Origin of the sequence: Klebsiella sp. 7-CIP_Kleb. (assembly GCF_050378655.1) — a bacterium.
GTDB classification, from domain to species: Bacteria; Pseudomonadota; Gammaproteobacteria; order Enterobacterales; family Enterobacteriaceae; genus Klebsiella; species Klebsiella quasipneumoniae.
On sequence record NZ_JBNRLJ010000001.1, the window covers coordinates 1,413,487 to 1,470,240 of the forward strand.

Annotated in this window: 54 protein-coding genes (2 of these 54 cut by a window edge); 24 read left to right on the plus strand and 30 right to left on the minus strand. The window is 58.2% G+C overall.

The window, feature by feature from the left end; all coding sequences use genetic code 11:
- The 4 genes from cysK to crr form a co-directional block, all read left to right on the plus strand.
- On the plus strand, positions 1-564 hold the 3' portion of the coding sequence (gene cysK, locus ACQUTI_RS06875) for a cysteine synthase A (protein ID WP_004202001.1). The gene continues 408 nt to the left of window position 1, outside the view; 564 of the gene's 972 nt are visible here — the last part of the coding sequence; its start codon lies off the left edge, out of view; the stop codon is at positions 562-564.
- A gap of 380 nt (positions 565-944) precedes the next feature.
- Complete coding sequence (ptsH, locus tag ACQUTI_RS06880) at positions 945-1,202, plus strand: phosphocarrier protein Hpr (protein WP_002913505.1); 258 nt, start codon at positions 945-947, stop codon at positions 1,200-1,202.
- A gap of 44 nt (positions 1,203-1,246) precedes the next feature.
- Complete coding sequence (gene ptsI / locus ACQUTI_RS06885; RefSeq protein ID WP_004201998.1) at positions 1,247-2,974, plus strand: phosphoenolpyruvate-protein phosphotransferase PtsI; 1,728 nt, start codon at positions 1,247-1,249, stop codon at positions 2,972-2,974.
- A 42-nt stretch (positions 2,975-3,016) separates the two neighbouring features.
- On the plus strand, positions 3,017-3,526 hold the full coding sequence (crr, locus tag ACQUTI_RS06890; protein WP_000522253.1) for a PTS glucose transporter subunit IIA: 510 nt from the start codon (positions 3,017-3,019) through the stop codon (positions 3,524-3,526).
- Between the two features lie 40 nt (positions 3,527-3,566).
- On the opposite strand, the gene ACQUTI_RS06895 is transcribed toward crr, so the two are convergent.
- Both ACQUTI_RS06895 and pdxK read right to left on the minus strand, forming a co-directional pair.
- Entirely contained in the window at positions 3,567-3,806 is a 240-nt protein-coding gene (locus tag ACQUTI_RS06895) for a cytoplasmic protein (RefSeq protein WP_122542503.1), read from the minus strand.
- On the minus strand, positions 3,803-4,669 hold the full coding sequence (gene pdxK / locus ACQUTI_RS06900; RefSeq protein ID WP_017900459.1) for a pyridoxine/pyridoxal/pyridoxamine kinase: 867 nt from the start codon (positions 4,667-4,669) through the stop codon (positions 3,803-3,805). The genes ACQUTI_RS06895 and pdxK overlap by 4 nt, the downstream gene beginning before the upstream one ends.
- Positions 4,670-4,751: 82 nt before the next feature.
- Between pdxK and ptsJ the strand changes: the two genes are divergently transcribed.
- Together ptsJ and ACQUTI_RS06910 are read left to right on the plus strand one after the other, a co-directional pair.
- A complete protein-coding gene (gene ptsJ / locus ACQUTI_RS06905) occupies positions 4,752-6,050 on the plus strand; it encodes a transcriptional regulator PtsJ (RefSeq protein WP_122542505.1) in 1,299 nt (432 codons plus the stop codon).
- 163 nt (positions 6,051-6,213) lie between these two features.
- Positions 6,214-6,609 (plus strand): YybH family protein, encoded by a 396-nt coding sequence (locus ACQUTI_RS06910; RefSeq protein ID WP_004201993.1) that lies wholly within the window; start codon positions 6,214-6,216, stop codon positions 6,607-6,609.
- Here ACQUTI_RS06910 and cysM read toward each other — a convergent pair.
- The 5 genes from cysM to cysP form a co-directional block, all read right to left on the minus strand.
- On the minus strand, positions 6,606-7,517 hold the full coding sequence (gene cysM / locus ACQUTI_RS06915; protein WP_004201992.1) for a cysteine synthase CysM: 912 nt from the start codon (positions 7,515-7,517) through the stop codon (positions 6,606-6,608). The two genes, ACQUTI_RS06910 and cysM, sit on opposite strands and share 4 nt — an antisense overlap.
- Before the next feature lie 118 nt (positions 7,518-7,635).
- Positions 7,636-8,730, minus strand: a complete 1,095-nt coding sequence (cysA, locus tag ACQUTI_RS06920) for a sulfate/thiosulfate ABC transporter ATP-binding protein CysA (protein WP_004201991.1) — start codon at positions 8,728-8,730, stop codon at positions 7,636-7,638.
- A complete protein-coding gene (cysW, locus tag ACQUTI_RS06925) occupies positions 8,720-9,595 on the minus strand; it encodes a sulfate/thiosulfate ABC transporter permease CysW (protein ID WP_004201990.1) in 876 nt (291 codons plus the stop codon). Before cysW ends, cysA begins: the two co-directional genes overlap by 11 nt.
- Positions 9,595-10,428: a sulfate/thiosulfate ABC transporter permease CysT gene (cysT, locus tag ACQUTI_RS06930; protein WP_002913626.1), complete on the minus strand. Its 834-nt coding sequence runs from the start codon at positions 10,426-10,428 to the stop codon at positions 9,595-9,597. The genes cysW and cysT overlap by 1 nt, the downstream gene beginning before the upstream one ends.
- Positions 10,428-11,444, minus strand: a complete 1,017-nt coding sequence (gene cysP, locus ACQUTI_RS06935; RefSeq protein ID WP_017900457.1) for a thiosulfate/sulfate ABC transporter substrate-binding protein CysP — start codon at positions 11,442-11,444, stop codon at positions 10,428-10,430. Before cysP ends, cysT begins: the two co-directional genes overlap by 1 nt.
- Before the next feature lie 200 nt (positions 11,445-11,644).
- On the opposite strand from cysP, the gene ACQUTI_RS06940 reads away from it, so the two are divergent.
- Positions 11,645-12,007, plus strand: a complete 363-nt coding sequence (locus ACQUTI_RS06940) for an endonuclease domain-containing protein (RefSeq protein ID WP_072061038.1) — start codon at positions 11,645-11,647, stop codon at positions 12,005-12,007.
- 227 nt (positions 12,008-12,234) lie between these two features.
- Here ACQUTI_RS06940 and ACQUTI_RS06945 read toward each other — a convergent pair whose 3' ends face one another.
- The 4 genes from ACQUTI_RS06945 to ACQUTI_RS06960 form a co-directional block, all read right to left on the minus strand.
- Positions 12,235-13,134 (minus strand): Dyp-type peroxidase, encoded by a 900-nt coding sequence (locus ACQUTI_RS06945; protein ID WP_048295269.1) that lies wholly within the window; start codon positions 13,132-13,134, stop codon positions 12,235-12,237.
- Between the two features lie 94 nt (positions 13,135-13,228).
- Complete coding sequence (locus tag ACQUTI_RS06950) at positions 13,229-13,804, minus strand: RpoE-regulated lipoprotein (RefSeq protein WP_048295270.1); 576 nt, start codon at positions 13,802-13,804, stop codon at positions 13,229-13,231.
- Positions 13,805-13,865: 61 nt separating this feature from the next.
- A complete protein-coding gene (locus ACQUTI_RS06955) occupies positions 13,866-14,315 on the minus strand; it encodes a DUF2919 domain-containing protein (RefSeq protein ID WP_017900453.1) in 450 nt (149 codons plus the stop codon).
- The gene (locus ACQUTI_RS06960; RefSeq protein ID WP_002913637.1) at positions 14,302-14,727 is read right to left on the minus strand and encodes a GNAT family acetyltransferase; all 426 of its coding nucleotides are present in this window, start codon (positions 14,725-14,727) and stop codon (positions 14,302-14,304) included. Before ACQUTI_RS06960 ends, ACQUTI_RS06955 begins: the two co-directional genes overlap by 14 nt.
- Before the next feature lie 211 nt (positions 14,728-14,938).
- Between ACQUTI_RS06960 and amiA the strand changes: the two genes are divergently transcribed.
- Both amiA and hemF read left to right on the plus strand, forming a co-directional pair.
- Positions 14,939-15,811 (plus strand): N-acetylmuramoyl-L-alanine amidase AmiA, encoded by an 873-nt coding sequence (gene amiA / locus ACQUTI_RS06965; protein ID WP_004201984.1) that lies wholly within the window; start codon positions 14,939-14,941, stop codon positions 15,809-15,811.
- Positions 15,811-16,710 (plus strand): oxygen-dependent coproporphyrinogen oxidase, encoded by a 900-nt coding sequence (hemF, locus tag ACQUTI_RS06970; protein WP_023318852.1) that lies wholly within the window; start codon positions 15,811-15,813, stop codon positions 16,708-16,710. The genes amiA and hemF overlap by 1 nt, the downstream gene beginning before the upstream one ends.
- 53 nt (positions 16,711-16,763) lie before the next feature.
- On the opposite strand, the gene maeB is transcribed toward hemF, so the two are convergent.
- Positions 16,764-19,043: an NADP-dependent oxaloacetate-decarboxylating malate dehydrogenase gene (gene maeB, locus ACQUTI_RS06975; protein ID WP_428923226.1), complete on the minus strand. Its 2,280-nt coding sequence runs from the start codon at positions 19,041-19,043 to the stop codon at positions 16,764-16,766.
- A gap of 294 nt (positions 19,044-19,337) precedes the next feature.
- On the opposite strand from maeB, the gene tal reads away from it, so the two are divergent.
- Positions 19,338-20,294, plus strand: coding sequence for a transaldolase (tal, locus tag ACQUTI_RS06980; protein ID WP_004201965.1), 957 nt, complete (start codon positions 19,338-19,340; stop codon positions 20,292-20,294).
- A 16-nt stretch (positions 20,295-20,310) separates the two neighbouring features.
- Positions 20,311-22,305, plus strand: coding sequence for a transketolase (tkt, locus tag ACQUTI_RS06985; RefSeq protein WP_004201964.1), 1,995 nt, complete (start codon positions 20,311-20,313; stop codon positions 22,303-22,305).
- Here the strand turns inward: tkt and ACQUTI_RS06990 are convergent.
- The 3 genes from ACQUTI_RS06990 to aegA form a co-directional block, all read right to left on the minus strand.
- Positions 22,295-23,341 carry a DUF1176 domain-containing protein gene (locus tag ACQUTI_RS06990; RefSeq protein ID WP_004201962.1) on the minus strand — a complete coding sequence of 349 codons (1,047 nt, stop codon included), beginning with the start codon at positions 23,339-23,341 and terminating at the stop codon, positions 22,295-22,297. The genes tkt and ACQUTI_RS06990 overlap by 11 nt on opposite strands.
- A 63-nt stretch (positions 23,342-23,404) precedes the next feature.
- On the minus strand, positions 23,405-24,001 hold the full coding sequence (gene nudK / locus ACQUTI_RS06995) for a GDP-mannose pyrophosphatase NudK (protein ID WP_153245093.1): 597 nt from the start codon (positions 23,999-24,001) through the stop codon (positions 23,405-23,407).
- A 58-nt stretch (positions 24,002-24,059) separates the two neighbouring features.
- Positions 24,060-26,042, minus strand: a complete 1,983-nt coding sequence (gene aegA / locus ACQUTI_RS07000) for a formate-dependent uric acid utilization protein AegA (protein ID WP_004201961.1) — start codon at positions 26,040-26,042, stop codon at positions 24,060-24,062.
- 376 nt (positions 26,043-26,418) lie between these two features.
- On the opposite strand from aegA, the gene acrD reads away from it, so the two are divergent.
- A complete protein-coding gene (gene acrD, locus ACQUTI_RS07005) occupies positions 26,419-29,532 on the plus strand; it encodes a multidrug efflux RND transporter permease AcrD (RefSeq protein WP_004201959.1) in 3,114 nt (1,037 codons plus the stop codon).
- Positions 29,533-29,659: 127 nt separating this feature from the next.
- On the opposite strand, the gene ypfM is transcribed toward acrD, so the two are convergent.
- Complete coding sequence (ypfM, locus tag ACQUTI_RS07010) at positions 29,660-29,719, minus strand: protein YpfM (protein ID WP_100181659.1); 60 nt, start codon at positions 29,717-29,719, stop codon at positions 29,660-29,662.
- A gap of 366 nt (positions 29,720-30,085) precedes the next feature.
- Here ypfM and ACQUTI_RS07015 point away from each other — a divergent pair, with 366 nt between their 5' ends.
- The 3 genes from ACQUTI_RS07015 to ACQUTI_RS07025 are packed head-to-tail and all read left to right on the plus strand — an operon-like array spanning position 30,086 to position 31,800.
- Positions 30,086-30,439: an ArsC family reductase gene (locus ACQUTI_RS07015; RefSeq protein ID WP_004201956.1), complete on the plus strand. Its 354-nt coding sequence runs from the start codon at positions 30,086-30,088 to the stop codon at positions 30,437-30,439.
- A gap of 3 nt (positions 30,440-30,442) precedes the next feature.
- On the plus strand, positions 30,443-31,570 hold the full coding sequence (gene dapE, locus ACQUTI_RS07020) for a succinyl-diaminopimelate desuccinylase (protein WP_004201953.1): 1,128 nt from the start codon (positions 30,443-30,445) through the stop codon (positions 31,568-31,570).
- A gap of 26 nt (positions 31,571-31,596) precedes the next feature.
- Entirely contained in the window at positions 31,597-31,800 is a 204-nt protein-coding gene (locus ACQUTI_RS07025) for a YpfN family protein (RefSeq protein WP_002913768.1), read from the plus strand.
- A 48-nt stretch (positions 31,801-31,848) separates the two neighbouring features.
- Here ACQUTI_RS07025 and ypfH read toward each other — a convergent pair whose 3' ends face one another.
- The 6 genes from ypfH to dapA all read right to left on the minus strand — a co-directional run bounded on the left by ypfH (position 31,849) and on the right by dapA (position 38,500).
- On the minus strand, positions 31,849-32,544 hold the full coding sequence (ypfH, locus tag ACQUTI_RS07030) for an esterase (RefSeq protein WP_004201952.1): 696 nt from the start codon (positions 32,542-32,544) through the stop codon (positions 31,849-31,851).
- 76 nt (positions 32,545-32,620) lie between these two features.
- Complete coding sequence (locus ACQUTI_RS07035) at positions 32,621-34,624, minus strand: tRNA(Met) cytidine acetyltransferase TmcA (protein ID WP_428923227.1); 2,004 nt, start codon at positions 34,622-34,624, stop codon at positions 32,621-32,623.
- Positions 34,625-34,633: 9 nt separating this feature from the next.
- Positions 34,634-35,509: a KPN_02809 family neutral zinc metallopeptidase gene (ypfJ, locus tag ACQUTI_RS07040; RefSeq protein ID WP_004201945.1), complete on the minus strand. Its 876-nt coding sequence runs from the start codon at positions 35,507-35,509 to the stop codon at positions 34,634-34,636.
- Positions 35,510-35,628: 119 nt separating this feature from the next.
- On the minus strand, positions 35,629-36,342 hold the full coding sequence (purC, locus tag ACQUTI_RS07045; protein ID WP_002913801.1) for a phosphoribosylaminoimidazolesuccinocarboxamide synthase: 714 nt from the start codon (positions 36,340-36,342) through the stop codon (positions 35,629-35,631).
- Positions 36,343-36,570: 228 nt separating this feature from the next.
- On the minus strand, positions 36,571-37,605 hold the full coding sequence (bamC, locus tag ACQUTI_RS07050; protein ID WP_004201942.1) for an outer membrane protein assembly factor BamC: 1,035 nt from the start codon (positions 37,603-37,605) through the stop codon (positions 36,571-36,573).
- A gap of 16 nt (positions 37,606-37,621) precedes the next feature.
- The gene (gene dapA, locus ACQUTI_RS07055; protein WP_017900447.1) at positions 37,622-38,500 is read right to left on the minus strand and encodes a 4-hydroxy-tetrahydrodipicolinate synthase; all 879 of its coding nucleotides are present in this window, start codon (positions 38,498-38,500) and stop codon (positions 37,622-37,624) included.
- 153 nt (positions 38,501-38,653) lie between these two features.
- On the opposite strand from dapA, the gene ACQUTI_RS07060 reads away from it, so the two are divergent.
- Positions 38,654-39,220 carry a glycine cleavage system transcriptional repressor gene (locus ACQUTI_RS07060; RefSeq protein ID WP_002913804.1) on the plus strand — a complete coding sequence of 189 codons (567 nt, stop codon included), beginning with the start codon at positions 38,654-38,656 and terminating at the stop codon, positions 39,218-39,220.
- A gap of 3 nt (positions 39,221-39,223) precedes the next feature.
- Positions 39,224-39,694 carry a thioredoxin-dependent thiol peroxidase gene (gene bcp / locus ACQUTI_RS07065; protein WP_004201935.1) on the plus strand — a complete coding sequence of 157 codons (471 nt, stop codon included), beginning with the start codon at positions 39,224-39,226 and terminating at the stop codon, positions 39,692-39,694.
- 60 nt (positions 39,695-39,754) lie between these two features.
- On the opposite strand, the gene ACQUTI_RS07070 is transcribed toward bcp, so the two are convergent.
- Together ACQUTI_RS07070 and ACQUTI_RS07075 are read right to left on the minus strand one after the other, a co-directional pair.
- Positions 39,755-40,819, minus strand: coding sequence for an AI-2E family transporter (locus ACQUTI_RS07070; RefSeq protein ID WP_004201933.1), 1,065 nt, complete (start codon positions 40,817-40,819; stop codon positions 39,755-39,757).
- Between the two features lie 54 nt (positions 40,820-40,873).
- Positions 40,874-40,990: a hypothetical protein gene (locus ACQUTI_RS07075; RefSeq protein WP_032425793.1), complete on the minus strand. Its 117-nt coding sequence runs from the start codon at positions 40,988-40,990 to the stop codon at positions 40,874-40,876.
- Positions 40,991-41,041: 51 nt separating this feature from the next.
- On the opposite strand from ACQUTI_RS07075, the gene bepA reads away from it, so the two are divergent.
- From bepA to ACQUTI_RS07090, 3 genes are all read left to right on the plus strand, one after another.
- Positions 41,042-42,505 (plus strand): beta-barrel assembly-enhancing protease, encoded by a 1,464-nt coding sequence (gene bepA / locus ACQUTI_RS07080; protein ID WP_004201932.1) that lies wholly within the window; start codon positions 41,042-41,044, stop codon positions 42,503-42,505.
- 9 nt (positions 42,506-42,514) lie between these two features.
- Entirely contained in the window at positions 42,515-42,874 is a 360-nt protein-coding gene (arsC, locus tag ACQUTI_RS07085; RefSeq protein ID WP_048295276.1) for an arsenate reductase (glutaredoxin), read from the plus strand.
- A 126-nt stretch (positions 42,875-43,000) separates the two neighbouring features.
- The gene (locus ACQUTI_RS07090) at positions 43,001-43,924 is read left to right on the plus strand and encodes an Rpn family recombination-promoting nuclease/putative transposase (protein WP_017900446.1); all 924 of its coding nucleotides are present in this window, start codon (positions 43,001-43,003) and stop codon (positions 43,922-43,924) included.
- Here ACQUTI_RS07090 and ACQUTI_RS07095 read toward each other — a convergent pair.
- From ACQUTI_RS07095 to bglK, 5 genes are all read right to left on the minus strand, one after another.
- The gene (locus ACQUTI_RS07095) at positions 43,921-44,622 is read right to left on the minus strand and encodes a DnaA inactivator Hda (protein ID WP_020947395.1); all 702 of its coding nucleotides are present in this window, start codon (positions 44,620-44,622) and stop codon (positions 43,921-43,923) included. The genes ACQUTI_RS07090 and ACQUTI_RS07095 overlap by 4 nt on opposite strands.
- Before the next feature lie 98 nt (positions 44,623-44,720).
- Positions 44,721-46,007 (minus strand): uracil permease, encoded by a 1,287-nt coding sequence (uraA, locus tag ACQUTI_RS07100; RefSeq protein WP_048295277.1) that lies wholly within the window; start codon positions 46,005-46,007, stop codon positions 44,721-44,723.
- An 86-nt stretch (positions 46,008-46,093) separates the two neighbouring features.
- Entirely contained in the window at positions 46,094-46,720 is a 627-nt protein-coding gene (gene upp / locus ACQUTI_RS07105) for a uracil phosphoribosyltransferase (RefSeq protein ID WP_004201927.1), read from the minus strand.
- A 226-nt stretch (positions 46,721-46,946) separates the two neighbouring features.
- Positions 46,947-48,377, minus strand: a complete 1,431-nt coding sequence (locus tag ACQUTI_RS07110) for a 6-phospho-beta-glucosidase (protein WP_017900444.1) — start codon at positions 48,375-48,377, stop codon at positions 46,947-46,949.
- 9 nt (positions 48,378-48,386) lie between these two features.
- The gene (bglK, locus tag ACQUTI_RS07115) at positions 48,387-49,280 is read right to left on the minus strand and encodes a beta-glucoside kinase BglK (protein WP_048295279.1); all 894 of its coding nucleotides are present in this window, start codon (positions 49,278-49,280) and stop codon (positions 48,387-48,389) included.
- Positions 49,281-49,543: 263 nt separating this feature from the next.
- Here bglK and purM point away from each other — a divergent pair, with 263 nt between their 5' ends.
- The 4 genes from purM (at position 49,544) to ppx (ending at position 54,995) form a co-directional block, all read left to right on the plus strand.
- Positions 49,544-50,581, plus strand: coding sequence for a phosphoribosylformylglycinamidine cyclo-ligase (gene purM / locus ACQUTI_RS07120; protein WP_023318861.1), 1,038 nt, complete (start codon positions 49,544-49,546; stop codon positions 50,579-50,581).
- A complete protein-coding gene (purN, locus tag ACQUTI_RS07125) occupies positions 50,578-51,219 on the plus strand; it encodes a phosphoribosylglycinamide formyltransferase (RefSeq protein ID WP_004201920.1) in 642 nt (213 codons plus the stop codon). Before purM ends, purN begins: the two co-directional genes overlap by 4 nt.
- Before the next feature lie 179 nt (positions 51,220-51,398).
- Positions 51,399-53,459 (plus strand): polyphosphate kinase 1, encoded by a 2,061-nt coding sequence (ppk1, locus tag ACQUTI_RS07130; protein WP_002913838.1) that lies wholly within the window; start codon positions 51,399-51,401, stop codon positions 53,457-53,459.
- Between the two features lie 3 nt (positions 53,460-53,462).
- Entirely contained in the window at positions 53,463-54,995 is a 1,533-nt protein-coding gene (ppx, locus tag ACQUTI_RS07135; protein WP_004201914.1) for an exopolyphosphatase, read from the plus strand.
- Between the two features lie 55 nt (positions 54,996-55,050).
- On the opposite strand, the gene ACQUTI_RS07140 is transcribed toward ppx, so the two are convergent.
- Positions 55,051-56,754, minus strand: partial view of a sensor domain-containing phosphodiesterase gene (locus ACQUTI_RS07140; RefSeq protein WP_043520153.1) — the 3' portion only. It continues 525 nt past the right edge of the window; the window shows 1,704 of its 2,229 coding nt (coding positions 526-2,229); its start codon lies beyond the right edge, outside the window; its stop codon occupies positions 55,051-55,053.

Below are 56,754 nucleotides of genomic sequence, written 5' to 3' on the forward strand. Positions count from 1 at the left end.
AAATTCCTGCTGCTGCAGCAGTTCAGTAACCCGGCTAACCCGGAAATCCACGAAAAGACCACCGGTCCGGAAATCTGGGAAGACACCGACGGTCAGGTGGATGTCTTCATCTCCGGCGTCGGTACCGGCGGTACGCTGACCGGCGTCAGCCGCTACATTAAAAACACCAAGGGCAAAAAAGATCTGATCACCGTCGCGGTTGAACCGACCGATTCGCCGGTCATCTCCCAGGCACTGGCGGGTGAAGAGCTCAAGCCGGGCCCGCACAAAATTCAGGGCATCGGCGCCGGCTTCATTCCTGGCAACCTGGATCTGAAGCTGGTGGACAAAGTAATCGGCATCACCAATGATGAAGCGATCTCCACCGCACGCCGCCTGATGGAAGAAGAAGGCATCCTGGCGGGTATCTCTTCCGGGGCCGCCGTTGCCGCGGCGCTGAAGCTGCAGGAAGATGAGGCCTTTACCAATAAGAATATTGTGGTTATCCTGCCTTCCTCGGGTGAGCGTTATTTAAGCACCGCGCTGTTTGCCGATCTCTTCACCGAGAAAGAACTGCAACAGTAGTGCCAGCTTGTAAATAATGTGTAAAAAAGCACCTTTTCAGGTGCTTTTTTGTGGCATACGTCAAAGTTTTACCCCTCCTGGCATTGATTCACCTCGTAGGGTCTGGTATTTAACCAGCACATTTATTTTGATGCGCGAAATTATTCAGAAGAGGATTTCCGCCAGCTGAATCGATTTTATGATTTGGTTCAAGTCTTCCTTTCGCGGCATAATGTTTAATGACGTGCTAGACGTCAATGGCCCGCAGGTCTTCGCAGCGCCAGGCGCTGCCGACGCCAAGGCCGGAAACGTAACGCCGGCGCTAACAATACAGGCTAAAGTCGAGTCGTTAGACTAGACTTTAGGTCCACAACACTAAACCTATAAGTTGGGGAAATATAATGTTCCAGCAAGAAGTTACCATTACCGCTCCGAACGGTCTGCACACCCGCCCTGCTGCTCAGTTTGTTAAAGAAGCTAAAGGCTTCACTTCTGAGATCACTGTAACCTCCAACGGCAAAAGCGCCAGCGCCAAAAGCCTGTTCAAACTGCAGACTCTGGGCCTGACCCAGGGCACCGTAGTGACCCTCTCCGCGGAAGGCGAAGATGAGCAGAAAGCTGTTGAGCATCTGGTTAAACTGATGGCTGAACTCGAGTAAGTTCACGGGTTCTTTTTCATATCAGTCACAAGTAAGGTAGGGTTATGATTTCAGGCATTTTAGCATCCCCGGGTATCGCCTTCGGCAAAGCACTGCTGCTGAAGGAAGATGAAATTGTCATCGACCGGAAGAAAATTTCTGCCGATAAGGTTGATCAGGAAGTCGAACGTTTCCTGAGCGGCCGCGCCAAGGCCTCCGCCCAGCTGGAGGTCATCAAAACCAAAGCTGGTGAAACTTTCGGTGAAGAAAAAGAAGCCATCTTCGAAGGGCATATTATGCTGCTGGAAGATGAGGAGCTTGAGCAGGAAATCATAGCCCTGATTAAAGATAAGCACATGACTGCCGACGCGGCAGCCAATGAAGTTATCGACGGTCAGGCCACTGCCCTGGAAGAGCTGGACGATGAATACCTGAAAGAACGTGCGGCTGACGTACGTGATATCGGTAAGCGCCTGCTGCGCAACATCCTTGGTCTGGCTATCATCGATCTGAGCGCGATTCAGGATGAAGTCATCCTCGTCGCCGCCGATCTGACCCCGTCTGAAACCGCACAGCTGAACCTGAAAAAAGTGCTGGGTTTCATCACCGACGCGGGCGGCCGTACCTCCCACACCTCCATCATGGCGCGTTCCCTGGAACTGCCGGCCATCGTGGGCACCGGCAGCATCACGGCGCAGGTGAAAAACGGCGACTATCTGATTCTCGACGCGGTGAACAACCAGGTTCTGATCAACCCGTCTAACGAGCAAATTGAAGCGCTGCGTAATCTGCAGGCTCAGGTTGCGGAAGAAAAAGCCGAACTGGCGAAACTGAAAGATCTGCCGGCGATTACTCTCGACGGCCATCAGGTTGAAGTGTGCGCCAACATCGGTACCGTTCGCGACGTCGAAGGTGCTGAGCGCAACGGCGCCGAAGGCGTAGGCCTGTATCGTACTGAATTCCTGTTCATGGATCGCGACGCGCTGCCAACCGAAGAAGAGCAGTTTGCGGCTTATAAAGCGGTGGCTGAAGCCTGTGGCTCTCAGGCCGTTATCGTGCGTACCATGGACATCGGCGGCGACAAAGAGCTGCCGTATATGAACTTCCCGAAAGAAGAGAACCCGTTCCTCGGCTGGCGTGCCGTGCGTATCGCCATGGATCGTAAAGAGATCCTCCGCGATCAGGTTCGCGCCATCCTGCGTGCCTCCGCTTTCGGTAAGCTGCGCATTATGTTCCCGATGATCATCTCTGTTGAAGAAGTGCGTGCGCTGAAGAAAGAGATCGAAATCTACAAACAGGAACTGCGTGACGAAGGTAAAGCATTTGACGAATCCATTGAGATCGGCGTGATGGTGGAAACACCGGCTGCGGCGACCATTGCTCGTCATCTGGCCAAAGAAGTTGATTTCTTTAGTATCGGCACCAATGATTTAACGCAATATACTCTGGCAGTTGACCGTGGTAATGATATGATTTCACATCTTTACCAGCCGATGTCACCGTCTGTACTGAATCTGATTAAGCAAGTTATTGATGCTTCTCACGCTGAAGGTAAATGGACTGGCATGTGCGGTGAGCTTGCGGGCGATGAACGTGCTACACTTCTGTTGCTGGGTATGGGGCTGGACGAATTCTCTATGAGCGCCATTTCCATCCCGCGCATCAAGAAGATTATTCGTAACACGAACTTCGAAGATGCGAAAGTATTAGCAGAGCAGGCTCTTGCTCAACCGACAACGGACGAGTTAATGACGCTGGTTAACAAGTTCATTGAAGAAAAAACAATCTGCTAATCCACGAGATGCGCGGCCCAAATTACTGCTTAGGAGAAGATCATGGGTTTGTTTGATAAATTGAAATCTCTGGTTTCTGATGACAAGAAAGACACCGGAACTATTGAGATTGTTGCTCCCCTCTCCGGTGAGATCGTCAACATTGAAGACGTGCCGGATGTGGTTTTTGCGGAAAAAATTGTGGGCGATGGGATTGCCATCAAACCGACCGGCAACAAAATGGTCGCGCCGGTAGACGGTACCATTGGTAAAATTTTCGAAACCAACCATGCGTTCTCTATTGAATCTGATAGCGGCATCGAGCTGTTCGTTCACTTCGGTATTGATACCGTTGAACTGAAAGGCGAAGGCTTCAAGCGTATCGCTGAAGAAGGCCAGCGCGTGAAAGTCGGCGACCCGGTTATCGAATTCGATCTGCCGCTGCTGGAAGAGAAAGCCAAGTCTACCCTGACTCCGGTGGTTATCTCCAACATGGACGAGATCAAAGAGCTGATCAAACTGTCCGGTAGCGTGACCGTGGGTGAAACCCCGGTAATCCGCATCAAGAAGTAATGATTGCTGCATAGAAATGGCGCCGAAAGGCGCCATTTTTTTATATCGCGTGGGTCACCGGCTGATAGCATTTTTCGCGAGATAAGAGACGCAATCCTTCCGGGGTGCTCTCCAGAATGTGCCGCTCGCCGTCAGAGACCAGCAGTTCGCACTGATATCCTCCGGCCAGGCCGAACAGCGACCGCGCCACGCAGGCATCCTCCAGCGCCGCCTCCCCTGTGGTATCAAAATGACCAACAATGCGTCCCTGCTGACGGATCACTAACCGATAGCTTTTCATCTCTGTTGCTCCAGCGGCGGCAGGATCAGTTCGTCACACCCCTGCGCGGCAGTCCAGTTCATCACCTCCAGCACGCGCTGGGCGGCTGCTTCCGTCGCTGCCCCCAGCGCCAGGCCCGAAAGCAACCCGCTCACCAGCTCAGCGCAAAACAGATCGCCGGTACCCTTCAAGTCCGTCTCCACCCGCGGGTGAACCACCACCTGCACTGCATCGGCCGTCACCACCAGCACATTGATTGTCGAAGCGGCCTCTCCTGGCGCGCTGGTGATCACCACCCACTTGAGACTGTCCGACAGCAGGCTTCGAGCCGCGGCGACCGCCTCCTGCTGATTGCGACAGCGCCGGCCGCTCAGCGTCTCCAGCTCAAACAGATTAGGGGTGATCCCTTGCGCCAGCGGCAGCAGGTGCTGACGATAGGCTTCCGGGATCTCGGCCTTGACGTAGATGCCGCTGTCGACATCGCCAATCACCGGATCCACCAGAATACAGAGATCGGGATGGCGGTCACGGACCCGCGTTAGCCACTGCGCCAGGCGTTCAATTTGCACGGCGTTGCCCATATAGCCGGTGGTCACCGCACGCAGTTCGCGCAACGCGTCGCGCTCCTCAAGCGCCTGCAGGTACCCGACAAACCACTCCTCCGGGATAATGCCGCCATAGAACGTCTCATAATGGGGCGTATTGCTGAACAGCACCGTCGGCACCGCCAGCACGCGCAAACCGTGCTGTTTAATCGCCGGTACCGCGATGCTGTTGCCGACGCTGCCGTAAACTACCTGCGACTGCACGGCGACGATATCGACTTCCGACGCCCGGCTTTTGTCGTGAAAGAGCACTGATTGTATGTCATCTTGCTGGCCCATCTTTTCTCCCCCCGCTGGACAGCGGGTCACGCTCTGATTATGATTCGTCCTATGCTAAATTTCATTTTGTCATAGGTCAATAATGTTTGCCGGAAAAACCGCCAGCGATATCTTCGATCATATCCGCCATCTGGTGCAGAGCGGTGGCTTGCAGCCCGGAGAAGTTCTGCCGCCGGTACGCGAGCTCGCCAGCCAGCTGGCGGTGAATCGCAATACCGTCGCCGCCGCCTATAAACGGCTGGTGACATCTGGTCTGGCCGTGAGCCAGGGACGAAACGGCACGGCCATCAAAGCACGGGATCCGCTGCCGGCGCTGGAGGGCGGTGACCCCACGACGCCGCTGAACGATCTCTCCAGCGGCAATCCGGACCCCGCCAGACTGCCTGATTTAGCACGCTATCTGGGCCAAATTGCCCGCACGCCCCACCTGTATGGCGATGCCCCCATCGAGCCGCAGCTTGGCGAATGGGCTGAGGCATGGTTTGCCGGGGAGATAACCGTTCCCTTTGCCCTGAACCTCGCCAGCGGGGCGATTGACGCGCTGGAGCGTCTGCTCTGCGCCTTGCTACTCCCCGGCGACGGCGTGGTGGTTGAAGATCCTTGTTTTCTTAGCAGCATCAATATGGTGCGTTACGCTGGCTTTACCCCCTGCCCGGTGGCGGTGGATGCCGAGGGGATGGATCCTGTCGGGCTGGAGGAGGCGTTACGCAACGGCGCGCGGGCGGTGATCTTAACCCCGCGCGCGCACAATCCTACCGGCTGTAGCCTGACGGAAACCCGGGCGCATGCCCTGCGGGAGGTGCTGGTCCGTTATCCGCAGGTGCTGGCGATCGTCGATGACCATTTTGCCCTGCTGTCGGCTACGCCCTGGTTTTCTCCTCTGCCCGCGAGCACCCAGCGCTGGGCGGTGGTGCGTTCGATGTCAAAAACCCTCGGGCCAGACCTGCGGCTGGCCTTTATCGCCAGCGATATCGACACCTCCTCGGCGCTGCGCCTGCGGCTTAACGCCGGCAGCCAGTGGGTCAGTCATCTGCTGCAGGATCTGACGCTGGCCTGTCTCACCGATGAGGCGTTTATCGCCTCGATGACGGAAACCCGCCGTCACTATCGCCAGCAGAATGAGAAACTGGCGGCAGCGCTGGCCCGGCACGGCTACAGCCATGCTACGCCTGGCGACGGCCTTAATTTCTGGCTGCCGCTGCCAACGGCGAGCCAGCCCTACGCCTTACGCCTGGCCCGCGCCGGCTGGCTGGTCCGCGAGGGGGAGGTGTTTGGCATTCGTACGCCCTCCCACGGGCTACGCCTGTCGCTGGGCCGCCTGAATGACAATGAGATTGCCCGCCTGGCGGCCGATATAGCCCAGGTCTTAGACGCTCCCTGACGCAGGCAGTGCGTCGAACGCATCGGGGAGTGGTAGCTACTGCCGACAAGTTACTGTAAAAATAAACGAAAACAGGCGTAGTCTTACCTGCATGCCCGGATCGTCGAAACGGATGAAACGCTCACGGTGGCGGACACATCGCTCACAATAAGGAGCACCAGAGATGCATCACATTGACCTGACCCTAAAAGCAGTCATCGAAGCCTGCGACCGCGCTATCTCGCAGGAAGATTACGATACCCTGATGGGCTATTACGCGGAAGACGCCGCGCTGGTCGTCAAACCGGGCATGGTGGTCAGAGGGAAAGAGAATATCCGCAAAGCGTTTATCGCCATTGCCGACTATTTCCAGCACCGGCTGATAGTGACCCAGGGGAAAATGGAGGTCATTGAGGGCGGCGGCAATGCGCTGGTGATTATGGAGACCCGGCTGGATATCCCGACGGCACAGGGAATAACACAGGTTACGCGACGCGCAACCTATGTCTTTCAGAAGCAGGGGGAGCGCTGGTTGTGCACGGTCGATAACTCCTACGGCACCGACCTGCTCGATGATTAAATACCCGCTCCCTGGCTAAAGTGTTCCTCGCCGAACACGCCGGTGGAGAGGTAGCGATCGCCGCGATCGCAGACGATCGCCACAACCACCGCTCCTGGATTTTCGCGGGCGATACGTAACGCCCCGGCTACCGCGCCGCCAGAGCTGACGCCGCAGAAAATGCCTTCCCGCACCGCCAGCTGACGCATGGTGTTCTCGGCATCCTGCTGATGAATATCCAGCACCGCATCCACCAGCGAAGCGTTAAAGATCCCCGGCATATACTCTGCCGGCCAGCGGCGGATCCCGGGAATACTGCTGCCCTCCTCCGGCTGCAGGCCGACGATGGTCACCGGTTTACTCTGTTCGCGCAGAAATCGTGACACGCCGGTAATGGTGCCGGTGGTCCCCATACTGGAGACAAAGTGGGTGATACGCCCTGCGGTCTGCTGCCAGATTTCCGGCCCGGTGGTGGTGTAGTGGGCGTAGGGGTTGTCCGGGTTGTTAAACTGATCGAGCAGTTTGCCCTCCCCGCGCTGAGCCATCTCGAGGGCCAGGTCGCGAGCCCCCTCCATCCCCTGCTCTTTGGTGACCAGGATCAGCTCGGCGCCGTAGGCGCGCATCGCGGCCCGGCGCTCCTGGCTCATGTTGTCGGGCATCAGCAGCTTCATCCGGTAGCCTTTCAGCGCGGCGATCATCGCCAGCGCGATACCGGTGTTGCCGCTGGTCGCTTCGATCAGCACGTCGCCGGGCTGAATTTCGCCGCGCTTTTCCGCTTCGACGATCATCGACAGCGCAGCGCGATCTTTCACCGAACCGGCCGGATTATTGCCTTCGAGTTTGACCCAGATTTCGCTGCCGTTGTCCGGTCCGAGACGCTGAAGTTTGACCAGAGGGGTATTGCCGATGGTGTGTTCGAGTGTATTCACGATGTTTACTCAATAAAAAAGCCGGGCGGCGCTTCGCTTACCCGGCCTACCAGACGCGTGATAATTTCAGACCGGGTAAGCACAACCTCACCCGGCAAAAGCACATGGATTTAAGCTATCAGGCCGACTGCGCCAGAGCAAGCTCGCCGCGTGGCTCGATACGCTCGGTACCGTTGTACAGGCGCGCGTTTTGCAGCCCGACGAACAGCCGTTCGCCGCGGGACGGCGCCTCATCGCCCGTTAACACCACGCTCAGCGGTTCGTCATACCACCCCAGAGGCTGGACGACTAATTGGGTGTAGTGTCCTTTCGGACTGGCCTCCAGGACCTGCACCGGCAGCGGCGAATCCAGGCTGGTTCGGCGGCTGATGTCCACTTCCCACGGACGCAGGAACAGATCCACCGGCCCCTGGTATGCCGGGGTATAGCCTAACGGCCAGCGGTGGGCGCCAACGTGGAACTGTCCGCCGCGGATAACCCCCTGCAGACGATTCACTTCCCCCATGAACTCCAGCACGAAGCGGGTGGACGGCTCACGCCACACGCGTTCAGGCGCATCGGCTTGTTCGATGTTGCCCTGGCTCATCACCACCACCCGGTCGGCAACTTCCATCGCCTCTTCCTGATCGTGGGTGACGAACACGCTGGTAAATTTTAGCTCTTCATGCAGCTGACGCAGCCAGCGGCGCAGCTCTTTACGCACCTGCGCATCCAGCGCGCCGAAAGGTTCATCCAGCAGCAGAATTTGCGGCTCTACCGCCAGGGCGCGCGCCAGCGCCACGCGCTGCTTCTGACCACCGGACAGCTGCGCCGGATAGCGATCCGCCAGGTGAGCCAGCTGCACCATCTCCAGCAGTTTGGTCACTTTGGCTTTAATCGCCGCCGCATTGGGTCGTTCACGGCGCGGCAGCACGGTCAGGCCAAAAGCGATGTTATCGAACACCGTCATATGGCGGAACAGCGCATAGTGCTGGAAGACGAAGCCCACTTTACGGTCGCGGGCGTGCATCCGGCTGACGTCGGTGCCGTGGAAGCGGATATGACCGCTGGTCTGATGCTCCAGCCCGGCGATAATCCGCAGCAGGGTAGTTTTCCCGGAGCCGGAAGGCCCCAGCAGCGCGACCATTTGTCCGGAAGGGATATCCAGCGAGATATCATTCAGCACCTGGGTGCGACCAAACGATTTCTTAATATTGGCAATCTCAATGCTCATGATTTCCCTCCTGTTGCGCGCGTTTTTCCTGGTTGGCCAGACGCCATTGCAACATACTCTTTAAAAACAGGGTCAGAATAGCCATTAACGTCAGCAGGGCCGCGGCGGTAAACGAGCCGACGGTGTTGTAATCCTGCTCCAGTAATTCAATTTGCAGCGGCAGCGACAGCGTTTCTCCGCGGATCGAACCGGAGACCACCGATACCGCGCCGAATTCGCCGATGGCGCGGGCGTTGGTCAACACCACGCCGTACAGCAGCGCCCAGCGAATATTGGGCAACGTCACCCGGCGGAACATCTGCCATCCGGAAGCCCCCAGCAATACCGCCGCCTCATCTTCATGGCTGCCCTGACTCATCATCACCGGCACCAGCTCACGCACCACAAACGGACAGGTGACAAAGATCGTCGCCAGCACCATGCCCGGCCAGGCGAACATGATTTGCAGATTATGTGCATCAAGCCAGCCGCCCAGCGGACCGTTAGAGCCGTAGAACAGCAGATAAACCAGACCCGCGACCACTGGCGAGACGGCGAACGGGATATCCAGCATCGTCAACAGCAGCTGGCGTCCCGGGAACGTAAAGCGCGTGACCAGCCAGGCCAGCAAGGTCCCGAACACCAGGTTCACCGGCACGGTAATCAAGGCGATCATCACCGTCAGCCAGATGGCGTGCAGCATGTCCGGGTTCGCCAGGTTTTCCAGCACCGGCATTAACCCTTTGCTGAAGGCCTGGATGAAGATGTAGAGCATCGGCACCACAAGGATGAAGGCGGAAACCAGCATCCCGACGCCAATCAGAAACCATTTGCCCCAGTTGATGCGGGGCGCGTCGTAGCGTTTCAATTGAGTAACTTCCGCCATTAGTGACCTACCACGCGTCGACCAAAGCGACTCTGCAGGGTATTGATGGAAAACAACAGCAGCAGCGAGGCGGCCAGGATCACCGAGGCGATGGCGCTCGCCGCCGGATAGTCAAACTCCTGCAGACGAATAAAGATCATCAGCGACGTCACTTCCGTCTTCCACGCGATGTTGCCGGCGATAAAAATCACCGCGCCGAATTCGCCGAGGCTGCGGGTAAACGACAGAGCGATGCCCGCCAGCAGCGCCGGCGACAGCTCCGGCAGGACCACCTTGCGGAAACTCTGCCAGCGCGTGGCGCCCAGCGTTTCCGCTGCCTCTTCATATTCCGGTCCCAGCTCTTCCAGCACCGGCTGCACGGTACGCACCACGAACGGGATGCTGGTGAAAGCCATCGCCACGGCGATACCGAGCCAGGTATAGGTCACTTTAATATCGAACTTCGCCAGCCATTCCCCGTAAATGCCGTTTACCGAAAACAGCGAGGCCAGGGTCAGGCCGGCTACCGCCGTCGGCAGCGCAAACGGCAGGTCCATTAAGGCATCCAGCAGCGTGCGGCCCGGAAAACGATAGCGGGTAAGGATCCACGCCATCAGCAGACCGAAGACGCCGTTAAAAATCGAGGCCACGAACGCCGACAGCAGGGTCACCTTATAGGCCGCCACCACCTGCGGGTTGGTGATCACATCCCAGTACTGCGCCCAGCTCATCTGCGCCAGCTGCATCACCAGCGCGCTGAGCGGTAATAACAAAATCAGACAGACAAACAGCAGGCTGGTGCCGAGGCTCAGGGTAAAGCCCGGCAGCACGCGCTTGGACGACACAGCAAACATTACTTACGCCCCGCCGCCAGCAGTTTGTCCAGTTCGCCGCCGCTGGCGAAGTGGGTTTTCATCACCTCAGGCCAGGAGCCAAACTTGTCCTCCACGCGGAACAGTTCGGTCTGCGGGAATTTATCCTTCAGCGAATCCATCACTTTCGGGTTGTTTACCCGATAGTAGTAGTCGGTAATGATGGTCTGCGCCTGCGGGCTGTAGAGCCAGTTCAGATAGGCTTTCGCCGCCTTTTCCGTGCCGTTGGCTTTGACGTTTTTATCCACCCAGGCCACCGGGAACTCCGCCAGAATGTTGGTTTTCGGGATCACCACTTCAAATCCCTGCGCCTCATACTGCTTGCGAATATTGTTCACTTCCGACTCGAAACTGATCAGCACATCGCCCAGGCCGCGCTCGGCGAAGGTAGTGGTCGCCCCGCGTCCGCCGGTGTCGAAGACTTCGACGTTCTTCAGGAACTGGGTCATAAACTGTTCGGTTTTGGCTTTATCGCCACCGTCGGCTTTATCCGCCGCGCCCCAGGCCGCCAGGTAGGTGTACCGCGCGTTGCCCGAGGTTTTCGGGTTCGGGAAGATCAGCTTAACGTCAGAGCGGACCAGGTCGTTCCAGTCATGAATGTTTTTCGGGTTGCCTTTGCGCACCAGGAAGCCCATCGTCGAATAGAACGGCGAGCTGTTGTTTGGCAGGCGGCTTTGCCAGTCGGCCGGGATCAGGTTGCCTTTGTCATGCAGGATCTGCACGTCCGTCACCTGGTTGTAGGTCACCACGTCCGCCTTCAGGCCCTGCAGGATCGCCAGCGCCTGCTTGGAAGAGCCGGCGTGCGACTGCTTGATGGTCAGCTTGTCTCCACCATTGTCCTTCGCCCACTGCTGCTCAAAAGGCGGGTTAAGGGCGGCAAACAGCTCGCGGGAGACATCATAGGAGCTGTTCAGCAGCTCCGTCGCCTGCGCCTGCGCCACCAGCAGCAGGGAAGCCGCCAGCGCCAGATATCCTTTTTTCAGTGATTTAACGGCCATTGCGCACCCTTATCAAAAATGATCATTTACTGATGATCATCATATTTATAACGGGTACGAAAGGAGTAACGGTTTTATATACCGTTTGGCGATTTGGAAGTCGAAAAGGGAATAAGCACCTGGCAAAGCTTAGCTGAAAGCGGCTCGCAGATTAGACGTGTCATTGTGACAAACGGCAGCCAGGCGCGCACTGTGTTTATATGAAAAACACACAGATATTTGCTCGTCAGCTCAGACGTAGCTTAACGCCAACAGAACGTCGACTATGGTACTTACTGCGCAACCGCCGTTTTGCTTGCTATAAGTTTCGCCGCCAGCATCCCGTTGGCCCCTATATTCTCTATTTTGCCTGCTGCGCAACACGGCTGGCGATTGAACTTGACGGCGGTCAACACGATCAGAGACGCGTCTACGATGTTCGCCGTACCCGCTGGCTACAGAGTCAGGGATGGCGGGTTTTACGCTTCTGGAATAATGAGTTTGAAGAGTATGAAGAGGCGGTGATGGAGCGGATACTTGAAGCGCTTGAGTCGCCAATGCCCTCACCCCGCCCCTCTCCCTGAGGGAGAGGGAGAAAGAGAGTCCGCACGCAGATTCCATAACCGCACCGAACGGTTCCCTCTCCCTCAACGAGAGGGAGAAAGAGAGTCCACACGCAGATTCCATAACCGCACCGAACGGTTCCCTCTCCCTCAGCGAGAGGGAGAAAGAGAGTCCACACGCAGATTCCATAACCGCACCGTACCGTCCCCTCTCCCCTTTGGGCAGAGGGTTAGGGTGAGGGGCAACATTACAGCGCCTGAATACGCTCAAGCGACGGCGCGAAGTAATAGCCGCCGGTCACTGGTTTGGTGAAGCGCAGCATCGCGTCGCGTTTGCCGTCGGTATCGCCGAACATGCTCAGCAGCTGCTGCTCGATGTTGTACAGACGCGCGCAGTAAGCGCAAAAATAGAGGCCATGGGTACCGCTGGCGGTGCCATACGGCAGGCTCTGGCGAACAATTTTCAGCCCTTTGCCATCTTCTTTTAAGTCAACGCGGCTCAGGTGCGACGTGACCGGACGTTCGTCGCCATCGATCTCTTCATTGGCTTCCTTGGTGCGGCCGATCATCATCTCCTGATCCGGCACGCTCATGCGGTTCAGCTGTTTGAGATTATGCTCCCAGCGCTGGACGAACACGTAGCTGCCGCCCGCGTCCACGCCGTCTTTGATCACCGCCACTTCACGACGGGTTTCTTCCCCCGCCGGGTTTTCGGTGCCGTCGACGAAGCCGCTGAGGTCACGCTCTTCCACCCAGCGGAAGCCGTGGATCTCTTCTTTCACCTCGATAGCGTCGCCAAAGGCGGCCAGCGCGGCCTGCGCCACCGAGAAGTTCACTTCATGGCGGGCGGATAAAATATGAATCAGCAGGTCATACTGGGTGGACGGCGCCAGCCCTTTGCCGTAGACCGGAAAATCTTTTAACTCTTCCGCCCCTTCGCTGCCGCTCAGCTGACGCCAGACGTTATTGCCGAACGCCACCACGGCACCGAGTTTGGCGTCAGGGAATTTAGCCTGAAAGGTGGCCACTTTATCGACAAAAATTTTGCTCGCTTCGCGCAGGGCGTTAACGTCCCCTTTGACATTGGCTTCAATCCAAATCGCCGCGCGGCAATGTTCCGGCAAAATGCCGCTCTGAACCTGAGACATCGCTCCTCCTGAAATGATGCAACCACAACGCTGTCGCGTTGCTAACGCGCCATTGTAACCGTTTTTCAGGGCCGTCGTGTCTCTTCAGATCAATTTAGCGACGCCAGATAATTTTGCTGACCTTCCAGTTTTTCAGCGTATCGTCGGAGGGCATCAGTTCGTCCGGGCCGCTCCAGTGGCCGGTGAAGGCGTAACTGATATGCTGGCTCCCCTCGGCCTGACACTCGACGACCGCCCCGTTGTCATTGCTGCCTTTCTGGCAGTTGCCGAAGGCTTTGCTGTACAGATCGCTGAACGGTGTGCCGATTTTCACGCCGCTGGCGGTTTTGATTTCGGCATCACGCACCTCAATCCGGCTGATGGCGCCGTTGTCGCCATTGATGGTCAGCGCCACACTGTTGTCTTTCAGCGCTTCAAAGTAGTGGACGATATTGCCCTTATCGGTCTTCATTCCGCTGCGCAAACGATAGTCGCCCCCCAGGGCATCGCTAATGGCCTGTTCGTTGAGCGGCGTGGACGCCGTCAGTTTACCCACCCCCTGCTCGGTCACCTCGGTGGAAGAACCAAACCAGTTCCACGGATAGGCCGCCGACCAGTTGACCGCGCTCATCGTTGAGCAGCCGGTGAGCGCCAGCGGAAGCGCGCAGAGCATTACACGTAGCGATTTCATTTCACAATCCTTTCTGAGTCATTCAACGCATGTTGGAGTTCACGATCGGTAAAAAGTGCCATTAAAAGCTAGTCTGGCGAAAACAGGCGCCGAGGCGACGGCTGGTTGCCAGCCACCACAGGGCATAGCCATCCGCGACCAGCAGCGCAATGGTCAGCGATGAGGGCGATTCGCCGCTCAGCCATAGCATCGGCTGCCAGAGCAACAGCAGCACTTGCGATAGCACCAGCAGCCAGCGCATCGCCCGCCACAGGCGCGGCAGGCGCTGACGATAGCCGCTAAGCAGAAAGGCCAGCACCGCCGGCACGCCGGGAAGTAAACCGAGCCAGAAGCGGTCGTGATCGGGATAGAACAGATTCAGAATCGCATCGCCCTGCTGGCGCGACGCGCCGGCCATCAAGAACAGCACCCACGTGCGGGCCTGTAACAACAGTACGCACCAGAAAAGAAAAGGCAGGCGCAGACGGCCATGGGCATCAAAATCGGCGGGGATAAACTCAGTATTCTTCATCTTCAATCAGGCGTTTGCCCAGGGTCAGAACATCGGCGTACTCATAGCCCAGCCGCTCATACATCCCCTGCACCACGTCGTTGTCCTCGCGGACCATAATATTGATTTTCGGGCAGCCGCGAGCAATCAGCTTTTTCTCCAGACGGTTGAGCAACGCGTTCGCGATACCCCGGCCGCGATATTCCGGATGGACCCCCAGATAGTAGGCCGACCCGCGATGGCCGTCATATCCGCCCATCACCGTACCGACGACTTCGCCGTTCACTTCCGCCACCAGGAACAGGCTGACATCGTGATTCAGCTTGCGCTCAATATCCATCTCCGGATCGTTCCAGGGACGCAGCAGATCGCAACGCTCCCACAGCGTCACAACCTCTTCGAAATCCTGCTGGCGAAAAACGCGAATCTCCATGGTATTCCCCACCATTGACGGTTAAAAACAGTGATTATGGCGCGAATATGACTGATAGCCAATATCAGGCGAAATCAGCGACAAAAAATGGCATAATATGACTTTGTCATGTATTGAAATGAAAAGTAAAACAATTCTTATTTTGAATGGTCGTAACGGCAAACGCGATACGATATAACATTGGACATCACTTGTTTACAATTCAGGCCGAATGAGCACTTTTAAACCCTTAAAAATACTTGCTTCGCGCCGTCAGGTGCTGAAAGCCGGGCTGGCTGCCATGACGCTGAGCGGCGTCACTGCACAGGTCAGCGCAAAAGAGCAGCCACTGAAAACATCAAATGGACACAGCAAACCCGCCGCCAAAAAGGCCGGCGCCCGCCGCATTGTGATGCTCGACCCGGGCCACGGCGGCATCGACACCGGGGCTATCGGCCATAATGGCTCGAAAGAGAAGCATGTGGTACTGGCGATCGCTAAGAACGTGCGCAGCATCTTGCGCAGCAACGGCATTGACGCCCGCTTGACCCGCACCGGCGATACCTTTATCCCGCTGTATGACCGCGTGGAGATTGCCCATCAGCACGGCGCCGATCTGTTTATGTCGATCCACGCCGACGGCTTCACCAACCCGAGCGCCGCCGGCGCCTCGGTGTTCGCCCTGTCAAACCGCGGGGCGAGTAGCGCCATGGCGAAATACCTCTCCGATCGCGAAAACCGCGCCGACGAGGTCGCCGGTAAGAAAGCGACGGATAAAGACCATCTGCTGCAGCAGGTGCTGTTCGATCTGGTGCAGACCGACACCATTAAAAACAGCCTGACGCTGGGCTCGCATATCCTCAAAAAGATCAAGCCGGTGCATAAGCTACACAGCCGCAATACCGAACAGGCGGCGTTCGTGGTGCTGAAGTCGCCGTCCATACCGTCCGTGCTGGTGGAAACCTCGTTCATTACTAACCCGAACGAGGAGAAACTGCTCGGCACCACCGCCTTCCGGCAGAAAATCGCCACCGCGATTGCCAACGGCATTATCAGCTATTTCCACTGGTTCGATAACCAGAAAGCCCATTCGAAGAGACGTTAATGAAACCCGATGCCGCGCAGGTTAAAACTTTTCTGCTCCAGCTGCAGGACAGCCTCTGTCAGCAGCTGAGCGCCGTAGATGGCGCGCCGTTTATTGAAGACGCCTGGCAGCGGGAAGGCGGCGGCGGCGGACGCAGCCGGGTGCTGCGCGAGGGCAATGTGTTCGAACAGGCCGGGGTCAACTTCTCCCACGTCCATGGCGACGCCATGCCTGCCTCCGCCACGGCCCACCGCCCGGAGCTGGCCGGACGCAGCTTTGAAGCCATGGGCGTCTCGCTGGTGGTTCATCCGCTGAACCCCTATGTGCCCACCAGCCATGCCAACGTGCGGTTCTTTATTGCCGAGAAGCCCGGCGCCGACCCGGTGTGGTGGTTCGGCGGTGGCTTTGATTTAACCCCCTACTACGGCTTTGAAGAGGATGCCGTCCATTGGCATCGTACCGCCCGCGATCTGTGTCTGCCGTTCGGCGAGGAAGTCTATCCGCGCTATAAAAAATGGTGCGATGAGTACTTCTATCTCAAGCACCGCCAGGAGCAGCGCGGCATCGGCGGTCTGTTCTTTGACGACCTGAACACCCCGGATTTTGACCACTGCTTCGCCTTTATGCAGGCGGTCGGGAACGGCTATGCTGATGCCTATTTACCCATCGTCGAACGCCGAAAAGCCACGCCGTACGGCGAGCGCGAGCGCCATTTTCAGCTCTATCGCCGCGGCCGTTATGTCGAATTCAATCTGGTCTGGGACCGCGGCACCCTGTTCGGTCTGCAGACCGGCGGTAGGACGGAATCGATTCTGATGTCGATGCCGCCGCTGGTACGCTGGGAATATGATTACCAGCCGGAGGCCGGCAGCCCCGAAGCGGCGCTGAGCGAGTTTATTAAAGTGAAAGCTTGGATCTAAACGAAGCCAATTCAGACCAAAAGCCCCGGAGTACCGGGGCTTTTTTATGACGTTTACAGCGGTTCGGTTTGCGCTTCGACAACCGCCAGCGCCACCATATTCACGATGCGACGCACGGAGGCGATCGGCGTCAGAATATGCACCGGCTTCGCGACTCCCATCAGCACCGGCCCGACGGTTACCCCTTCCGAACTGGAGACGCGCAGCAGGTTATAGCTGATCCGGGCGGCTTCCATATTCGGCATCACCAGAATATTGGCCGACCCTTTCAGCGGGCTGTCCGGCATGCGATCGTTGCGGATGCTTTCCACCAGCGCGGCGTCGCCATGCATTTCACCATCGATCATCAGCTCCGGGGCGCGGGCCTTCACCAGCTCCAGGGTTTTACGCATCTTGCTGGCTGACGGGCAGTCGGCAGAGCCAAAGTTGGAGTGCGACAGCAACGCCACCCGCGGCTCAATACCAAAGCGACGCACGCTTTCCGCCGCCATCAGGGTGATCTCTGCCAGCTCTTCCGGCGAGGGATCGTGATTGACATAGGTATCGGCGATAAAGGTGTTACCACTCGGCAGCAGCAGCGCATTCATCGCCCCGGCGGTGCTGACGCCGTCGCGATAGCCGAACAGCGGCTGCACCACGCGGTAGTGGTCATGATATTCGCCGATAGTCCCGCAGATCATCGCATCCGCTTCGCCACGGTGAACCATGATGGCGCCAATCACTGTGGTGTTGCTAATCACCGCCCGCTGCGCCTGCTCCTGGGTAATGCCGCGGCGCTTCATCAGCTGATAGTACTCGCTCCAGTACTCTTTAAACCGCGGGTCGGATTCATTATTGACGATCTCGAAGTCAACGCCGGCCTTGATCTGCAGGCCCAGCTTCTGGATGCGCATTTCAATCACGCTTGGGCGGCCCACCAGAATCGGTTTGGCCAGCCCCAGCGACACCAGCTCCTGGGTGGCGTGCAGCACCCGGGTCTCCTCCCCTTCCGCCAGCACCACACGCTTCGGCTCTTTGCGCGCCTGAGAGAAGATAGGCTTCATAAACAGGTTGGTCTTATAGACGAACTCGCTCAGCTTCTCGATATAGGCGTCAAAATCAGCGATCGGGCGCGTCGCCACGCCGGAGTCCATCGCCGCATTCGCCACCGCGGGGGCGATCTTGACGATCAGCCGCGGGTCGAACGGTTTCGGAATGATGTAGTCCGGGCCAAAGCTTAAATCCTGATCGCCGTAGGCGGAGGCCACCACTTCGCTCTGCTCAGCGTGGGCCAGCTCGGCAATGGCATGCACCGCCGCCAGCTTCATCTCTTCGTTGATCGCCGTCGCGCCGACGTCCAGCGCGCCGCGGAAGATGAACGGGAAGCAGAGCACGTTGTTGACCTGGTTAGGATAGTCGGAGCGGCCGGTGCAGATGATGGCATCATCGCGGACCTGCTTCGCCAGCGGCGGCAGAATTTCCGGCTCCGGATTGGCCAGGGCGAGGATCAGCGGCGCGCGCGCCATCTTCTTCACCATCTCCGGGGTCAGCACTTTCGGACCGGAGCAGCCGAGGAAAATGTCCGCGCCGTCGATCACGTCATCGAGGGTGCGTTTGCCGTCGTCTTCCACTGCATAGGCCGCTTTGGTTTCCGCCATGTTGGGCTCACGATCCTTATAGATAACGCCTTTCGAATCGCAGACCACGATGTTGTGCTTTTGCATCCCCAGCGCCACCAGCAGGTTCATGCAGGCAATTGCCGCCGCCCCGGCGCCGGAGACCACCATCCGCACGTCGGACAGATTCTTCTCAACGACGCGCAGGCCGTTGAGGATCGCCGCGGTGCTGATGATCGCCGTGCCGTGCTGATCGTCGTGGAAAACCGGAATATTCATCCGCTCGCGCAGCTGCTGCTCAATGTAGAAACACTCAGGCGCTTTAATATCTTCGAGGTTGATACCGCCGAAGGTCGGCTCGAGGGCGGCGACGACGTTAATGAATTTATCCGGGTCCAGCTCATCGACTTCGATATCAAACACATCGATGCCGGCGAATTTCTTAAACAGGACGCCTTTGCCCTCCATCACCGGCTTGCCGGCCAGCGCGCCGATGTTGCCGAGTCCCAGCACCGCGGTGCCGTTGGAGACCACCGCCACCAGGTTGCCGCGGGCGGTATATTTGTAGGCCGCCAGCGGATCTTTTTCAATTTCCAGACAGGGGGCCGCGACGCCCGGCGAGTAGGCCAGCGCCAGATCGCGCTGGGTGGCGAGAGGTTTGGTCGGCGAGACCTGGATTTTTCCGGGAACCGGAAATTCGTGGAAGTCGAGGGCGCTCTGTTTTAACTGCTCATCCATTTTATATTCCTTTCTTTCACGTATCGTTCGTAGGGAAAAAGCGTGATGACCATCCTGTCGTTCACCTTTCAGTGGCAGACAGTATCCCTCCTGGCGGGGCGATAAACTTTGAACACCGCCAAACTCTGGCCATCGCTATGATCTGGTTGTTATCAATTTATAGCGGTTATGTTACCCGGATTCGCCGCCAATAATAGCCCCGTCTGCTATGCTTTTTGGTTATGTACCTCATCAATATTTATACCGCATACCGGCAAGCACTCATGTAACACCTTGTTCCAGGAGGACTTATCTATGAATCAGCTAGACAGTATCAAGCAGTTCACCACCGTGGTCGCCGACAGCGGCGACATCGAATCCATCCGCCACTACCATCCGGAAGATGCCACCACTAACCCCTCCCTGCTGCTGAAGGCCGCCGGCCTGGCGTCCTATAGCGGACTCATTGACGACGCGATCGCCTGGGCGAAAAAGCAAGGAGGCGGCCGTGAAGCGCAGGTGACTCACGCCTGCGATAAGCTGGCGGTCAATTTTGGCGCGGAGATCCTCAAAAGCATTCCGGGCCGGGTTTCCACCGAGGTAGACGCCCGGCTCTCCTTCAACCGGGAGAAGAGCATCGAGAAAGCGCGCCATCTGGTGGCGCTGTATCAGGAGATGGGCATTGATAAGTCACGGATCCTGATCAAGCTGGCCTCCACCTGGGAGGGGATCCGTGCCGCCGAGACCCTGGAAAAAGAGGGGATCCACTGCAACCTGACGCTGCTGTTTTCCTTCGCCCAGGCCCGGGCCTGCGCCGAAGCCGGGGTCTATCTGATCTCCCCTTTCGTCGGACGTATTTATGACTGGTATCAGGCGCGCAAACCGCTGGATCCTTACGTGGTTGAGGAAGATCCGGGGGTGAAATCCGTGCGCAATATCTATGACTACTTCAAACAGCACAAATACAACACCATCGTGATGGGCGCCAGCTTCCGCCGCACCGAGCAGATCCTTGCCCTGGTCGGCTGCGACCGGCTGACCATCGCCCCGCCCCTGTTAAAAGAGCTGCAGGCCAGCGACGCCCCGGTGGTGCGCAAACTGATCCCTGCCAGCCAGATCCTGCCGCGCCCGGTGCCGCTCAGCGAGGCGGAGTTCCGCTGGGAACATAATCAGGATCCGATGGCGGTCGAAAAGCTGGCGGAGGGTATCCGCCTGTTCGCCGTCGATCAACGCAAACTGGAAGATCTGCTTGCCGCCAAACTGTCACTTTAGTCTCACGGAGAAAACTATGTCCCGAAGAGAGCTTGCCAACGCCATCCGCGCCCTGAGCATGGACGCGGTGCAGAAAGCCAATTCCGGCCACCCCGGTGCGCCAATGGGGATGGCAGACATTGCCGAAGTGCTGTGGAACGATTTTCTCAAGCACAATCCGCAGAACCCTGGCTGGGTGGACCGCGACCGTTTTATTCTGTCCAACGGCCACGCGTCGATGCTGCTCTACAGTCTGCTGCACCTGTCCGGCTACGATCTGCCGCTGTCAGAGCTGAAGCAGTTCCGCCAGCTGCACTCTAAAACGCCGGGTCACCCGGAGCATGGGTATACCCCCGGGGTGGAGACCACCACCGGCCCGCTGGGCCAGGGGCTGGCGAACGCCGTCGGTATGGCCATCGCCGAACGCACCCTGGCGGCGCAGTTTAACCGCCCCGGTCATGAGATTATCGACCATCACACCTGGGTTTTCATGGGCGATGGTTGTCTGATGGAGGGGATCTCCCATGAGGCCTGTTCGCTGGCAGGCACGCTCGGACTGGGCAAGCTGATCGGTTTTTACGACCACAACGGCATCTCCATCGACGGCAAAACCGACGGCTGGTTTACCGATGATACGGCAGAACGTTTCCGCGCCTACCACTGGCACGTGATCGGCGACATTGACGGCCACGATCCGCAGGCCATCAAACAGGCCATTACGGAAGCGCAGGCGGTGAAAGATAAGCCGTCGCTGATCATTTGTCGGACCATCATCGGCTTCGGTTCGCCCAACAAAGCCGGCTCAGAGGAGTCGCACGGCGCGGCGCTGGGTGAAAAAGAGGTGGCCCTGGCCCGCCAGCAGCTGGGCTGGAAACATCCCCCCTTTGAGATCCCGAAAGAGATCTATCAGGGCTGGGATGCGCGTCCACGCGGCGAAAAAGCCGAGCACGACTGGAACGAGAAATTCGCCGCCTACCGGCAGCAGTTCCCGGAGCTGGCCGCTGAGCTGACCCGCCGCATGGATGGCGCCCTGCCGGAGGATTTTGCCGCGACCGCCCGCGACTACGTGGCGAAGCTGCAGGCCGAGCCGGCGAAGATCGCCAGCCGGAAAGCCTCGCAGAACGCGCTGAACGCGTATGGCCCGCACCTCCCGGAGCTGCTGGGCGGTTCGGCGGATCTGGCGCCGAGTAACCTGACCATATGGTCTGGCTCGACATCGATTAAAGAGGATGCCGCGGGCAACTATATTCACTACGGCGTGCGCGAATTCGGCATGACCGCGGTGGCCAACGGCATCGCCCTACACGGGGGATTCATCCCCTATACCTCGACCTTCCTGATGTTTGTGGAATACGCCCGCAACGCCGCGCGCATGGCGGCGCTGATGAAGGCCCGGCAGATCATGGTCTATACCCATGACTCCATCGGTCTGGGGGAAGACGGTCCGACCCACCAGGCGGTGGAACAGCTGGCCAGTCTGCGGCTGACGCCCAACTTCAGCACCTGGCGCCCATGCGACCAGGTGGAGACCGCTGTCGCCTGGCAGGCGGCCATCGCGCGTCAGGGCGGACCGACGGCGCTGATCCTGTCGCGACAAAACCTGGCGCAGATGCCGCGCACCCCGCAACAGGTGCAGGATATCGCCCGGGGCGGCTACGTGCTGAAGGATGCCGGAGGCAAACCCGACCTGATCCTCATCGCCACCGGCTCGGAAGTGGAGATCACCGTCCTGGCGGCGGAAAAATTGTTGGCCAACGGGGTGAATGTGCGAGTGGTTTCGCTCCCCTCCACCGATGTGTTTGACGCTCAGGACGAGGCCTGGCGCGAGTCGGTGCTGCCGTCGGACGTCAGCGCCCGGGTGGCGGTCGAGGCCGGGATAGCGGACTACTGGTATAAATATGTCGGCTTAAAAGGCAAGATTGTCGGCATGACCGGCTACGGTGAATCCGCCCCGGCGGAGCAGCTGTTCCCGTTCTTTGGCTTTACGGTCGACCATATCGTCGCCACCGCCGAACAGGTGCTTAACGGGTGATCCACAGCGTGGGCCAGGCGTCTGGCCCCTGCCAGTTGTCGCACGTCGGCTGCTGCGCGTAGCGGGAGAGGCTGAACCGCTGGCCGTCAAAACGCCAGCGGGTCTGGATCCCGCAATCGCCAGACGCGCGCCCCTTGTCCAGGGTCACCAGCTCATGGCGGCGGTCATCATAGCTGGCGTTAATTAGCTCTATCTCCCGCGGCGCCTCGCCCGGCGGCTGAAATGGCAGCGTTAGCCGCACCTGGCGGGCGACATACGGGCGCTGGCGGGAGACCAGCCAGGCCAGCCAGACGGTGTTGTACGCCCCGGATTCGCAGCTGGTCATTAGCAGCACTTTGTCATCCGTCAGGGCAGTGACGCGAATTTCGCGGCGGAACGGATCGAGGGAGCAGTTACTGTTGCTCATCCGCTCATTGCCATAGTCCATCAGATCGTTGAGCTCATCACGCCCCAGCGGCGACTGCGCCATGTCTGCGCTCGCCACCGCGCGCAGCGCCGGCGCAGGCGGTACGCTGAGCGGCGGCTCCTCCCCTTTGCCAACCCAGGCCGTTTCGCTGCCCACCCGCTTTTGCCGGGCGTCGATAAAAAACAGGGCCGCTTTCAGCCCCTGCAGGGAGATAGTCTGCAGGCCGTTGGCCAACGAGAGGGTTTTTCCCTCCTGTACCCGCTGGAGGAACGCATCGATCGTCACGCTGTCGTCAGTTTTAATGAGTTTATCTTCAATGCGCCAGCGCTTGTCGGTCAGGGACAGCGGTTTACCATCCAGCAGCAGGCGCGGCGCTATCGGCGCGAGCGTCGCCACCGGATTGCCGGTGCCGCCCAGTTCGATACGCAGGCTGGCATCAGTAGCCGCCCCGGCGCTGCGGCTGAGGGTCATCACCAGACCATAATGCAGCCCCACGTTGCGGGTGACGCAGAAGTTTTGGTTATTACAGGTGACCTGCCAGTCGTTGAAGCGCTGCTGCGCCGGTGCCGACCATGCCTGTGAGCAAGGCAGCACCGCCAGAAAGAGGAAAAAAATGATGCGAAAAAGCATGAACCGCCCGACCCCAGATAAACCCAACCACGGCGCCTATCCTGGACAACGGCAGCCGCTGACTCAATCGGATTTGTCAGAGTTCCCCGACATCAGGCCAGAGGTTTGCAAATACTGCAGCAGAATGACCGCTTTCCCGTCGCGGATCTCCCGGTCAGCGACCATCTGCAGCGCCTGGCTAAAGGGCAGCTCCAGCACCTCGATGGCTTCGTCATCCACCCCGCCGCCGCTGGTCGTTCGCTGCGCGTCGCTGTACTCAGCGATAAAGAAATGCACCACTTCGGTGACGCCCCCTGGCGACATAAACAGCTCAAACAGCTTTCGCACCTCGCCCACTTCATAGCCGGTCTCTTCCACTGCCTCTTTACGAATGCAGGCCTCCGGCTCGTCGTTGTCCAGCAGCCCGGCGCAGGTTTCAATCAGCATGCCGTCATGATTGCCATTGACCCAGGTGGCGACCCGAAACTGACGCACCAGGACCACCGTCTGCTTATGGCGGTTATAGAGCAGCACGGTGGCGCCATTGCCGCGATCGTAGACCTCGCGCTTGTGGCGCACGACGCTGCCGTCCGCCCGCGTCAGCTCATAGGTCATGTTGCGTAGTACGAACCAGTTCTCAGAGAGGATTTTATCTTTAATGACGTGAATATTGAGTGACATACCGACCCCACAGCGTAAAAGGACGCCCTCATACTACGCTGCGGAGCCGGGTTTGTCGTCAGTGAAGCGGCGTCGTTTTCAGCCCCAGGTAGTCAAGGATCCCCTGCGCCGCGTGACGGCCTTCCGCCATCGCCGTCACCACCAGGTCGGCGCCGCGCACGGCATCGCCGCCGGCAAAAATCTTCTCCTGGCTGGTCTGATAACGGTAACGGCTCTCCACTCCGGCTTTAATACGCCCCTGGCTGTCCAGTGCCACCCCCGCCGCTTCCAGCCAGGGCATGCGGTGCGGGTGGAAGCCAAAGGCCATGATCACCGCATCTGCCGGCATAACAAACTCGCTGCCGGGGATCGGCGTCGGGCGACGTCTTCCCCCGGCATCCGGAGCACCCAGCTCGGTGCGCAAAAAGCGAACCCCGTTCACCCGCCCGTTCTCGTCCAGCTCAAGCGTCACCGGCTGGACGTTAAACTCAAAAAGCGCCCCCTCTTCGCGGGCGTTTTTGACCTCTTTTTTCGAGCCCGGCATGTTGGCTTCATCCCGCCGATAGGCGCAGGTCACCTGGCGGGCGCCATGGCGCAGCGCGGTACGCACGCAGTCCATTGCCGTATCGCCGCCCCCCAGCACCACCACGTTCAGCCCGGCGGTGTTGACATAAGGCTCCTGCGCCGATTCCGCCAGCCCCATCACCTGTTTGGTGTTGGCGATAAGAAACGGCAGCGCATCGTAGACCCCGGGGGCCTCTTCATTCGGCAGGCCGGCCTTCATGGAGCGATAGGTTCCGGCGCCGACGAACACCGCGTCATACTCGGCCAGCAGCGTCGCCAGAGGGATATCTTTCCCCACCTCGCAGTTGAGCTCAAAGCGGACGCCCATCTCGCTGAAAATCGCCCGCCGCCGGGTCAGCAGCGACTTATCCAGCTTGAACGCCGGAATGCCGAAGGTCAGCAGACCGCCGATCTCCGGATGACGGTCAAAGACCACCGGCTGCACGCCGTGGCGCACCAGCACATCGGCGCAGGCCAGACCGGCCGGCCCGGCGCCGATAATCGCCACCCGTTTACCGTTCAGCTTAATCTGCGAGAGGTCCGGACGCCAGCCACTGGCCAGCGCCTGGTCGGATATAAATCGCTCAATATTGCCGATGGTGACCGCACCGCTTTCCTCGCGCAGGGTGCAGGCGCCCTCACACAGCCGGTCCTGGGGGCAGACGCGGCCGGTGATCTCCGGCAGACAGTTGGTCTGATGGGACAGGGCGACCGCGGCGGCGATATCCCCTGCCTTCACCAGCTCGACCCACTGCGGAATAGTGTTATGTAGCGGGCAGGTCCATTCACAGATGCTGTGTTCTCCACATTTCAGGCAGCGGGCGGCCTGCTGCCGGGCCTGGGTCGGGCTGAACGGCTGATAGATCTCCTCAAAGTGGTTCTTGCGCACCTCCGCCGGCAGCTTATCCGGCTCTCCGCGCGGCGGCGTCATCGCCATCTGCCTGACCTTCTCGCCGGCGTCGGGCTGTCTGGCGGGGGCCGCGCCGCGCTGCCACGGCTGCGCCTCCTGGCAGGCCGAACGCAGACGCCGCTGCCTGGCCATCGTGGTCAATGTCTCATCGTCGGCGAGGGTCAGCGCCTGCGCCGGACAGTTTTCCACACAGGCCGGTCCCGCCTCGCGGCCCGCGCACAGATCGCATTTCTGCGCGCTGGCTTTCACCTGGCCTGCGGCCTGCGGCGTCACCACCACCTCCATCACCCCGAACGGGCAGGCCACCATGCAGGATTTACAGCCAATGCATTTCTCCTGACAGACCTGAACGCTGTCGCCAGTCTGGGCGATGGCGCCGTTGGGGCAGCTGCGGAGGCAGGGGGCGTCTTCGCAGTGGCGGCAGGTGATGGCGTTACGCTGCCCCTCTGCTTTAATCACGGTGATACGTGGCAAAAAGCGCTGCGGGGTCAGCGCATGTTGCTCCTCGTTATGCGCCATTACGCAGGCCACTTCGCAGGCCTGGCAACCGATACATTTTCGGCTATCGCTCAATATAAAGTGGTTCATGGCTTCCTTTTGTCTTATTGGTGAATAACCCCTTAATGCGCATGCCTATTTATTACCCGACAAGACGAGGCCGGAACAATGTTCATTTGCCCAGGATACCCTTTTTCTGGAAAGAATCCGTTTTGGATCAATTTTTTTGACTTATATGAAATCAGGTTTCACACCGGCAAGGGATAATGCGTCCCCGGGTGCGGCGGGCGAAGCGGTGTGGCCGACCTGGCGGCACGAAAGGTCGATGTTTCTTTACGATACGGCAAAAGCAACATGATAAATTACACTATCTCCTTAATTTCTCCACGATTGCCGGAGGCGCTGGCGCTAAAGTGGCACAGGCTGTGCAATAACAAGAACATGTGCATATGAGGTTTTCATTCTGATGGCGAATTTCTTTATCGATCGCCCCATTTTTGCGTGGGTGCTGGCAATCCTGTTATGCCTGACGGGCACCCTTGCCATTTTGTCGCTGCCAGTTGAACAGTATCCCGATCTGGCCCCGCCGAATGTACGGGTTACAGCCAACTATCCTGGCGCCTCCGCACAAACCCTGGAGAATACCGTCACCCAGGTTATCGAACAGAATATGACCGGCCTCGATAACCTGATGTATATGTCATCCCAGAGCAGCGCCACCGGCCAGGCGACCATCACCCTCAGTTTTACCGCCGGTACCGACCCGGACGAAGCGGTACAGCAGGTGCAAAACCAGCTGCAGTCGGCGATGCGTAAACTGCCGCAGGCGGTGCAAAACCAGGGGGTTACGGTACGCAAGACCGGCGATACCAATATCCTGACCCTCGCCTTCGTCTCCACCGACGGCAGTATGGATAAACAGGATATCGCCGACTACGTCGCCAGTAACATTCAGGACCCGCTCAGTCGCGTCAACGGCGTGGGGGATATCGACGCCTACGGCTCGCAATACTCAATGCGCATCTGGCTCGATCCGGCAAAGCTCAATAGCTTCCAGCTGACCACCAAGGATGTTACCGACGCTATTAGTTCGCAGAACGCCCAGATTGCCGTCGGCCAGCTCGGCGGCACGCCTTCCGTGGATAAGCAGGCGCTGAACGCCACCATCAACGCGCAATCTCTGCTGCAAACCCCCGAACAGTTCCGCAATATCACCCTGCGCGTCAATCAGGATGGCTCAGAGGTGACCCTCGGCGATGTCGCTACCGTGGAGATGGGGGCGGAGAAGTATGACTATCTTAGCCGCTACAATCGCCAGGCCGCCTCTGGCCTGGGAATTAAGCTCGCCTCCGGCGCCAACGAAATGGCCACCGCGGAGCGCGTGATCGCTCGCCTCAATGAGCTCTCGCAGTATTTCCCGCACGGGCTGGAATATAAAGTCGCCTACGAGACCACCTCCTTCGTGAAGGCTTCTATTACCGACGTGGTGAAAACCCTGCTGGAGGCGATCCTGCTGGTTTTCCTCGTGATGTATCTTTTCCTGCAGAACTTCCGCGCCACTCTGATCCCGACCATCGCCGTACCGGTGGTGCTGATGGGCACCTTCGCGGTGCTCTATGCCTGTGGTTACAGCATCAACACCCTGACGATGTTCGCGATGGTGCTGGCGATCGGCCTGCTGGTGGATGACGCCATCGTGGTGGTGGAGAACGTTGAGCGCATCATGAGCGAGGAAGGCCTGTCGCCGCGGGAAGCCACCCGCAAATCGATGGGACAAATTCAGGGCGCGCTGGTGGGGATCGCGATGGTGCTGTCGGCGGTGTTTGTGCCGATGGCCTTCTTCGGTGGCACCACCGGCGCTATCTATCGCCAGTTCTCTATTACTATCGTCGCGGCGATGGTCCTCTCGGTGCTGGTGGCCATGATCCTCACCCCGGCCCTTTGCGCTACCCTGCTCAAGCCGATTAAACCAGGTGAATCCCATGAGCGAAAAGGCTTCTTCGGCTGGTTCAACCGCACCTTTAACCGCAGCGCCAGCCGCTATGAAACTTTCGTCGGCAAGATCCTTCACCGCTCGCTGCGCTGGATGCTGATCTACATCGTCCTGCTCGGCGGGATGGTATTCCTGTTCCTGCATCTGCCCACTTCGTTCCTGCCGCTGGAGGATCGGGGGATGTTCACCACCTCGGTACAGTTGCCGAGCGGCAGCACCCAGCAGCAGACGCTGAAAGTGGTACAGAAAGCGGAAGATTACTTCCTCAATAACGAGAAGCAGAACGTCGAGTCAGTGTTCGCTACCGTTGGCTCCGGCCCCGGCGGCAACGGGCAGAACGTAGCCCGCATGTTTGTGCGCCTCAAAGACTGGGACCAGCGCGATCCGCAAACCGGCTCCTCCTTTGCCATTATTGAACGCGCCACCAAAGCGTTTAATCAGATCAACGAAGCCCGGGTCATCGCCAGCAGCCCGCCGGCAATCAGCGGCCTCGGCAGTTCGGCAGGCTTCGACATGGAGCTGGAAGATCACGCCGGTAAGGGGCACGATGCGCTGATGGCGGCGCGCGATACGCTGCTTGAGCTGGCGGCTAAAAACCCGCTGTTGACCCGCGTCCGGCATAACGGGCTCGACGACAGCCCGCAGCTGCAGGTCGATATCGATCAGCGTAAAGCTCAGGCGCTGGGCGTCTCCATTGACGACATCAACGATACGCTGCAAACCGCCTGGGGGTCGAGCTACGTCAACGACTTTATGGATCGCGGGAGGGTGAAGAAAGTCTACGTCCAGGCGGCGGCGAAATATCGGATGCTGCCTGACGATATCAATCTCTGGTACGTCCGCAACAGCAGCGGCACGATGGTGCCGTTCTCGGCCTTCGCCACCTCGCGCTGGGAGACCGGTTCGCCGCGCCTGGAGCGCTACAATGGCTACTCGGCGGTGGAGATCGTCGGTGAAGCGGCGCCGGGCATCAGTACCGGTACCGCGATGGACATGATGGAGAAGCTGGCCGCGCAGCTGCCGACCGGCTTTGGCCTCGAATGGACCGCCATGTCCTATCAGGAACGCCTCTCCGGCGCTCAGGCACCGGCCCTGTACGCAATTTCCCTGCTGGTGGTGTTCCTGTGCCTGGCAGCGCTGTACGAGAGCTGGTCGGTGCCGTTCTCGGTGATGCTGGTGGTTCCGCTCGGGGTGATTGGCGCTCTGCTGGCGACCTGGATGCGCGGCCTGGAGAACGACGTTTACTTTCAGGTGGGCCTGTTGACGGTGATCGGCCTGTCGGCGAAAAACGCCATTCTGATCGTCGAGTTCGCCAATGAGCTTAACGAGAAAGGCCAGGATCTGCTCAGCGCCACGCTGTCGGCCTGCCGTCAGCGCCTGCGCCCTATCCTGATGACCTCGCTGGCGTTTATCTTCGGCGTGCTGCCGATGGCCACCAGTACCGGCGCCGGTTCCGGCAGCCAGCATGCGGTCGGCACCGGGGTGATGGGCGGGATGATCTCCGCCACCGTGCTGGCCATCTTTTTCGTACCGCTGTTCTTTGTGCTGGTCCGTCGCCGCTTTCCGCTGAAGGAGCGTCCGCAATAAACCGTCGGGCGATGGCGGCGAGCCGTAATAACAGAAAAGGCGACCTGGATGGTCGCCTTCTTTATGTGTTCAGAACCATGACGCGCTTATTTACGTCGCGTTATTCCCCTGCTCACATTGCGGAAATTTATTTACGAAGCATGCCTTCAATAAAATCTTTCCAGTTCCCCAGTTCATGTTCAATCATAATAGCCTCTCTTATTATTATGGTCGATTCTATATAACTTCATTGCTGATGGGAAGTTGTGCTCCCCTATTGCTCTGATTGTCTTGTGGACCGCTGACAGAGATAAAACCTCTGGTTGCCGCCACTATGCCGTCTCGTATGTAAAAATTATGTGACACAGAGCACCATCAGGCAACATTTTAGTCATATTGTTATTGGCCTCACATCATGCCCGTGATTGGGCGAATTTTAATCACCCTAACGCATTGCATGAGTTACCTGGTAAAAAGTTATATTTATTCATCTGAATCACGTATTATTTCAATAAGGCTTATATATTCGGAAATATCTGAGTTAACCGCTTAATTGAATGTTAAAGGTTTATCTATGCTCACCATGTACGGAATTAAAAACTGCGATACCATTAAAAAAGCCCGCCGCTGGCTGGAAGCACATCAGATTGACTATCGCTTCCATGACTACCGCACCGATGGCCTCGACCGCGCGCAACTGGATACCTTTATTGCCGAACTGGGCTGGCAGGCGCTGCTGAACACCCGCGGCACCACCTGGCGCAAACTGGACGAATCGCTGCGCAACAGCATCGATAATGCCGATGCCGCCGCCGCATTGATGCTGGAAATGCCGGCGATCATCAAACGCCCATTGCTCTGCGCGCCCGGTCGTCCTATGCTGCTGGGTTTTAGTGAAGCAAGTTATCAGCAGTTTAACGAGGTATAGTCTATGTCTTGCCCGGTCATTGAGCTGGCTCAGCAGCTTATTCGCCGCCCTTCCCTTAGCCCCGATGATGCGGGATGCCAGGCGTTAATGATTGAACGCCTGCGTGCGATCGGCTTTACCGTTGAACCGATGGATTTCGGCGATACGCAGAACTTCTGGGCCTGGCGCGGCCACGGCGAGACGCTGGCCTTCGCCGGCCACACCGACGTGGTCCCGGCAGGCGACGCCGACCGCTGGATCAATCCACCGTTCGAACCTACCATCCGCGACGGGATGCTGTTTGGCCGCGGGGCGGCGGATATGAAAGGCTCGCTGGCGGCGATGGTGGTTGCCGCAGAGCGTTTTGTCGCGCAGTACCCGAACCATCGGGGCCGGCTGGCGTTTTTGATCACCTCTGATGAAGAGGCCAGCGCGAAAAACGGCACCGTCAAAGTGGTGGAGACGCTGATGGCGCGTAACGAGCGTCTGGACTACTGTCTGGTCGGCGAACCCTCCAGTACCGAAGTGGTCGGCGATGTGGTGAAAAACGGCCGCCGCGGCTCGCTGACCTGCAACCTGACCATTCACGGCGTACAGGGCCACGTCGCCTATCCGCACCTTGCCGATAACCCCGTCCATCGCGCCGCGCCGATGCTGGCGGAGCTGGTCAATATCGAGTGGGATAAAGGCAATGAATACTTCCCGCCGACCAGCATGCAGATTGCCAACGTGCAGTCCGGCACCGGCAGCAACAACGTGATCCCGGGCGATATGTTCGTCCAGTTCAACTTCCGCTTCAGTACGGAGCTGACGGACGAGACGATCAAAGCCCGGGTGGTCGCCCTGCTGGAAAAATACCAGCTGCGTTACAGCGTGGAGTGGTGGCTCTCCGGCCAGCCGTTCCTTACCGGACGGGGCAAGCTGGTGGATGCGGTCGTCAACGCCATTGAGCACTATAATGAGATCAAACCGCAGCTGTTAACCAACGGCGGCACCTCAGACGGACGGTTTATCGCGCGCATGGGGGCGCAGGTGGTTGAGCTGGGCCCCGTGAACGCCACGATTCACAAAATTAATGAATGTGTGAACGCCGCCGACCTGCAGCTGCTGGCGCGGATGTATCAACGCGTAATGGAACAGCTGGTCGCCTGACGTACTGACGTAAAGAGGAAGCGCGCATGGAATGGCTTATTAAACACTGGTGGATTCTGGTGCTGGTCTTTTTGGTGGGGGTAATTATCAACGTGATTAAAGATCTAAACCGCGTTGACCACAAAAAATTCCTCAACAACAAACCCGATCTGCCGCCGCACCGTGATTTTAACGATAAATGGGACGATGACGACGACTGGCCGAAGCACGACCAGTCGAAGAAACCGTAAGTTTGCCGTTATCCCGGTAGCGCCCGCCTGTAACCCCGCCCGCCGGGGTTACAGCATTTCGATGATATCGTCCCCTTTCGGCGTACTGCCGCTCAGCGCCTCATCAAAATAGTGCTTCGGCACGGTGTAGCGCAGTCGCTCGATCGCGAACTGCATGCTGCGATCGTCAATGGCATGCCCCAGATCGTCCACAATATCTAAGGTCACGTCGCCCCCCGCCTGCAACAGCGCCTCCTGTGCCGACACCGCCCACGCCAGATCGATAACCCGATCGTCACCACCGTGGATCAGGTGAATGGTGGTGGCCGTCGTTGCGGTAACCGGCAGCGTCGCGTAGCGGCCATTAAAGGCGATCACCCGCGAAGCCAGATCCGGCGCTGCTTTGATGCTTTCCAGCGACATGATCGCCCCCTGAGAGAAGCCGATCAGCGCGGTGGCCAGTGGGCTGATGCCGCTCTTTTCCTGCCAGTAGCGCACAATTTCAATAAAGGTCGGCATAATGGCGTCGATACGCTGCTGACGATTCTCTTCCGTCACTCCCTGCACCGAAAACCACTGCCGACCGTCAGGACCGCAAGGCTCCACCCCGCCAATGCTCACGATCAGCGCATCAGGAAACTGCGGCGCGAACCAGCTGCCAATTTGCCCCATGGAGACCGGGTTATCCCCCACGCCATGAAACAGCAGCAACAGCTGTTGCGCAGGCGTCGCAGGGCTTTGAACAATAAAATGATCGTGTTTCATGGCTGTCTCCTTAGTGTATGCGGGCAGTGTACGCCGCTCGCCAGATATGACCATGCCATTTAACTGAATGAGTTAGTTAAAAAAATTGCAGGTTCGCCACCTGCTGATGCAGCGCCTCGGCGCGCGCTGCATCGAGGAAGCGCAAGGCGTCAGCGGCCTCCTGACGCCATCTCGCCAGCAGGGCTTTACGCCCTGTTAGCTGCAGCACGGCGCAGAGTTCGGCCTCTTCTTCCCCCTGCAGACGCCCGCGCAGGGCCGGCAACGGGATGTCGGCCTGCAACAGCAGGCGATTGAGGCAACCCAGCGCCGCGGCCAGCGGGCGATGGGCGAAGGCAAAGCTCGCCGCTTCCAGCCAGTCCTCATCACTAAGCATAGCCCCTGAAACGGCCGGCAGCGGCGCGGACGCTTGCCGCCACGGGCGCAGCCAGTATTCATCACGCTGTAGCCGCTGTGCCTCCCGTTGCGCGAGCTGATGCCCCGCTGCAGTCAGCGGGAACAGAGCCATCGCAGTATAGCACCCGCTGCTGGCCTCGCGATGGGTGCCCAGCCGCACGAGAATAAACCCACAGCGTTGCCAGAAGCGCCACAGCTCAGGGGTATAGCCAAAGCTGACGGAGAGATAATCATAACCTGCGGCATCGGCGGCGATATCGGCAATCATCTGTTGCCCCAGCCCTTCGCGCTGGCGGGCGGGGTGGACGACGATCCGACTGACCCGCAGCCCGCGCAGCGTCGCCGCCAGGGGAGTGCCGCCATGCGCCGCCAGCGACTGGGCGACCAGGTTCCCCCGCGGCCGGCGAAAACCCGCCCACACCGCCCGGCTGAGTTCGGGAGAAAGTCCGCCTTCGGCCACCAGCCACAGGGCGCCCGCCACCGCACCGCCGGCGCGAGCGCAGCGGAAAGCCTGGCCTGGAGCGTCCATCATGCGCCGCAGATCGAGAGGAGAAGTGCGGTAATGCGCCCCGGATAACAGCTGGTACATCGCTTCCGGCAGCGCCGGCTGCGTTTGCCAGCTGGACTGATTGACCGCCTCCAGGACTACCTCCCCCGTCGGCGCGTCGCGAAATGCCTCATCGCTGAAGATCAGCAGCTGGCTGATGGCCGACTCCAGCGGGCAGCCTGCGGCCCAGCGGATCGGCGCGCTCAGGCTGAACAATTGCAGATAGGGCAGGCTGGCGCAAAATTTCAGCAGGAACCCGCGACCGGTGCCCTCATAACCCTGCACCGTCGTGGTAAGTAGCGTGCGGGGAAAACGGCTAACCAGCTGCCGGAGAAGCGGAGCCGGTATAGCCGCGGCCTCATCGACAATCAGCCAGGACGCCTTTTCCTTCGACGACAGCAACGCATCAGGAGCCATAAAGCGAAACGCCTCGCCGGCAAAGCTCGCCAGCACGTCGACGGCGCTGCGGGTCGGGGCGGTAACGATGGCCTCACCCGCGAGCTGGCGCAGCAGCATGCCCGCGAGGGCGGATTTCCCTCGCCCTCGTTCAGCCGTCACTGCTGCGATACCAGGCGGTAGACGCAATAATTGCCCAAGGATCGCCGCCTGTTCGGCCAGCGGGTGACCATCGGCGGGATGCCAGTCAGGGCGCCGGACGGCCAGCGGGAGCCGCGGCGAGTCCGACTGCCGCCAGAGCAGCACCTCGGGGTCGGCGATAAACTGCCGACAGCAGCGGAGAACAAAGTTGGGGGTAGAGATCGGGTCGGGCGTATCGCTCCAGCGCAGGGAGTCCTCATCCACCCGGGACGGCCAGTCGGCGAAAGAGGGCGTCAGCAGCACCAGCCAGCTTCCCGCCCGCAGCGTACCGCTCAGGGCCGCCAGGGCGGCCACATCAAACCCGCGCCGGGCATCGAAAAAGGCGTGCATCACTTCCCGCCCCAGCAGCGTCTTCAGGGCGCCAGGCGCCACGCCGGGGGCAGAAACCGGCTCGGAGCCCACCCACAGGCCATTGCCGCCGAGCCGCTCCCGCAGCGCCTGCGCCTGCTGCAGCGTCCAGGCCTCGTCGCCGCTGAGCACCAGCAGGCGGCGAATCCCCTCCCGCGCCATCTGCGCGGTGAGGTCAAGCAGCGCGTCCATCATCAGGGGCGATTACAGCGCGCTGCCGAAGGTGTTGCACTGTGCCGGGTCGCCGCTGTCGAAACCGCGTTTGAACCAGGTGTAGCGCTGTTTTGACGTTCCGTGGGTAAAGCTGTCCGGTACCACCCGCCCCTGGCTCTGCTGCTGCAGACGGTCGTCGCCGATGGCCTCGGCGGCGTTTAACGCCTCCTGCAGATCGCCGGTTTCCAGAATATCCTGCTGTTGCATATTATGCCCCCAGACGCCGGCGAAGCAGTCTGCCTGTAGCTCCATCTTAACCGACAGCCGGTTGGCTTCGGCCTCGGTGGCATGCTGCTGTTGCTGGCGAACCTTCGGCTCAATGCCCAGCAGTTTTTGTACGTGATGACCCACTTCATGGGCAATGACGTACCCCTGGGCAAAATCGCCATCGGCGCCCAGTTTATTTTTCATCTCATCGTAGAATGACAGGTCGATATAGACCGTACTGTCGGCAGGACAGTAGAACGGCCCCATCACCGACTGGCCGGTACCGCAGCCGGTACGGGTCGCGCCGCGGTAGAGCACCAGCTTTGGCTGAGGGTACTGGCGGCCCATCTTTTCAAAAATCGGTCCCCAGGTATCTTCGGTGGTGGCCAGAATGACGGAAGTAAACTTCGCCGCTTCATCGTCTTTCGGACTGATGGAGCGCTGCGTGGAGGTCTGCTGCTGCGGCATCGGTTCGCCGGTCAACATGCCGGTCAAATCCACGCCGTAGTAGCCCGCCACCAGCACAATAATCAGCAGTACAATGCCGCCCTTCCCGCTCGGCAGACGGAAGCCGCCGCCCCCGCCGCCGCCAAACGGCGAGCCTGATTGTCCACGTCGATCTTCAACATTGTCGCTTTCGCGACGCCCTTGCCAGCGCATAAGCACCTCATTCCCTGTTATGTATCAATAGCAGAGATCGTAGGCGGTTCAGCGCAGGATTACCACAGGAAACAGCAAGAGACGCCAGAAGATGAGGCCATCTTCTGGCGGCGGGCGGGTTAGTCGAGCTTAACGCCCAGACGGTGAGCCACTTCTTCGTAGGCTTCGATTAGGCCGCCAAGGCTCTGGCGGAAGCGGTCTTTGTCCATTTTATCGAGGGTGTTTTTGTCCCACAGGCGGCTGCCGTCCGGCGAAAACTCATCGCCCAGGACCACTTCGCCTTTGAACAGACCAAACTCCAGCTTAAAGTCCACCAGAATCAGACCGGCGTCATCGAACAGCTTTTTCAGCACGTCGTTGGCTTTGTAGGTCAGCTCGCGCATCCGCGCCAGATTCTCTTTGCTCACCCAGCCGAAGGTTTCGCAATAGGAGTCGTTGACCATCGGATCGTGCATGGCATCGTTTTTCAGGAACAGATCGAACAGCGGCGGATTCAGCTCGATTCCTTCTTCAATGCCTAAACGTTTTACCAGCGAGCCTGCCGCACGGTTACGCACCACGCACTCCACCGGCACCATATCCAGTTTTTTTACCAGGCATTCGGTATCGGAGAGCAGCGCTTCCATCTGGGTAGGGATGCCCGCTTCTGCCAGTTTGCTCATAATGAAGTGGTTGAACTTGTTATTCACCATGCCTTTACGATCGAACTGCTCGATGCGCGCGCCATCACCTGCTGACGTATCGTTACGGAATTCCAGTACCAGCAGGTCAGGATTATCGGTGCTGTATACTGTCTTCGCCTTACCACGATACAACTCAGCTTGCTTTTTCATCTTTCACTACTCCAGTGATATTGAGCCTAAAAATACGTTTCCACCTATACACAAAATCATTCAAAGTGCATCGAGGCGGCAACTGAGCGAATCCCCAGGAGCTTACAAAAGTAAGTGACTGGGGTGAACGAAGGCGGCCAACAAAGAGGCAATTTGAAGGATGATGTGCATACGCACACGTTTGCGTCACTATATATTAAAAGGGCCGGATTGCTCCAGCCCTTTCGTTTACTTGTTAAATGCGGCCTGGAATACGGCTACCAGGGCGTCATTTTGCGACTGCGTCAGGGTGTGGCCTTTCGGGTCGATGAACTGCAGGCTACTGCGGTTATCGAGGTCGCCGACCTGAAGTTTGTAGTCACCGGAGGCCAGCTGCGGGTCGCGTGCGCCCAGCTCCTGCCAACTGCTGTCAGACAGCGGCTTGTAGGTCAGCGCCATGCTGCCCTGAGAGCGCGTGCTGTCGGTCACTTTCATCCCCACTTTCTCGAGGGCGCCTGGCAGACGCTGCCACACCATGTTAAACGGCGCGCGAACAACGAGCATCGGCAGACCCGTATCGTCGGCAGCGCTCTGCACGTCGAAGGTGGCTCCCGCGCTGCGCTGGGCGGCGTTCTGGGCGCTGGTGGCGTTCATGTCCAGGCCTTCCGAAATGACGTTCAGCATGGCGGTGCTGTAGCGCTGCAGTGACGCCGGATCGGCAACCGGTTTACCCGCCTGCTCCAGATTCACCAGCTTGACCACCACCGCTTGCTGATAGCCCTGCGGTTTGACGGAGATTTGATAACGACCGCGATACTGCTGATCTTCATCAAGACGGTTCCACTCAACCCAGTCGGTGTTCAGCGTCTGGCTCGCATCATCGCGCTTGGCGATAACGTAGTTCTTCGACTGAAGAATGCTGGTAACCTGCGCCCACAGCGAACCGCTGCGGCCGTTCTCGACCATCAGCGTCGCGGTATCGCCGTTGAACTGGGTGCGGGCGCCGCTAACCAATGCCAGCGGCTGCGCCGGCGGGCGAATGTCCAGCGCCTTGCCGACCGCGCCGGTGCTGTTGGCCACCGGAATGTTGTAATCACCCACCTGAATCGGCAGGATCATCCCCGCCGGCGCGTGAAGTTCGCTCAACGGTGACGCCTGTAAATAGGCCTCATCACCGCTCACCTGACGCTTATAGCGCGAGTCGGAACTACAGGCCGCGAGGAGTAGAACCAGCGAAACACCCGCAACCTTCGCCAGGCGCGACTTCTGTACTGAGTAAGCCATCAAATCTCCCTAAACTTTACAGCAAACCGGCATGCTTCAGCGCGGCGGTAACGGCTTCACGACCCTGGTCGGTGATAGGCGTCATCGGCAAGCGCAGCGTATCGGTCGCCACAAGACCCAACGCCTTGCATCCCCATTTCACCGGGATAGGATTGGGTTCGACAAATAATTTTGTATGCAATGGCATCAGACGCTGGTTAATCGCCCGGGCTTCGGCAAATTGACCCGCCAGCGCCAGACGGCACATGTCGGCCATTTCGCGCGCCGCCACGTTGGCGGTGACGGAAATCACGCCCACGCCGCCGAGCTGCATGAAGTCCATACCGGTCGCATCGTCACCGCTCAGCAGAATAAAGTCGTCTGAAACCAGCTCTTTGATCTGGTGAACGCGACTTAAGTTCCCTGTAGCTTCCTTAATACCGACAATATTTTTAATTTCCGCCAGACGGCCAACGGTTTCCGGCAGCATATCGCAACCGGTACGGGACGGCACATTATACAGAATTTGCGGCAGGTCAGTATGTTCGGCGATAGCTTTAAAGTGCTGGAACAGGCCTTCCTGGGTAGGACGGTTATAATAAGGAGTGACCGTCAGGCAGCCGACAACGCCGCTGTCGTTAAAACGCTTGGTCAGGCTAATCGCCTCTGCGGTTGCATTGGCTCCCGTTCCAGCGATCACCGGGATACGCCCGTCAGCCAGTTCCAGCGTCATCATCACCACGTCGCCGTGCTCTTCATGGCTCAGCGTTGCGGATTCACCGGTAGTCCCTACCGAAACGATCGCCGAGGTTCCGTTGGCGACATGGTAATCAATCAGTTTTTTCAGGCTTGTCCGGCAGACATTACCGTTTTCATCCATCGGCGTGACAAGCGCTACAATACTTCCCGTGAACATGGGCCATCCTCAGAGCAGAAGTGCGACAAGATTCTCAATGTTACGTTTGGAGCTGCAATAAAAGCAAGAGACCCGACGCCATCAGGGATGTTGTATGGCGGTTTTTTTTATGCTTTCCTAATGTTACCTCACCTTTTTAAAGGAAGAACAGGTTTGACAGCCTCATTACAACACTATCTGGTTATTACCGCCCTGGGGGCTGACCGTCCCGGCATCGTGAATACGATCACTCGCCACGTCAGCAGCTGCGGTTGTAATATCGAAGACAGCCGGCTGGCCATGCTCGGTGATGAGTTTACGTTTATCATGCTGCTTTCCGGGTCGTGGAATGCGATTAACCTGATCGAATCAACCCTGCCGCTGAAAGGCGCGGAGCTGGAGCTGTTGATCGTGATGAAACGCACCACCGCGCGCCCCCCGCAGGCCATGCCAAACACCGTCTGGGTCCAGGTTGAGGTGCCGGACTCACCGCATATCATCGAGCGCTTCACTGCCCTGTGCGATACATGGAATATGAATATCGCGGAACTGGTTTCCCGCACGCAGCCGGGAGACGGTGATTCCGCGCAGCTTTTTATTCAGATAACTGCCCACAGTCCTGCGACGCAAAATGCAGCAAATATCGAACAAGCGTTCAAAGCCCTATGTACAGAACTCAACGCACAAGGCAGTATTAACATCGTTAATTATTCACAGCATGATGAACAGGATGGAGTTTAACCCATGACCCCACTGAAAGCCGGTGATCTTGCACCGAAATTTAGCTTACCGGACCAGGACGGCGAGGAAGTAAATTTAACCGACTTCCAGGGACAGCGTGTCCTGGTTTATTTTTACCCGAAGGCCATGACCCCGGGCTGCACCGTCCAGGCGTGCGGCTTGCGCGACAACATGGACGACCTGAAGAAAGCCGGTGTGGAAGTGCTGGGCATCAGCACCGATAAACCGGAAAAGCTCTCCCGCTTCGCCGAAAAAGAGCTGCTGAACTTTACGCTGCTGTCTGATGAAAACCATCAGGTTTGCGAGCAGTTTGGCGTCTGGGGCGAAAAATCTTTTATGGGGAAAACCTACGACGGGATCCACCGTATCAGCTTCCTCGTCGATGCCGATGGCAAAATCGAACACGTCTTTGATGACTTCAAAACCAGCAATCACCACGACGTGGTGCTGAACTGGCTGAAAGAAAACGCCTGATGCAAAGCAAGACGCCGGGTGAGAGAACCTCGCCCGGCGTCTTTTTTTATCCTCAATGCCTTAGTCGTCGTCGACCACCAGGCCATCCGGCCAGGCATGCACCACCGCTTTAATCAACGTGGCCAGCGGAATGGCGAAGAAGACGCCCCAGAACCCCCACAAACCGCCAAAGATCACCACCGACAGGATAATCACCAGCGGGTGCAGATTCACCGCTTCCGAGAACAGCACCGGGACCAGCAGATTGCCGTCAAGCCCCTGAATAATCAGATAGACCGCGAACAGACTCCAGAACTCGGTGCCCGCGCCAAACTGAAACAGCGCCACCCCCACCACCGGAATGGTCACCACAAATGCACCAATATAGGGGATCAGCACCGAGAAGCCCACCAGCACCGCCAACAGCAGCGAGTAGTTGAGGCCGAAAAGGATGAAGCCTATCCAGGTGGCGACGCTGACGACAATCATCTCCAGCACCTTACCGCGAATGTAGTTGGTGATTTGCTGGTTCATCTCCTTCCATACCTGCCCGGCCAGGCCGCGGTTGCGCGGCAGCACGCGGCGTACCGCGTTGAGCATCTGCTCTTTATCCTTCAGCAGGAAGAAGACCATCAGCGGCACCAGCACCAGATACACCGCCAGCGTAAGCAGCCCCACCAGCGAGGCGAGAGAATACTTGACCACTGAGTCGCCCACCGTCAGCATCCGGGTGCGCATATTTTCCGCCATCGCATCGATGATGCCGGCATCCATTAACGCCGGATAGCGCCGCGGCAGCGTGGCGGCAAAATCAGAGAGCTTGTTGAGCATGCCCGGCATATCGCGGATAAGGTAGATCCCCTGCTGCCAGGCCACCGGCAGCACCACGAAGGCCAGCAACAGCAGGATGCCCACGAAGAGGATCAGCACCAGCGAGGTCGCCCAGGTGCGCGACAGACCGATGCGCTCCAGGCGCACGGTCGGCCACTCCAGCAAATAGGCCAGCACGATAGCCACCAGTAACGGGGCCAGCAGGCCGCTGAAAAAGAACATGATGCCGAAACCGGCAAGCAAAATAACCAGCAGCGCTATCGCCTCAGGGTCGCTGAATCGACGGCGGTACCACTGCATTAACATCTCGAGCATAAAACCTTCCCTGAAGCGCAAAGCGGCGACAAACGGAGGAATTGTATCGAAATGTCACAAAAAAGACTTCGCTTTTTGATGCGCAGCAGACAAACCCGTCTCCGCCGTGAAGAACCTATTTTCAATGTGTCTAACGCCAGCTAAACTCGCTGGGATGCGGCCAGGGAACATTGCGTCGCACAATCGGTCAAACTGGCACACCCACATTACAGGACAGAGGTTATGTTCAGGCAGTTGAAGAAAACGCTGGTGGCGACCGTGATCGCGTCGCTGACGCTGGGTTCGTTAGGCCCTGCTTTTGCTGACTCCGCAGATACCCTGCCGGACATGGGGACCTCCGCAGGAAGCACGCTGTCGATTGGTCAGGAAATGCAGATGGGGGATTACTACGTCCGCCAGCTGCGCGGCAGCGCGCCGCTGATCAACGACCCTCTGCTGGTGCAATACATCAACGGGCTGGGCATGCGTCTGGTCTCGCATGCGAATTCGGTGCGCACCCCGTTCCACTTCTATTTGATTAATAACGACCAAATCAACGCCTTCGCCTTCTTCGGCGGCAATGTGGTCCTCCACTCGGCCCTGTTCCGCTATTCCGATAATGAGAGCGAACTGGCCTCTGTCATGGCGCACGAAATTTCCCACGTTACGCAGCGGCATCTTGCCCGCGCAATGGAAGATCAGAAGCGCAATGCGCCGCTGACCTGGGTCGGCGCGCTGGGTTCAATTCTGCTGGCGATGGCCAGCCCGCAGGCCGGGATGGCGGCGCTGACCGGGACGCTGGCCGGCACCCAACAGGGCATGATCAGCTTCACCCGTCAGAACGAAGAAGAGGCCGACCGGATCGGTATTCAGGTTCTGCAACGCTCAGGATTCGACCCGCAGGCCATGCCGATGTTTATGGGTAAACTGCTTGATGAGTCGCGTTACTCAACGCGGCCGCCGGAAATGCTGCTCACCCACCCCCTGCCGGAAAGCCGGCTTGCCGATGCCCGTAACCGCGCCAACCAGATGCGCCCGGTTGTCGTACAGTCCTCAGCGGACTTCTATCTGGCGAAGGCGCGTACTCTCGGAATGTACACCAACGGCGACAATAAGCTAGGCACCGATCTGCTCAACGCCTGGGATAAAGGCAATATCCGCCAGCAGCATGCCGCGCAGTATGGCCGCGCCCTGCTGGCGATGGAAAGCAACAACTTTGACCAGGCGCGCAAAACGCTGCAGCCGCTGCTCAGCGCCGATCCGCAAAATCCCTGGTATCTCGATCTGGCTACCGATATCGACCTCGGGCAGAAGAAAACCGGCGACGCCATCAACCGCCTTAAAAACGCCCGCGAGCTGCGCACCAATCCGGTGCTGCAGTTGAACCTGGCCAACGCCCTGCTGCAGGGCGGCCAGCCCGGGGAAGCGGCGACCATCCTGAATCGTTATACCTTTACCTATAAAGAGGATGGCAACGGCTGGGACCTGCTGGCTCAGGCGGAAGGCGCCCTGGGCAATCGCGACCAGGAGCTGGCGGCGCGGGCAGAAAGCATGGCGCTGGTCGGCCAGCTGGAACAGGCGATTTCCCTGCTCAGCAGCGCCAGCTCGCAAGTGAAACTCGGTAGTCTGCAGCAGGCCCGCTACGATGCCCGCATCGACCAGCTACGTGAGCTACAGGCCCGCTTCCGCCCCTACCAAAAAATGTAAGGAGACCCCATGACCGACGCGGTAAAAATTTACCATAACCCACGCTGCTCGAAGAGCCGCGAAACGCTGAGCCTGTTGAAGAGCCACGGCATCGATCCTGAGGTGGTGCTTTATCTTGAGACGCCACCGGATGCCGGGACGCTGCGTCAACTGCTGAAGCTGCTGGGTATGGAGAGCCCCCGCGAGCTCATGCGCCAGAAAGAGGATCTGTATAAATCGCTCAATCTTGCCGACCCGGCGCTCAGCGACGCGGCGCTGATACAGGCGATGGTCGCCAATCCTAAGCTTATCGAACGCCCCATTGTCGTTAGCCGCGGCCAGGCGCGTATTGGCCGACCGCCGGAGCAGGTCCTCGAGATCGTAAGCTAACCCACCCGCGCCGCGCTATCGCGGCGCTTTTTTACGTAGCCGATTCCAGATCTTCCACGCCAATCCCTCCCGCCCGCCTTGCAGTGCTACTGTTCATCTATCGCTCAATCCACTGGACGGATGAACATGAAAAAACCAACCTCAACGCCTCATGATGCCGTATTTAAGAGCTATCTCTCCCATCCTGATACCGCCCGCGATTTTCTGCGGCTGTACCTGCCCGAGACGCTGCTTAAGGTGTGCGATCTGCGTACGCTGCATCTCGAGTCCGGGCATTTTGTCGAAGACGATCTGCGTCCCTTTTACGCCGACATTCTGTATTCCCTGAAAACCACGGCGGGAGACGGCTATATTTATGCGCTTATCGAACACCAGAGCACGCCCGATCGGCATATGGCCTTTCGTCTGATGCGCTACGCTATCGCAGCCATGCAGCGCCACCTTGATGCCGGCCACGATCGGCTGCCGCTGGTGATCCCTGTTCTCTTCTACCACGGTCTGGTGAGCCCCTACCCGTTCTCGCTGCGCTGGCTCGATGAATTCGTCGCTCCGGAGCTGGCCGGCCACCTTTATCACGGGGCGTTTCCGCTGGCGGACATTACCGTCATTCCGGATGACGACATTGCCACCCATCAGCGCATGGCGACGCTGGAGTTACTGCAAAAACATATTCGACAACGCGATCTGGCGCAGCTCCTCGACAAGCTGAGCGAATTATTATTGACTGGTCTGGCGACGGAATCGCAGGTACAAGCCCTGATGCACTATCTGGTGCAGGCAGGCAACGCGCGAGAGCCGATCAAGTTCATTCGCGAGCTGGCGTTACGTACGCCGCAGCACAAGGAGACGTTGATGACAATTGCGGAATATCTGGAACAACAGGGCCTGGAGCGGGGCCTGGCGCAGGGCCTGGCGCAGGGCCGTCAGGAAGGCCGGAAGGAAGAGGCGCAGCGTATCGCCGCCGCTATGCTACACAGTGGCCTGGCGCGCGATCTGGTCGCCCGGTTGACCGGGCTGACGGAGGAGGAACTGACTCCGCAGGCGGACTAGAGTTTAAGGATCTCTTTCACGAAGGGGATCGTCAGCTTGCGCTGAGCGGTAATCGAGGCATGATCCAGCTGATCGAGGGTCATAAACAGCGAGCGCATTTCGCGATCCAGCCGCTTCAGCAGGAAGCGGCAAACGTCCTCCGGCATCTCGAAGCCACGCAGTCTGGCGCGCAGCTGCAGGGCCTGCAGCTTGTCTTCATCCGACAGCGGCTGCAGCTTATAGATCTGCCCCCAGTCAAGCCGCGAGGCGAGATCCGGCAGACCAAGATTCAGTTGCCGCGGCGGCCGGTCCCCGGTGATCAGCAGACGGGTTTTACCTGATTCCAGGATCCGGTTGTAGAGATTAAAGATGGCCATTTCCCAGGGCTCATCCCCGGCGACGCACTCGATGTTATCGATGCAGACCAGCGCCAGCTGTTCCATCCCCTCCAGCACCTCCGGCACAAACCAGGTGCGCTTATCCAGCGGCACGTAGCCCACGGCATCCCCGCGCTGGGAAAGCTCGGCGCAGGCGGCATGTAACAGGTGGCTGCGACCCGCCCCTTCACGTGACCAGATATAAATATACCCGCTGTGTTCCTGGCGCAGTACGTTCTGGAGGGCAGCAAGTAGGGAAGGATTATCACCCGGCCAGAAACTCGCGAAGGTTTCGTCGTCAGGAAGATACAGTGGCAAAGAGAGCTGTGCCGGTGCGTTCAGATGGACCTCAACATAGGCTTACAGAAAAACGCGAAGAGTTTATCACAGATTTAGGTCCGGAGAGAACCGGGCGGGATCGCCGCCCGGTCAGACGATCGTTATTTAACCTCTTCGCTATCCGCGGCGTCGAGAACCACCTCTTCCGGACGCAGGACGCTGATAAGCTTGAAAATCAGGCTGAGTGCGATACCGACGATGGTGGCCAGCGCCATCCCTTTCAGCTCAGCGGCACCGATGTGCACTTTGGCACCGCTGACGCCGATGATCAGGATCACGGAGGTGAGAATCAGATTCTGCGCCTTGCTGTAATCCACCTTCGATTCAATCAGTACGCGGATCCCTGAGGCGCCGATCACCCCGTACAGCAGCAGCGACACGCCGCCCATCACCGGCACCGGGATGATCTGGATCGCCGCCGCCAGTTTGCCGACGCAGGAGAGCAGAATCGCAATGATCGCCGCGCCACCGATAACCCAGGTACTGTAGACGCGGGTAATCGCCATCACGCCGATATTTTCCCCGTAGGTGGTGTTAGGCGTCGAGCCGAAGAAGCCGGAAACGATCGTCGACAGGCCATTGGCAAACATCGAACGATGCAGGCCCGGGTCGCGGATCAGATCGCGTTTGACGATATTAGCCGTCACCACCAGGTGACCGACGTGCTCGGCAATCACCACCAGCGCAGCGGGCAGAATGGTGAAGATGGCGAACCATTCAAAACGCGGCGTGTAGAAGGTTGGCAGCGCGAACCAGTGCGCTTCGGCGATCGGGGTGGTATCGACCACGCCCATCACAAACGACAGCGCATAGCCCACCAGAACGCCAATCAGGATCGGGATAATCGCCAGGAAGCCGCGGAACAAGACCGAACCAAACACCGTCACCGCCAGGGTCACCATCGAGATAATAATGGTTTTACTGTCCGGCGACTGGCCGTCGGCCGGCAGCAGCCCGGCCATGTTGGCCGCCACGCCCGCTAGCTCCAGACCGATAACCGCCACGATGGCCCCCATCGCCGCCGGGGGGAACATCACATCCAGCCAGCCGGTACCGGCTTTTTTGACAATAAAGGAGACGAGGCAGAACAGCACGCCGCACATAATGAAACCGCCCAGCGCCACTTCATAGCCCAGCGGCAGCAGGAGCAGCACCGGAGAGATAAAGGCGAAACTCGATCCCAGATACGCCGGGATTTTGCCTTTACAGATAAAGAGGTACAGCAGCGTACCAATACCGTTGAACAGCAGCACGGTGGCCGGGTTGATGTGGAACATGATTGGCACCAGCACCGTTGCGCCAAACATGGCAAACAGGTGCTGCAAACTAAGCGGGATAGTCTGTAAAAGCGGCGGTCTTTCACTCACCCCGATAGCACGGCGCGTCATAGTGTTTTCCTCTGAGATGGTTAGTTATGTGTGTTTTATTCAAAAAAAAGCCGACTCTCAAAGTCGGCTTATTTATCGTTATGCGATTATTTCGTACCAAAGATCTTGTCGCCGGCATCGCCGAGACCGGGAATGATGTACCCGTGCTCGTTCAGTCCCTTATCGACAGAGGCGGTGTACAGCTCAACGTCCGGGTGCGCTTTCTCCAGCGCGGCAATTCCTTCCGGCGCCGCCACCAGCACCAGCACCTTGATGCTGGTGCAGCCGGCGTTTTTCAGCAGATCGATAGTGGCGATCATCGACCCACCGGTGGCCAGCATCGGGTCAACCACCAGCGCCATACGCTCATCGATGTTGGACACCAGCTTCTGGAAGTAAGGTACCGGCTCGAGGGTCTCTTCATTGCGATAAATACCCACCACGCTGATACGCGCGCTCGGCACGTGCTCAAGTACCCCTTCCATCATGCCGAGGCCTGCGCGCAGGATTGGCACGACGGTAATTTTCTTGCCCTTGATCTGCTCAACTTCCACCGGGCCGTTCCAGCCTTCGATGGTCACTTTCTCGGTCGCCAGATCGGCGGTGGCTTCATAAGTCAGTAAGCTGCCCACTTCAGAGGCGAGTTCACGGAAGCGTTTGGTGCTGATGTCGTGCTCGCGCATCAGGCCCAGCTTGTGTTTGACGAGTGGGTGTTTGACTTCCACAATCTTCATTCTCTTTCTCCTCTGAGGGGCAGCCACAAAAAAAATCGCGGGATTATACCGCTTTTTTCGGATTAGGCCATACCCATCTTGCTTGACGTATATCAAGCAAAGTGATTTAGAGACAAAAAAACCGGAGGCGAGGCTCCGGTTTTAGCGCGGGGTTCTGCCGGGCGGCGCTAACGCTTACCCGGACCGCAAACCCCGCCGGCCCGATAAGCGCAGCGCCACGGGGGAATTATAGCTGCTCCCCGTTGCTGGCAATCACCTTCTTATACCAGTCGAACGACTTCTTCTTACTGCGCTCCAGCGTGCCGTTGCCTTCATTATCTTTATCCACGTAGATAAAGCCGTAGCGTTTTTTCATCTCCCCCGTTCCGGCGGAAACCAGATCGATACAGCCCCACGGGGTATAACCCATCAGATCGACGCCATCCTCGACCACCGCCTTTTTCATCTCCGCGATATGGGCGGAGAGATAATCGATACGGTACTGGTCATCCACGCTGCCATCCGCTTCACGAACATCGATCGCGCCAAAACCGTTTTCGACAATAAACAGCGGTAGCTGATAGTGATCCCAGAACCAGTTCAGCGAATAGCGCAGGCCGACCGGGTCAATCTGCCAGCCCCAGTCCGACTTTTTCACGTACGGGTTGGAGACCAGGCTGGTGGTTTCATCATAATCGAGCAAGGGGTTGTCTTCGGTGGCTTTGGTGGCGAAGGACATATAGTAGCTAAAGCCGATGTAGTCGACACAGCCTTCGGTTAACGCCTGACGATCGGCTTCGGTGATGTCCAGGCTAAAGCCGCGGCGGGCAAAATAGTTGAGCAGATGCTGCGGATAGCGGCCGCGCACGTGGACATCGGTGAACCAGTACCGACGGTGCATGGCGTTCATCGCCATCATCATATCGTCCGGCGCGCAGGTCAGCGGATAGATAGGGCACATGGCGATCATGCAGCCTATCTGCAGAGCAGGGTTGATCTCGCGCGCCGCTTTCACCGCCAGGGCGCTGGCCACCAGCTCATAATGTGCGGCCTGGTACATTACCGGTTCCCGATCTTCACCCGGTAAATACTTCAGACCGGAGTTGGTGAAAGGGGCAAAGTCCTCATGGTAGTTAGCCTGGTTGTTGATCTCGTTGAAGGTCATCCAGTACTTCACTTTATGCTGATAGCGGGTGAAGACGACCCTGGCGAAGCGCACGAAAAAGTCGATCAGCTTGCGGTTACGCCAGCCGCCGTACTCGGTGACCAGGTGATAGGGCATTTCAAAATGCGACAGCGTAATGACCGGTTCAATACCGTGTTTCAGACATTCGTCGAACAGATCGTCATAAAACTGCAGGCCAGCCTCGTTCGGCTCCTGTTCATCGCCCTGCGGGAAAATACGCGTCCAGGCAATCGAGGTGCGGAAACATTTGAAGCCCATTTCGGCAAACAGCGCCAGGTCCTGCGGGTAGCGATGATAAAAATCGATCGCCTCATGGTTCGGGTAGTTTTTTCCCGCCACCACGCCGTCGGTGATTTCCCGCGGCACGCCGTGGGCGCCGGCGGTCATCACATCCGCCACGCTGACCCCCTTGCCCCCCTCCTGCCAGCCGCCCTCTAACTGATGAGCCGCCACCGCGCCGCCCCACAGAAAACCTTCTTTAAATCCGGACATAGTCTCTCCCTAAGGTCGATCGTCGCCAGGCGAACGATAGTGCTGATTGAAATGGTAAACCGCGCCAATCAGGCCGGCATCGTTGCCGTGACTGACGGTATCGAGATAGTCGGCAATGCCGAACCAGGCCAGATGCTGGCGCAGCAGCGTCAGAAATCCAGGGCGTTCCACAACGCCGCCGCCGATAAAAATGGTCTGCGGATCGAAGATATTGACGAGGTTATAAAGGCCATGACCCAGGCCATTGAAGAACTCGGCGACCAGACGCTGGCAAACAGGGTCGCCGGCGTCATAGCGGTCAAAAATCATTTCGCCAGTGACGCTATCCAGCGGCGCGCCAATATGTTCTGCATAGCGATGGCGCAGCACCCGCAGGGTGCAGTTTTCATTCATCGAGTAGCGACGGGGATCGCGTCCGCCGGGACGATCGGTAAGCATATAGCCGAACTCGCCGGCGCGAAAACGCGCCCCGTGGATCAGCTGATGTTGGCAAAAAATCGCTCCACCGATGCCAGTGCCGATAGTGAGCACCAGAAAATTGGCCATCTCCGCCGCTTTACCCTGCCAGCGCTCGGCCAGCAGCACGCAGTTGGCGTCGTTTTCCACCGAGACCGGCAGCCCGGTTCGCGTCTCGAGCCATGATTTCATGGCGAAGTTATCAAATCGACGGATAGCGCCGCCCATGGTGATAAATCCACTGTGCGGATCGACATAGCCCGGCGCGCTGATGGCAATGCCTTCGCATGACGGGTGGGCCGCCAGCCACGACAGCATGGTCTGTAAGATATGATCGCCATCGCTGTCATTGATTGACTGCTTCGCGGTTTCCAGCAGCCTGCCGTCGCGGGTCATGACGCCCATCTTTAACGCGGTGCCACCGATATCAAATGCCGCAATCTTCATTCATCCCTCCCCTGTCGAGCATAAATCACCGGTAATCCATACGGCGATCAATCACAGAAACCGGTTTCATTGATATGATGGGGATTACCTGACACTGAGGCAAGCACAAGGCTGTACCCGGTTTCATTTTCGTGAGCAGTATCAAATTTGACCATCCGCCAACGGTTTTACGCCGACTGTAAAGCAGGCTCGCAAACGTTTGCTTTCCCTGTTAGAATTGCGCCGATTTTTCTTGCTTACCGCAAACGCGTGGAGACTTCGCAGTGACCGACAAAACCTCTCTCAGCTATAAAGATGCCGGCGTGGATATTGATGCAGGCAACGCTCTCGTCGACCGTATTAAGGGCGTGGTGAAGAAAACCCGTCGCCCGGAAGTGATGGGTGGACTGGGCGGATTCGGCGCGCTGTGCGCACTGCCGCAGAAATACCGCGAGCCGGTACTGGTCTCCGGCACCGACGGCGTCGGTACCAAGCTGCGTCTGGCAATGGATCTGAAGCGTCACGACACCATCGGCATCGACCTGGTCGCCATGTGCGTGAACGACCTGGTGGTTCAGGGTGCTGAACCGCTGTTTTTCCTTGATTACTACGCCACCGGTAAACTGGACGTCGATACCGCAGCCAGCGTCATTAACGGCATCGCCGAAGGCTGCCTGCAGTCCGGTTGCGCGCTGGTGGGCGGTGAGACCGCAGAGATGCCGGGGATGTACCACGGCGAAGATTACGACGTGGCGGGTTTTTGCGTCGGGGTGGTGGAAAAATCAGAAATCATCGACGGCAGCAAAGTCGCTGACGGCGATGTGCTGGTGGCGCTGGCCTCCAGCGGCCCGCACTCTAACGGCTATTCGCTGGTGCGTAAGATTATTGAAGTTAGCGGCGTTGACCCACAGACCACCGACCTTGACGGCAAACCGCTGGCCGACCATCTGCTGGCGCCGACCCGCATCTATGTGAAATCGGTCCTCGACCTGATTGCCAGCGTTGACGTCCACGCCATCGCCCATCTGACCGGCGGCGGCTTCTGGGAAAACATCCCGCGCGTACTGCCGGACAACACCCAGGCGGTGATTGATGAGTCTTCCTGGCAGTGGCCGTCCGTCTTCAAATGGCTGCAAACCGCCGGTAACGTCAGCCAGCATGAGATGTACCGTACCTTTAACTGCGGCGTGGGGATGGTTATCGCCCTGCCGGCAGCAGAAGCAGACAAGGCCATTGCCCTGCTGAACGAGAAAGGTGAAAACGCGTGGAAAATCGGGTATATCAAAGCCTCCGATTCCGAACAGCGTGTGGTCATTGCATGAAAAACATTGTGGTGCTGATTTCCGGTAGCGGCAGTAATTTGCAGGCGATCATCGACGCCTGTGGCCGGAAACAGATAAACGGCACCCTGCGTGCGGTATTCAGTAACAAGGCCGATGCGTTCGGCCTTGAGCGCGCGCGCGCGGCCGGGATCCCGGCCCACGCGCTGGCGCAAAGTCAGTTTGCCGACCGGGAAGCGTTCGATCGTCAGCTGATGCATGAAATTGACGCCTACGCCCCGGATCTGGTGGTGCTGGCGGGCTATATGCGTATCCTTAGCCCGGCCTTTGTCAGCCACTATCAGGGACGACTGCTGAACATCCACCCTTCGTTACTGCCGAAGTATCCTGGCCTGCATACCCATCGCCAGGTGCTGGAAAACGGTGACGAGGAGCATGGGACCTCGGTGCACTTCGTCACCGATGAGCTGGATGGCGGTCCGGTTATCCTGCAGGCCAAAGTGCCGGTCTTTGCTGGCGACAGCGAGGAAGAGGTCACGGCGCGGGTACAGACCCAGGAACATGCCATTTATCCGCTGGTGATCAGCTGGTTCGTCGAGGGGCGTCTGCGCATGGTGGGCAACCACGCCTGGCTGGATGAACGACAGCTTCCCCCCCAGGGCTATGCCGCTGAAGAATGAACAACAGCCCCGCCTTTCTCCATCGCGGGGCTTTTTTTTAATTAAAATTGTTTATTAATCAAACATCTCACAGAAATAATTCTTCTTACTGTCATATAGTTGTGACACAGTAAATCGCTATGCAGAAAAATTCGTCATAATAGTCTACGTCCTGTGAGTAAAACGGAGTGTGAGCGGTAATGGGCCAGGAAAAGCTATACATCGAAAAAGAACTCAGCTGGTTATCTTTTAACGAACGCGTGCTGCAGGAAGCGGCGGACAAAAGTAACCCGCTGATTGAGCGCATGCGCTTCTTAGGGATCTACTCCAACAACCTTGATGAGTTTTACAAAGTGCGCTTCGCTGAGCTTAAGCGCCGGATTATTATCAGTGAAGAACAAGGCAGTACCGCCCATTCTCGCCACCTGTTAGGCAAAATCCAGGCCCGCGTTCTGAAGGCCGATCAGGAATTCGATAGTCTGTATAACGAACTGCTGCTGGAGATGGCGCGCAACCAGATCTTCCTGATCAACGAGCGCCAGCTGTCCGTCAATCAGCAGGCCTGGCTGCGCAACTACTTTAAACAGTATTTGCGGCAGCATATCTCGCCGATCCTGATTAACCGCGAAACGGACCTCGTGCAGTTCCTGAAAGATGATTACACCTATCTGGCGGTGGAGATTATCCGCGGGGAAAACATCAACTATGCCCTGCTGGAAATTCCGTCGGATAAGGTCCCGCGCTTCGTAAACCTGCCGCCGGAAGCGCCTCGCCGCCGTAAGCCAATGATCCTGCTGGATAACATTCTGCGCTATTGCCTGGACGACATTTTTAAAGGCTTCTTTGATTACGATGCGCTGAACGCCTACTCGATGAAAATGACCCGTGACGCCGAGTACGATCTGGTGCATGAGATGGAGTCGAGCCTGATGGAGCTGATGTCCTCCAGCCTGAAACAGCGCCTGACCGCCGAGCCTGTTCGCTTCGTCTACCAGCGCGATATGCCGGACGCGATGGTCGAAATGCTGCGCGATAAGCTCTCCATCTCCAACTATGACTCAATGCTGCCGGGCGGCCGCTATCACAACTTCAAAGACTTTATCGGCTTCCCGAACGTGGGTAAGGCCAATCTGGTCAATAAACCTATGCCGCGCCTGCGTCATCTGTGGTTTGATAAATTCCGCAACGGCTTCGACGCCATTCGCGAACGCGATGTGCTGCTCTACTACCCCTATCATACTTTTGAGCATGTGCTGGAGCTGCTGCGTCAGGCCTCGTTCGACCCCAGCGTACTGGCGATCAAAATCAACATCTACCGCGTGGCCAAGGATTCGCGCATCATCGACGCGATGATCCACGCCGCCCACAACGGTAAAAAAGTCACCGTAGTGGTGGAGCTGCAGGCGCGTTTTGACGAAGAGGCCAACATTCACTGGGCGAAACGCCTGACGGAAGCGGGCGTCCACGTTATCTTCTCCGCGCCGGGCCTGAAAATCCACGCCAAGCTGTTCCTGATCTCGCGTAAAGAAGGCGATGAGGTCGTGCGCTACGCCCACATCGGCACCGGTAACTTCAACGAGAAGACCGCGCGGATCTATACCGACTATTCGCTGTTAACCGCCGATGCGCGCATTACCAATGAAGTTCGCCGGGTGTTTAACTTTATTGAAAACCCCTACCGCCCGGTCAGCTTCGATTACCTGCTGGTGTCGCCGCAGAACTCGCGTCGTCTGCTGTATGAGATGATCGACCGCGAGATCGCCAATGCGCAGAACGGGCAACCGTCCGGTATTACCCTGAAGCTGAACAACCTGGTGGATAAAGGACTGGTAGACAGACTGTATGCCGCCTCCAGCTCCGGCGTGCCGGTCAACCTGTTAATCCGCGGCATGTGCTCGCTGATCCCCGGTCTGGAAGGCATCAGCGAAAATATTCGCGTCATCAGCATTGTGGACCGCTTCCTCGAGCATGACCGGGTCTATTGTTTTGAAAACGGTGGCGATAAGCAGGTCTGGCTCTCCTCTGCCGACTGGATGACGCGTAATATCGATTATCGCATCGAAGTTGCCGCCCCGCTGCTCGACCCGCGCCTGAAACAGCGGGTGCTGGATATTTTTGATATCTTGTTCAACGATACGGTAAAAGCGCGCTATCTTGATAAAGAACTGAGTAATCGCTATGTGCCGCGCGGCAATCGCCGTAAAGTGCGCGCTCAGATGGCGATTTACGATTATCTCAAATCACTCGAACAACCCGACTAACCTATGCCAATAAACGAAAAAACCCCTCGGCCGCAGGAGTTCGCTGCGGTTGACCTTGGTTCGAACAGTTTTCATATGGTGATCGCCCGTGTCGTCGACGGCGCCATGCAGATCATCGGACGCCTGAAACAGCGCGTACATCTGGCCGATGGCCTCGATGAAAACTCGGTGTTGAGCGAAGAAGCCATGACCCGCGGGCTGAACTGCCTGTCGCTGTTTGCCGAACGCCTGCAGGGGTTCTCCCCTTCCAGCGTCTGCATCGTCGGGACGCATACGCTGCGCCAGGCGACCAATGCGGCAGAGTTTCTTAAACGCGCGGAAAAAGTGATCCCCTACCCGATCGAGATCATCTCCGGTAATGAAGAAGCGCGCCTGATTTTTATGGGCGTGGAGCACACGCAGCCGGAGCGCGGCCGTAAGCTGGTGATTGATATCGGCGGCGGTTCGACCGAGCTGGTCATCGGTGAAGATTTTGAGCCCCGGCTGGTGGAAAGCCGTCGCATGGGCTGCGTGAGTTTCTCCCAGGCCTACTTCCCCGGCGGGACCATCAATAAAGAAAATTTCCAGCGCGCTCGCCTGGCGGCGGTGCAAAAACTGGAAACCCTGGCCTGGCAGTTCCGTATTCAGGGCTGGACCGTGGCGCTGGGCGCCTCCGGTACCATTAAGGCCGCCCAGGAAGTGCTGGTGGCTATGGGCGAGAAGGACGGGTTTATTACGCCGGAGCGCCTCGAAATGCTGGTCAGTGAACTGCTGAAGCATAAAAACTTCGACGCGCTCAGCCTGCCCGGCCTCTCGGAAGATCGTAAAGCGGTCTTTGCCCCGGGGCTGGCCATTCTGTGCGGCGTATTTGACGCGCTAGCCATTAAAGAGCTTCGTCTGTCTGATGGCGCGCTGCGTGAAGGCGTGCTGTACGAAATGGAAGGCCGCTTCCGCCACCAGGATATTCGTAGCCGTACGGCGCAGAGTCTGGCGAATCAGTACAACATCGATCGCGAACAGGCGCGCCGGGTGCTGGAAACCACCACCCTTATGCTGGAGCAGTGGCAAGAGCAGAATCCCAAGCTGGCCAATCCGCACCTGGCGGCGCTGTTGAAGTGGGCGGTGATGCTCCATGAGGTGGGCCTGAATATTAACCACAGCGGCATGCACCGCCACTCGGCCTATATTCTGCAGAACAGCGACCTGCCGGGCTTCAACCAGGAGCAGCAGATGCTGATGGCCACCCTGGTGCGCTATCATCGCAAAGCGATAAAACTCGACGATCTGCCGCGCTTTACGCTGTTCAGGAAAAAGCAGTTTCTGCCGCTGATCCAGCTGCTGCGCCTCGGCGTGCTGCTGAACAACCAGCGTCAGGCCACCACCACGCCGCCGACGCTACGGCTGCAGACGGAAGCTCACCACTGGACGCTGACCTTCCCGCACAACTGGTTTAGCCAGAATGCGCTGGTGCTGCTGGATCTGGAAAAAGAGCAGCAGTACTGGGAAGGTGTGCCGGAGTGGCTGCTGAAAATTGCGGAAGAAGAGCCAGACGCCTGATCGCCTCTATGGATATCATGCGAGCCGGGCCATCGCGCCCGGCTTTTTTACAGCTTCAGGCGCTCATCCCCTCCGCCAGCTGCGTCAGAGGCACCGGGACGCCAATATCATAGCCCTGCATATAATCGATCCCCAGCGCGATGACCGCCTGGCGTATCTCCGGCGATTCAACATATTCGGCCACCACCTGCATGTTCTTCATCCGCGCCAGACGACAGATTGAATCCACCACCTGGTAATCAAGACTGCTGGCGAGCAGATTGCGAATAAAGCTGCCGTCGATTTTAAGAATATCGACGTTCATCGTTTTTAACCGCGCATAGCTGGCGTAGCCGGTACCAAAATCATCGATAGCTACCCGGCAGCCCAGTGCCCGCAGGTGCTCTAATGTCTGGCAAACTAGCTCGGGGTTGCTGAGCGCATAGTTTTCGGTCAGCTCGAAAATAATCTGCCATGGCTCAATGTTGTAGGCCTGCAGCAGGTTTTCGACCTCCTCGGGAAACTGACTGCGGCTCAACGAGACCGGAGAGAGGTTGATCGCCAGCCGCAGACCGGGCAGCGCCCGCCGGTTGGCATCCATAAAGGCCAGGGTATGCTCAATGACCCACTGATCCACGCGCGTGGACAGCCCAAACTCGTGCGCCACCGGCAGGAACTCGTTGGGCCCCGTCAGTTCGCCCGACTCGCCTTTCATCCTCAACAACACTTCATGGTAATTGTCGCCGCGAATGCCCTGGATAGGCTGCGCCATCAGGACAAAATAGTCTTGCTCCAGCGCCTTGAGGATGCGGTTCATCATCGCCACTTTGTCTTTCAGATCCTGCTGGACATGCCCGGCGCCGCGGCGCTGCAAATTCTCCGGATGGCCACTGGCCAGCGACATGTCGGCAATCGTGTTCAGCTCGCCAAGCAGCAAATACAGATGCTTCACCGGCGAGCGGACGTTGCAATAGCTCATGCCGATCCGCGGCTGCAGGGGGACCCCGTCCCAGTGAAAACGGAACTGTCGCAAGGAGCGCTCAATTAAGTGAATGCGCGCCTGGTGCCCTTCGCTGTTGAGACGAAACACTAAATCGTGACCGGCAAGATGATATACCGCTTCGTTCGGCTCCAGCAGCGCACGCAGGTGATTCGCCAGCATTTGCTTATACTGAATACGCAACAGCACCCCGTAGTGGCGGCCCAGCAGTTCAAGCTCAGGAATACGCAAAAAACAGAGCGTCGACCAGCTCGCGCCGTTCAGCGCCCGGCTCAGCGCCCGCAGATTCGGCATATGTACTACCGGGTCGAGGAAGGCCATCTGTCGGACGCGGGCGTAGATCAGCCGCTGCTGTGTTGCCAGCATCGCCGTATAGGCGACAATAAACGAGAACACCAGGTAGCTTGACGAGGTGATCGCCAGCTGAGTGTTATAACTTGGATAAATAGGTAAATAACGGTAATGAAAATGGATCACGGCGATCAGTACCGGCGTCCATATCAGCGAGATAAAGCGATAGCCAAAACGCATCGCCCCCCACAGCATCACCGGCATCAATAAGGATAATGTATAATTTGTACTAAATATGGTGCTGGTATCATTAAGCGGCATCAATAATAGCCCCAGCAACAGGGTTAATATCGCCGCCCAACTGATGATTTCAATTTTCTTTATTTTTGGATCAATTTGTAAGCGAACCTGAGAAATATACCCGCGCAAATAAAAAGGGTTACGAATTACCCGCAGTAGTAAATAACATAACGGTACGCCGGTCAGGCA

What these genes read in the sequence shown, in the direction of transcription:
- ptsI (WP_004201998.1), top strand. Translation starts at nt 1,247, where the DNA reads ATGATTTCAGGCATTTTAGCATCCCCGGGTATCGCCTTCGGCAAAGCA.
- ACQUTI_RS06940 (WP_072061038.1), top strand. Translation starts at nt 11,645, where the DNA reads ATGAAAAACACACAGATATTTGCTCGTCAGCTCAGACGTAGCTTAACG.
- aegA (WP_004201961.1), bottom strand. Translation starts at nt 26,042, where the DNA reads ATGAACCACTTTATATTGAGCGATAGCCGAAAATGTATCGGTTGCCAG.
- ACQUTI_RS06895 (WP_122542503.1), bottom strand. Translation starts at nt 3,806, where the DNA reads ATGAAAAGCTATCGGTTAGTGATCCGTCAGCAGGGACGCATTGTTGGT.
- arsC (WP_048295276.1), top strand. Translation starts at nt 42,515, where the DNA reads ATGACCGACGCGGTAAAAATTTACCATAACCCACGCTGCTCGAAGAGC.
- cysW (WP_004201990.1), bottom strand. Translation starts at nt 9,595, where the DNA reads ATGGCGGAAGTTACTCAATTGAAACGCTACGACGCGCCCCGCATCAAC.
- ACQUTI_RS07110 (WP_017900444.1), bottom strand. Translation starts at nt 48,377, where the DNA reads ATGTCCGGATTTAAAGAAGGTTTTCTGTGGGGCGGCGCGGTGGCGGCT.
- acrD (WP_004201959.1), top strand. Translation starts at nt 26,419, where the DNA reads ATGGCGAATTTCTTTATCGATCGCCCCATTTTTGCGTGGGTGCTGGCA.
- nudK (WP_153245093.1), bottom strand. Translation starts at nt 24,001, where the DNA reads ATGTCACTCAATATTCACGTCATTAAAGATAAAATCCTCTCTGAGAAC.
- ypfJ (WP_004201945.1), bottom strand. Translation starts at nt 35,509, where the DNA reads ATGCGCTGGCAAGGGCGTCGCGAAAGCGACAATGTTGAAGATCGACGT.
- crr (WP_000522253.1), top strand. Translation starts at nt 3,017, where the DNA reads ATGGGTTTGTTTGATAAATTGAAATCTCTGGTTTCTGATGACAAGAAA.
- ACQUTI_RS07090 (WP_017900446.1), top strand. Translation starts at nt 43,001, where the DNA reads ATGAAAAAACCAACCTCAACGCCTCATGATGCCGTATTTAAGAGCTAT.
- ptsH (WP_002913505.1), top strand. Translation starts at nt 945, where the DNA reads ATGTTCCAGCAAGAAGTTACCATTACCGCTCCGAACGGTCTGCACACC.
- amiA (WP_004201984.1), top strand. Translation starts at nt 14,939, where the DNA reads ATGAGCACTTTTAAACCCTTAAAAATACTTGCTTCGCGCCGTCAGGTG.
- ppk1 (WP_002913838.1), top strand. Translation starts at nt 51,399, where the DNA reads ATGGGCCAGGAAAAGCTATACATCGAAAAAGAACTCAGCTGGTTATCT.
- cysA (WP_004201991.1), bottom strand. Translation starts at nt 8,730, where the DNA reads ATGAGCATTGAGATTGCCAATATTAAGAAATCGTTTGGTCGCACCCAG.
- bglK (WP_048295279.1), bottom strand. Translation starts at nt 49,280, where the DNA reads ATGAAGATTGCGGCATTTGATATCGGTGGCACCGCGTTAAAGATGGGC.
- upp (WP_004201927.1), bottom strand. Translation starts at nt 46,720, where the DNA reads ATGAAGATTGTGGAAGTCAAACACCCACTCGTCAAACACAAGCTGGGC.
- ACQUTI_RS07075 (WP_032425793.1), bottom strand. Translation starts at nt 40,990, where the DNA reads ATGTTCCCTGGCCGCATCCCAGCGAGTTTAGCTGGCGTTAGACACATT.
- uraA (WP_048295277.1), bottom strand. Translation starts at nt 46,007, where the DNA reads ATGACGCGCCGTGCTATCGGGGTGAGTGAAAGACCGCCGCTTTTACAG.
- dapA (WP_017900447.1), bottom strand. Translation starts at nt 38,500, where the DNA reads ATGTTCACGGGAAGTATTGTAGCGCTTGTCACGCCGATGGATGAAAAC.
- dapE (WP_004201953.1), top strand. Translation starts at nt 30,443, where the DNA reads ATGTCTTGCCCGGTCATTGAGCTGGCTCAGCAGCTTATTCGCCGCCCT.
- cysP (WP_017900457.1), bottom strand. Translation starts at nt 11,444, where the DNA reads ATGGCCGTTAAATCACTGAAAAAAGGATATCTGGCGCTGGCGGCTTCC.
- ACQUTI_RS06955 (WP_017900453.1), bottom strand. Translation starts at nt 14,315, where the DNA reads ATGAAGAATACTGAGTTTATCCCCGCCGATTTTGATGCCCATGGCCGT.
- ACQUTI_RS06990 (WP_004201962.1), bottom strand. Translation starts at nt 23,341, where the DNA reads ATGCTTTTTCGCATCATTTTTTTCCTCTTTCTGGCGGTGCTGCCTTGC.
- ACQUTI_RS06960 (WP_002913637.1), bottom strand. Translation starts at nt 14,727, where the DNA reads ATGGAGATTCGCGTTTTTCGCCAGCAGGATTTCGAAGAGGTTGTGACG.
- bamC (WP_004201942.1), bottom strand. Translation starts at nt 37,605, where the DNA reads ATGGCTTACTCAGTACAGAAGTCGCGCCTGGCGAAGGTTGCGGGTGTT.
- ACQUTI_RS07015 (WP_004201956.1), top strand. Translation starts at nt 30,086, where the DNA reads ATGCTCACCATGTACGGAATTAAAAACTGCGATACCATTAAAAAAGCC.
- ACQUTI_RS06945 (WP_048295269.1), bottom strand. Translation starts at nt 13,134, where the DNA reads ATGTCTCAGGTTCAGAGCGGCATTTTGCCGGAACATTGCCGCGCGGCG.
- ptsJ (WP_122542505.1), top strand. Translation starts at nt 4,752, where the DNA reads ATGTTTGCCGGAAAAACCGCCAGCGATATCTTCGATCATATCCGCCAT.
- ACQUTI_RS07025 (WP_002913768.1), top strand. Translation starts at nt 31,597, where the DNA reads ATGGAATGGCTTATTAAACACTGGTGGATTCTGGTGCTGGTCTTTTTG.
- ACQUTI_RS06950 (WP_048295270.1), bottom strand. Translation starts at nt 13,804, where the DNA reads ATGAAATCGCTACGTGTAATGCTCTGCGCGCTTCCGCTGGCGCTCACC.
- tkt (WP_004201964.1), top strand. Translation starts at nt 20,311, where the DNA reads ATGTCCCGAAGAGAGCTTGCCAACGCCATCCGCGCCCTGAGCATGGAC.
- ypfH (WP_004201952.1), bottom strand. Translation starts at nt 32,544, where the DNA reads ATGAAACACGATCATTTTATTGTTCAAAGCCCTGCGACGCCTGCGCAA.
- hemF (WP_023318852.1), top strand. Translation starts at nt 15,811, where the DNA reads ATGAAACCCGATGCCGCGCAGGTTAAAACTTTTCTGCTCCAGCTGCAG.
- purC (WP_002913801.1), bottom strand. Translation starts at nt 36,342, where the DNA reads ATGAAAAAGCAAGCTGAGTTGTATCGTGGTAAGGCGAAGACAGTATAC.
- purN (WP_004201920.1), top strand. Translation starts at nt 50,578, where the DNA reads ATGAAAAACATTGTGGTGCTGATTTCCGGTAGCGGCAGTAATTTGCAG.
- cysT (WP_002913626.1), bottom strand. Translation starts at nt 10,428, where the DNA reads ATGTTTGCTGTGTCGTCCAAGCGCGTGCTGCCGGGCTTTACCCTGAGC.
- ACQUTI_RS07070 (WP_004201933.1), bottom strand. Translation starts at nt 40,819, where the DNA reads ATGCTCGAGATGTTAATGCAGTGGTACCGCCGTCGATTCAGCGACCCT.
- ACQUTI_RS06910 (WP_004201993.1), top strand. Translation starts at nt 6,214, where the DNA reads ATGCATCACATTGACCTGACCCTAAAAGCAGTCATCGAAGCCTGCGAC.
- ppx (WP_004201914.1), top strand. Translation starts at nt 53,463, where the DNA reads ATGCCAATAAACGAAAAAACCCCTCGGCCGCAGGAGTTCGCTGCGGTT.
- maeB (WP_428923226.1), bottom strand. Translation starts at nt 19,043, where the DNA reads ATGGATGAGCAGTTAAAACAGAGCGCCCTCGACTTCCACGAATTTCCG.
- ACQUTI_RS07035 (WP_428923227.1), bottom strand. Translation starts at nt 34,624, where the DNA reads ATGATGGACGCGCTGCTTGACCTCACCGCGCAGATGGCGCGGGAGGGG.
- pdxK (WP_017900459.1), bottom strand. Translation starts at nt 4,669, where the DNA reads ATGGGCCAGCAAGATGACATACAATCAGTGCTCTTTCACGACAAAAGC.
- bepA (WP_004201932.1), top strand. Translation starts at nt 41,042, where the DNA reads ATGTTCAGGCAGTTGAAGAAAACGCTGGTGGCGACCGTGATCGCGTCG.
- bcp (WP_004201935.1), top strand. Translation starts at nt 39,224, where the DNA reads ATGACCCCACTGAAAGCCGGTGATCTTGCACCGAAATTTAGCTTACCG.
- tal (WP_004201965.1), top strand. Translation starts at nt 19,338, where the DNA reads ATGAATCAGCTAGACAGTATCAAGCAGTTCACCACCGTGGTCGCCGAC.